Here is a 57671-nt window from a genome sequence, read left to right on the forward strand (position 1 = left end):
CAGCGTATAGAAATTTTAGGGGATCATGGTGCAATAGATGTAGGAAATGAACAATCTTCGACTTTAAATTATCATCGCATAGATGGTATTAGAAGGGATAATCCGCCTCATTTCTTTTTAGAGCGTTATAGTGACGCGTATAAAGTTGAAATGGACGATTTTATTGCTGCGTTGCAAAATGATACAGACGTCATTTGTTCAATTGAAGATGGATATAAAGCGCAACAAATTGCGTTGAAATGTAAAGAATCGCTAATATCTAATCAACCAATGAGAATATAAACAAGGGTGGGATGCTAATCAATGAATACACTTATACAACAAGCCAAACAAGAACATTACGCCATACCTCAAATCAATGTAAATGGATTATTATGGATAGAAAGTATTTTAGAAGCAGCAGAAGCAATGCGTTCACCCATTATAGTAGGTACAACTGATAAAGTAATTGAATTTCTTGGTGGATATCATTTTATATGTACGACAATAAAAAATAAGATTAAAGCAATGAACATAACGGTACCGGTTATTGTTCATTTAGATCATGGTTTGACCGTTGAAAATTGTAAAAAGGCAGTGGATGCTGGTTATGATTCAGTGATGTTTGATGGCTCAAAGTTATCCATCGAAGAGAACATTAAACAAACCAAAGCGGTCGTTGATTATGCACATAAAAATAATGTCATTGTCGAAGGCGAAGTAGGAGCTATTGGTGGTAACGAAGATGGTATGATTGGCAATGTAAAATATGCCGATTTAGATGATTGTATCAGGCTAGCCCAAGAGACCAAGTTAGATACATTGGCACCTGCTCTAGGATCTGTACATGGAAAATATCAAGGTGAACCCGATTTAGGATTTGCAGAAATGAAAGCCATACAAGAAGCCATTGATATTCCGCTAGTGCTACATGGTGCATCAGGCATTTCGGATGAAGATTTATTAACAGCCATACACTTAGGTCATGCTAAAATTAATTTTAATACAGAAATCAATATCGCTTGGAGTAACCAACTAAGACAAACACTTAATCAAGATAAGTCATTGTTTAATCCACAACAAATTCTAAAACCTAGTAAAGAAGCGATGGTAGATACGATTAAATCAATTATTTACAAATGTACGTCTCATAAGCGGGTATAACAGAACATATGTAGAGAGGAGGATGAGCGAAAATGCCACTCATGAAAGTTGATTTAATAAAAGGTAGAGAAAGAGAAGAAATAGAACAAATATTGAATATCTCTTATGAAGTTATGCTAGATACATTTAAAGCACCCAAAGGTGACAGGTATCAAATAGTTAATCAACATGAAGATTATGAAATGCAAATTTTGGATACTGGATTAGGCGTAGAACGAACAAAGGATGTCATTGTGTTCACAATTATTACTCGACCAAGGACCCAACAACAAAAACAAAGGTTCTATAGTGAGGTGACAAATAAACTTCATGACCACATGGGAATTCGTAAAGAAGACATCATGTTTAGTTTGATTGAGAATACAGATGAAGATTGGAGTTTCTTTAACGGAGAAGCTCAATTTCTAAATGGAACGCTTTGAAAAAGGCAAAGTTTAAAAGGGTTCTTATTATCTGTATGAATGAATTTTAAACAATATACAATTTAAAATAGTAAAGACGCTTCTTTGTTAATCGAAGCGTCTTTTATTATATTTTATATATCTAATAGTTCGAATTGCTTAATTTGTTTTTCAATATGTATTGAAGAAGTATTTTCTTTTTCTGCTTTGCGCATTTGTTTATGTTCTTCAATATGTGATGGACGGGACAGCCATGCTTGAAAATATTTTTTCTCTAACCATTTAGATACTATGGAATATGAAATGGTAGAGTGCTTTTCGTTTTTCCAAATTTCAACATCTATTAAACCGTCATATCCATGGAAGTCATCTTTGGCATGTAATGCCTTGTTGTCTAAAACAGCTCTATCCTCTATATTAGCTGTGAAATCAGCTTGTGCGATGAACATACTATCAATCCTCCTTAAGACTATTAAGTAATCATATCAAAAATCATATGATTAGACATATATATTATCCTGAATTAATCTATCTTATTTAATAAATAAGATTTTTGTGAAATATAAAACAAGTTTTATTACTAGACGGATATTTAAAAACCAATTACACTAATTAGACTTATTAGGGGGGCTAAAATGGATATAAAAAACAACACAATATTAATAACTGGGGGCGCCTCTGGAATAGGACTTCAGTTCACTAAAAAGTTTTACGCAAACAATAATAAAATTATTATTTGTGGACGTAATACTGAAAAGCTGAAAAGTATTGAAGCGGCATTTCCGGAAGTGATTACAAAGGTATGTGATATATCTAGTTCTGAAGAACGTCTGGATTTATATCATTGGGTAATTGAAAATTATCCAGATATAAACGTACTGGTTAATAATGCTGGGATACAAAATCGATTCAATATTTTGAATAGCGATGCAGCGGTAGATTGGGAAAACTTAAATGTAGAAATAAAATCTAATTTTGAAGCAACCGTACAACTTTCAATTCTATTTAGTCAGTATTTTGCTGATAAAAAAGCTCATTCAAATATAATTAACGTGTCTTCAGGTTTAGCTTTTGCACCCATGGCAATAGCACCAATTTATTCAGCAACAAAAGCCGCAGTACATTCATTTACCATTAGTTTGAGGCACCAGTTATCTGAGACAAATACAAATGTTTTTGAAGTCATACCACCTGCAGTAAATACTGATTTAGGTGGCAAAGGTATCCATACTTTTGGGGCGAATCCGGTTGATTTTATCAATGAAATTTTTGAAGGACTAGTTCAAGAACAAGTTGAAATTGGCTATGGTTCTGCTAAAGAACGCTTGGAAATGTCCAAAGAAGCATTAGACGAATATACAGCAGAAATGTATAACGCTTTGAAAAATACAATTTAACAAATTCAAACTTTAGCACATTATGAAAAAGCTTAGATTTTTCTAGTTTTTGCTTAATGATACACATATAACGTGGACTGTTGGTTATCAACAGTCCATTTTTATATTTAATAAATTAATTTGATATTGGTTTTATTAAGTATTACGAATTTAAGTCGACTGATTTTTCTAATATACGCTCGTTTTTTAGTTATATTTAAAAATTGTAACCAAACCATTCGATACACAAAATTTTATAACACCAAAAAACGCAGCTTAAGTCCAACGCCAATTAATCTTTGAGAGGTTGTAATAATGACATTACTCGTGAGTTATTATATTAAAAACAATCTTTTAAAAGACTTGCGGAATTTTGCCCATGCATCCTCATCAAGGTAATATTTGTCTGCTGTTTGGATGATGACCTCTTTTTTCAATAAGTTATTGAAGGTTCTTTTGTGCTTAATATTTAAATCATCGTAGGTTTTAGCATTTTTGGGCGAAGTAGCTTCTAATTTAATCATTTGCTTAGCAACTCTATTTTGTTTCCATACAATTGCTTCTGAACCATTAGACATAAGCCTCACTCCTTTTTATATAATTATAACATTATATAAATTAATTATCTTGACGTGTTAAAAGTATATACGGAGATATCAGTTTTTAATATTATTCTTTACAGATAATAGGGGGGTCTAAGTATTACTAAAAGAAATATTGCGACTCGTATTATGAGTCAATAAAACGATAGAAGCCCACTACTCATGTTGTAAACAAAGGTAGTAGGCTTTTTATGTCGAATAGAAGTTACTGTCGCCATGGCTAATAGATGGTTATAACACAATTGTTGATGCTTTAGTGAATATGTTTTGCCATGTTTGATCGAATTCTGTATCAGTGACAATGTAGTCAATATCAGATAAATGGGCGAATGTAATAAGACTGCTATTATCGAATTTTGATGCGTCGACCGCTAAAATAACTTTATTCGCTTTGCTAATCATTAACTCTTTAATGTGCGCTTCATACTCATTAGAATCAGTAATCATGCCATCTTTAGTTAAGGCTTTACAGCTTAAAATAGCATAGTCAGGATTAAATTTATTAATTGATTCAATTGTTTGCGGACCAACTAATGCTGATGAGTGTTTTAAGAGCTTACCTCCAGTCGAATTAATTTCGAGTGATGACTGGTTTAACTCATATAAGGCATTGACTGCGTTTGTAATAATATGGATTTTTTTATCAGTAATTGCGAATTGTTTTAACGTTTCGATAACTGTTGAGCTTGAATCTGAAAATAAGCTAGTATCGTCTTCAATAAAGCGATTGATTTTTTTAGCAATTTTAAGTTTGGCTTCTTTATTTCGTGTGTGACGAACAGAATAAGGTAGTTCTTCAGACTTTAATAATTTAGCTCCACCGTAATTACGTTCAGCAATGCCTTCTTTTTCTAATTTTTCTAAGTCTCTGCGGATAGTTTCTTCAGAGACTTTAAATGTTTCTGCTAATTTACTTACGTAAACAACGTTGTTTACGTATAACTCATTCAGTAAATTTTTTCTCCGTTCAAAAGGCTTCATCTGTCATTGCTCCTAATTTATTTTTCTCTAGTATAGCATAACCTAGCCTAAAACCTCACATATCATCATTATAAACAACAACAAACAACAAAATATGTGGTTTATTGTTGATTTATAATGACTATAGCTCTATAATGTAAAACAAAGAGGTGAAGATATGAAACATTACATCGCAGTTGATATTGGTGCGTCAAGTGGAAGAGCAGTCCTAGCGCATGTAGAAGATGGAGATATCAAAATACAAGAAATTAATCGTTTTGCTAATGGATTTACCACACAAAACCAACAAGAAGTGTGGGATGTTGATTATTTGTTTGATGAGATTATAATATCACTCGAACGGGCCAAAACGTTAGGCGTTGGTTCATGTTATTTAAGTATAGATACCTGGGGCGTAGACTATATTTTTTTAGACGATAAAAGTAAGCGCTTGCAAGAGTCGGTGTCATATAGAGACACGCGTACGAACCATACAATGGAGAAAGTATTTCAATTAATAACTAAGCACGATATCTATAACAAGACGGGTATTCAATTTTTACAATTTAATACGTTATTTCAGTTATATGAAGAATGTAAATCGGTAAAACAACAAGCAGAATATATTTTATTAGTTCCAGATTATTTAAACTTTCGCTTAACTGGACGATTAACTAACGAAGTTACTAATTTAAGTACTACGCAATTATTAGACCTATATGGCTATAACTTAGATAACGAATTGTTAGAAATAGTCGATATCAAGCCTCAACAGTTTGCAGAAGTGGTTGAACCTGGCACATATCTTGGAGATGTGAGACCCGATATTCATAAGTTGCATAATTTACCAGAAACGTGTGTTTATGCGACCGCGTCGCATGATACTGCTTCTGCAGTATTAGGATCAGTAGGTCATAGTGGGAAAGATTGGGCATTTTTATCCAGTGGGACGTGGTCATTAATTGGTCAAGAATTATCAGAGCCTATTGTCTCTGAAGATGCTTTTAATCAGAGCTATTCCAATGAAAGAGGGATTCAAGGAACTTATAGGTTTTTGAAAAATATTATAGGTATGTGGATTATCCAAAGAGTCCGTAAAGATTGGCCCAAGAATTATACATTTCCCGAAATGGTAAAACAGGCACAACAACATACTGATTTTAAAGTGTTCGTTGATTTTAATGATGCACGCTTTATAAATCCAAATAACATGGTTAAAGCTATTCAAACCTATTGCATTGAGACTGGACAATCCGTTCCACAAACTATAGGAGAATTAGCACAAACAGTGTATTTAAATTTAGCTATCATTTATGCAGTTTCTATAGAGGCATTGAATGAGATAACAGGGTCGACGATTGAAGTTATTAATATTGTAGGCGGTGGCTCTAATAATGAATATTTAAATGAACTTACAGCTTATTATACGAACTGCGATATTATTGTAGGCCCTGTAGAAGCAACAGTTTTTGGTAACTTAGCAGCCACAATGATCGCGACAGAACAATTTAAAGATATAGCAGAAGCGAGACAAGCGATTGCACAGTCAAACATGCTGCAACATATCATGAAACCTAAAGATACAACAGACAGAATCACTGATATTAATTTATTTAAGGAGGCAACACAATATGCACACAAATTATAAAGAAGCATTTGCGTTAGCAAAACAACAATATGAATCAATAGGAGTTAACGTAGAAGCCGCATTAAATAAACTAAAGGATATTAAAATTTCTATTCATTGTTGGCAAGGGGATGATATCGAAGGCTTTTTATTTAATGAGGAACTATCAGGTGGTATTTCGGTAACAGGTAATTATCCTGGTAAAGCACATAATGGTGCAGAACTACGCAGTGACTTAGAAGAAGCGCTTAAACATATTCCAGGAAATCATAAAATTAATTTACACAGTATTTATGCTGAAACAGAAGAAACGATTGATTTAGATGAGATTGAGCCTAAGCACTTTAGAAATTGGGTAGAATGGGCGAAACAACACAGTTTAGGGTTAGATTTTAATCCAACGTGCTTCAGTCACGAAAAAGCAGCAGACGGCTTAACATTAGCACACCCACAACAAGAAATTCGTGATTTTTGGATTGAACATTGTAAACGTGCACGCCAAATCGGTGCTTATTTTGGTCAAGAATTAGGCCAAGCGTCAATTACTAATATATGGGTACCTGATGGGTACAAAGATACACCTGTAGATCGTCTGACACCGCGGAAACGTTTAATGAATAGTTTGGATGAAATTTTCAGCGAAGACATTGATGAAGCCTATAACGTAGATACTTTGGAAAGTAAGTTATTTGGTATCGGCTCAGAAAGTTATGTAGTAGGATCTCATGAGTTTTATATGGGCTATGGCTTAACACGAAATAAACAAATTCTATTAGATGCTGGTCATTATCATCCAACTGAAGTGGTTTCTAACAAATTATCAGCTTTGTCATTATTTACTAAAGGTTTAAGTTTACATGTGTCACGACCGGTGCGATGGGATAGCGACCATGTCGTAACGTTAGATGATGAATTAAATGAAATAGCTAAAGAATTAATTTATAACGACTTAATAGATACGACAACTGTAGGCCTAGATTTCTTTGATGCTTCTATCAACCGTGTAGCCGCATGGGTTATTGGTACTAGAAATATGCAAAAAGCATTATTAAAAGCACTATTAGACCCGGTGACACAATTAAAAGAAGCTGAACTAACTGGAGATTTTACGCAACGTTTAGCATTACAAGAAGAAATGAAAACTTATTTATTTGGTGCTATTTGGGATGAATTTTGTCTTAGAAATGATGTAGAGCCAGGGTTAAATTGGTATGAAGCTATTAAAAGTTATGAACAAAACGTATTGGCAGAAAGAGGGATATAAATGGAAAAATTTATCGATTCGCCTATGGTTAAATCATTATGCAACATTACTAATGTGATGTACAACAAAGGCTGGGATGAACGCAATGGAGGTAATATTTCGTGGATTATTGATGATGATAAAGTAGCACCTTTCTTAGATGATTTCACGAGTAACACACGTAACGTTGCTTTGCCGTTTACTGTTGAGGCGTTAGCACATAGTTATTTATTAGTTACAGGAACAGGAAAATATTTTAAAAATATTAAAGACGACCCTCAAGACACACTTGGTCTAATTCAAATCGCTGCTGATGGTAAAAGCTATGATATTTTATGGGGGTTTGTGAATGCTGTATATGCGACAAGTGAATTACCCACACATTTAATGAATCATATCCAACGCTTAGCGGTCGATGAAAACCATAGAGTTATCATGCACTGCCATGCTACACATACCATTGCGATGACATTTGCACATGTATTAGACGAAAAAGCATTGACCAAAACGTTATGGAAGATGTGTACAGAGTGTTTAGTTGTATTTCCAGATGGTATAGGTATTATTCCTTGGGTAGTCCCTGGAACAGAAGAAATCGGACAATTAACGGCAGAGAAAATGACGTATTGTCGAAGTGTATTATGGCCATTTCACGGAGTTTTTGGAGCTGGACGAGACTTAGATGAAACATTTGGTTTAATTGAAACCATTGAGAAAGCAGCAGAAGTTTATACGTATGTCCAAGCACAAGGCGGCGCGAAGCAAGAAATTAGTGATGAACAGCTTAGTGCACTTGCACAAGGATTTAATGTAGAACCGAAAGCCGGCTATTTAGAAGTAGGTGTGAAGTAATGCAACAGATAGCCTCAGTAATGTATGTGAAAGAAGGGTGTCACGCAGAGTACAAACAGCGACATGACCAGATATGGCCTGAAATGAAAAAACTATTAAAAGGATATGGTGTGAGTGATTATCATATTTATTTAAATGAGCATACCAGTGAGTTATTTTCGATCTTAACAATAGAAGATGAAACACTACACGCTGAAATTGCGCAACAACCGATATGTCGTCAGTGGTGGGACCATATGGCAGATATTATGTATGTGAATGATGATAATAGTCCGAAGTCAATCGAGTTAACAGAAGTGTTTTTCCTAGAATAAAAAAAGGGGATGGAAAAATGAACTTAAAACCTAAAAAAACAACGGGATGGGTGGCAACGATTGCGATTGCAATGGCGAACTATATCGAAGCTGGTTCCATCATCGCCGCAGCGAGTAGTTTATCACTGTGGCAAGCGTATTTAAATATTGATAACATGCAAATTGGTTTGTTAAGTGCATTGAGTGCAAATGCTTTGGGAGCAGCAATTGGTGCATTGATAGGAGGTCCAATTACTGATAAATTGGGACGTAAATTTATTTTCAAATATGATTTAATTCTATATATGCTGGGCATATTAGCAATTATTTTATCATTTAATTTCCCAATGCTATTGATTGGTACTATCGTTGTCGGCATTGCAGTTGGTATCGGCGTTCCTGTTGCGTGGACGTATATTGCAGAAGAAGCACCTGAGGATGAACGTGCGAAACGTGTAGGTACAGCACAACTGGCCTGGTCCATTGGTCCTGCAATTACCTTTTTGTTAGCAGTTATTGTTGCACCGATGGGTTTGTTAGGTTCACGTTTGATTTTTTTACATCTATTCATTATTGCAGGTGTAACTTGGTGGATTCGTCAAGGTATGAATGAATCTGAAATTTGGGAAGCAGAAAAAGCAAAAGAGAAAGCAGAAGCGACTCGTGATATTAAAAAAACCTCAGTAATTAAAGAATTATTTACCAATCCTGTGAATTTAAAAGCGATGTTATTATTAATGGGTATTTACCTGTTTTGGAACTTAACTTCTGGCGCTATGGGTTATTTTATGCCATTTATTTATGAAAGCGTTGGCGGTTTGTCTAGCGCTCAAGCGAACATATTACAAGCCTTGTTGTGGTTCTTAACAGTAGTGACGACATACTTTGGTTTTATGAAGTTAGGAGATAAAGTTAATCAAAGGCTGTTGTTTGGTGTTGGCGCAACTATGGGTATCGTGGCATGGTTAATTTTGACATTTGCACCAATGAACTGGGTTTCACTTATATTGTTCGTTGTACTTTGGGGTTCATCTGCAGGTATTGGAGCGCAAGCCTTTTATGCATTATGGACAAGTGAACTCTTCCCAACAAGGTACCGCGCAGGGGCACAAGGGTTAATGTATTTTATTGTACGTACTGGTATTTCAATTTATTCCTTTGTCTTACCTACGATTTTGGCGACGTTAGGTTTTAAAGTTACCGGTATAATTATGATTATTTTCTTAACAATTCACGCTATGATCGGCTTAGTATTAACACCGAAAACGCAAGGTAAGACATTAACACAAATTGAAAAAGAGCGTTATGGCCACAGTGCAAGCATTCAACTAAAAGAAGCAACGCAAGCAAATAATTTAAAAGAAGTGAGAGGTTAAGTGATGTATCAAATTAAAGATTATGTAAATGGCCAATTTGTAGAACGACCAGAAGAACCCGTAATTGATGTTATAAATCCGGCGACAGAGGATATTATTGGACAAACATATGCAGGTACACAATTGCATACTAAAGAAGCGATTTATAGTGCACAAAAAGCAAAAATTAATTGGAGCGAAGTGCCCGCTATTGAAAGAGCACAATATTTAAAGAAAATAGCCACGGGAATACGTGAACGTAACGAAGAGTTAACAGAAATCATTATCAAAGAAGGTGGAAAAACGCGTGATTTAGCTAGTACAGAAGTGTTTTTTACTGCTGACTATTTAGATTATATGGCTGAGTGGGCGCGTCGTTTTGAAGGTGAGATTATTCAAAGTGATCGTAAAAACGAGCATATTTTATTGTATAAAAAACCGCTTGGCGTTACATCAGGTATTTTACCTTGGAATTTCCCATTCTTTTTAATCGCACGCAAAATGGCGCCAGCATTAGTAACTGGTAACACAATTGTCGTAAAACCATCAGAAGAGACGCCTATTAATGCTTTAATTTTTACTGAGATTTTAGATATAGTAGGCTTACCGCCAGGCGTTTTCAACTTAGTCAATGGTACCGGCGAAGTTGTTGGTGATGAACTAGCAAGCAATGAAGCGATTGAACTCGTATCGATTACAGGTAGTGAAAGTGCAGGGAAAAAAGTCATGGAAGCGGCGAGTCACAATGTTACAAAAGTAAATTTAGAGTTAGGTGGTAAAGCACCAGCCATTGTCTTAGAAGATGCTGACATTGACAAAGCAGTACAATATATTATTGATTCACGTATTATCAATAGCGGTCAGGTGTGTAACTGCGCAGAAAGAGTCTATGTACAATCATCCATACAAGATCAATTTGTAGATAAATTAGTAGCAAAAATGGCTGAAGTAACGTACGGTAACACTTTAGATAGTGATCATGATATGGGACCATTAATTAATAAAAAAGCCCAAAAAAATGTGCATCATCACGTAGAACAAGCTATTCAACAAGGAGGACACTTAGCATGTGGCGGCTTTCTACCTAAAGGTAAAGGTAACTTTTATCCAGCAACCGTAATTACGGATTGTCATAACGGCATGGAAATCATACAAGAAGAAGTTTTTGGACCTGTATTACCCGTCGTGAGTTTTGAAACTATTGATGAAGCAATAGCTCTCGCAAATGATAGCAGGTTTGGTTTGACTTCATCTATTTACTCTAACGATATGAAACGAGTCTTCAAAGCTGTAGATCGCTTAGAATTTGGTGAAACGTATATTAATAGAGAAAATTTTGAAGCTATGCAAGGTTTCCATGCAGGTGTTAAACATTCAGGCATTGGTGGTGCTGACGGCAAGCATGGCTTAGAAGAATACTTACGCACACATGTCGTATATATGAATATAGATTAGACTATGGTTATCATTTTTTAACTATAAATAGAGAGAAAACCGGGACATTATGAATGTCTCGGTTAAAAATAAGATAGAGAGCTACATTTGTCATTGTCTTATATAATAACTTTTTAATTCATAACTACAAGTTTATTTACATAGATTAATAGTAATATATAAAAGTTATTGATCAAGGGTTTTTTCAAACTCGATAAGCTGTTGCTTAATTATATCTAACGAATCAATAGTAGGTTTTTCTACTATTTTAGACCATGATATAAATATATTTCCGAAAAAAGCACCTTTTAACGTGTCGTGAGGATCATCATCAGTAAACTTAAGTGTTGGTATTACTTTTAAAAATTTATAAAGCGTTTGAGATTGGAAGTCAGGTTCAGATTTGAGTTTGTTCATTGTTTCCATATAGTTTACTTTATCTGAGTATGACGCATCATCTAATATTTGAATTAATTTTTTTATAAATAATTTTAACGTAAAAGATTCTCCCATTAATCCTTCAATTGTATCTTCTAATACATCTTCATTACTTAAATATAGAATTTCACTTTTAGAATTAAACAGCCTAAATAATGTGCGTCTTGATATTTCTGATTCTTTCGCAATTCTTTCCATACTAGTTTGATTATAACCGTGTTCTTTAAAGAGGTTATTTGCAATTTCTAGCACATGTTTCCTAATATCTGCTTCCATGAGTATACCTCCAAATTAATTTAACATTATTATAGCATAATTCTTTCTTTTTGACACCGAGTGCCAATAGGAGTATATTACTCGGTAAGGCACTGAGTGCCAAATGTTAAAAAGAGGATGATATAGTATGAACAATATGAAAATTTTAGTGTCAGGTGCTAGCGTTGCAGGGATTACGTTAGCATATTGGTTGAATGAAAATGGATTTGAAGTAACTATAGTTGAAAAATCCAGTGAAATTAGAGGTGGCGGTTATCCTATTGATGTAAGAGGTAGTGCAATTAATATAACTAAGAAGATGGGGATATATGAATTATTAAAATCAAAAAGCCTAGATAATATGCAAATTAAGTTTTTAGATAGTAAAAATAATATTGTTGGTCAGTTTACTGATAATGCAATGAAGGAACATGACGATATTGAAATACCTAGAGGAGAACTTACTAATGCTTTATTTGAAAAAATATCATCAAAAAATATAGAAATTTTATATAGTGATTCAATCAAAACGATTAATGAAGAAGATAATGGCATCAATATAGAATTAGAAAGTGGCAGAAAAGAAGTATTTGATTTAGTAATTGGTGCAGACGGTATACATTCAAATACAAGAAAATTAGTATTTGGTAGCGAGCACAATTTCACAAAATATTTAGGCTATAATTTTACTGGTTTTTCAATGGAAAATGAATTAAACATGTACAAAGAAGGTCGCATTTATTCAGAATCTGGGAAAACATCAGTGATGTATGCTACTAAAGATGAAAACTTTATTCATGCTTTTCTAGTGTTTTATGAGCCTGATGAAACACGAGTTGATCATAGAGATGTTGAAACACAAAGAGCTATCGTTAAAGAGAAATTTAGTACTTTAGAAGGTATAACCCCTAGAATGCTAGAAAGTTTAAATAAATCAAATAGTATATATTTTGATACAACAACACAAATTATCATGGATACTTGGTCCAATGGAAGAGTTGCATTAGTTGGGGATGCTGCGCATGCGCCTTCTTTTTTAACTGGACAAGGTTCAAGCCTAGCTATGATAGGAGCATATGTTTTAGCGAATGAATTAAAATTGAACAATAATATAAATGATGCCTTTGAATCTTATGAAAGAACTATGAAACCATTTGTCGAGTTAAACCAAAATGTAATTGGAAAAGATAGTTTTTCCATAGTAGCTCCTAAAAATAACGAAGAGTTAGAAAAAAGAAATGTAATCTTAGAGCAAATGAGCGATAAGGCTGAAGAAGAAGTTGGAGCTAATGATGTAGTCGATATAACTAGAGTTATAGATTATCCAGGTTTATAAAACGCATCTTGTATAGTTATTGCTAGCAAGTTATTTGTGTTAATGAGAATAATAGAGGGCATCAATATATGTGTCTATCTGCCCTCTATATAACTGTTAAAAGAAATTAGTATACTTTATAAAATTAAATAAAAACGATTCTTAATGCATAGTATTATGATGTTCGCTTATTAATATCATTTAGCGTAATAAATAAGAAAAAATGTCTGTTTGATACGTCAGCCACTATTATATTGATATTTTCAGTACTCATATGGCAAAATGTATTTACTACCATAAGGGGTGTTATATGAAAATAAATAAAATCATAAATAACAATGTGATTAGTGTCACGCAAAATAACCAAGAACGTGTCGTTATGGGGAAAGGCATTGGGTTTCAAAAACATGAAGGAGATATCGTAGAAGAATCGAAGATTGATAAAATTTTTGATTTAAGTAGTCAAGAGATATCAGAACGTTTCAAAACGTTATTAATTGAAGTGCCAATTGAGGTTGTTCAAGCAGTTGAGAAGATTATTGATGTTGCTAAGGTTGAATATCATAAAGACTTGAGTGATACGATTTATGTCGCACTCACAGATCATATAAACTTTGCCATTGAGCGTCAACAACAAGGTATGTCGATAAAGAATGGCTTATTATGGGAAATTAAAAAATTCTATCCTACTGAGTACGAGATTGGGATACGTGCTTTGGATTGGATCGATGAAAGTACAGCCGTCAAATTACCAGTTGATGAAGCGGCGTTCATCGCCATTCATTTGCTCAATGCAGAACATAATAATTTAGCGGATTACAACCAAGTGACCGAAATGGTACGAAATATTTTAAGTTTAGTAAAATATCATTTTAGATTAGAATTCGATGAAGAAAGTCTAACTTATTATAGGTTTGTAACGCATTTAAAATTTTTAGCACAACGTATTTATGCTAAGAACCCACTTAATACAAGTGAAATGGAACTCTATGAAATCGTAAAAGAAAAGTATAAAGATGCGTTTAGGTGTGTGAAGAAGATTGAATCATTTTTAATGAAAAAGTATCAATATGAAATGACACATGACGAAGCGTTATACTTAACGATTCATATCCAAAGATTAATTTCTAGAAATGAAAGCGTTGACAATTAGTAATTATGTGGTAGATTAATGTTAAGAAAACAAAATAAACAATTAATTGTTTAGGATTGTAACTGTTCGGCAGGCGAGACCTAAGCCATTAATAGACGATTTTATCTGGGGATAAGTGTGTCTATTTATGGTTTAGGTCTCTTTTTTATTGTTCTAAATAAGATGGGAGTGACTTAAATGGGAAATGAGCAAAGAATGGCTGGTAAAATTTTAAAAAATATCGGCGGTAGTGATAATGTAAAAAATTTAACGCATTGTATGACACGTTTAAGATTTGTATTAAAGGACGAAAGTAAGGCCGATGATGAAGCCATAAAAAATCTTGATGGGATAATGGGTTTGCGAAAACAAGGAGGACAATATCAAATTATTGTCGGCAATAATGTTTCACGAACGTATGCGGATCTAATGAAATTGGGTGTAAGCGGTGGCGCTAAAAGTAACGAACCCATTGAAAAGAAAAAATTAACACCTAAACAAATAGGTATTAATATTTTAGATGCCATTATTGGTACGATGTCACCTTTAATACCTGCTATTATCGGTGGTTCAATGATTAAATTGTTAGTAATGATTTTAAATATGACTGGGGTATTATCATCTGAAAGTTCAACATTTAATATTCTAAATACCATTGGTGACGCGCCATTCTTCTTCTTACCTATGCTGGTTGCAGTATCGGCAGCTAGGAAATTTAACAGTAATGTATTCTTGGCATTAGCAGTAGCTGGAGTCATGGTCCATCCAGTATTTATGGAGATTATGGAGAAAGCTGCTGAAGGTAAAGCAGCAACATTTGCATACGTACCCGTAATGTCCGTGAAATATACGTATACGATTATTCCTGCTATCGTTATGACTTGGCTGTTGAAATATATTGAAGATATCATTGATCACATTACGCCTATCGTTATGAAAAACTTTTTAAAACCTATGTTGATTTTGTTAGTTGCAGCACCAATTGCAATTATTATCGTTGGTCCTGCTGGCATTTTAATAGGTACAGGGTTATCACAATTTGTCTTCTTCGTACATGATCAATTAGGTTTCTTAGCAGTAGCCATTGTAGGTGCATTATGGCCTTTATTGGTTATGACAGGTATGCATCGTGTGTTCACACCAACAATTGTACAAACGATTGCAGAGACTGGTAAAGAAGGTATGGTTATGCCATCTGAAATTGGTGCAAATTTATCACTTGGTGGTGTTTCACTTGCAGTAGCATTTAAAACTAAAAATAGAGAGTTACGTCAAACATCATTGGCGGCAGCATCATCAGCAATTATTGCAGGCATTACTGAACCAGCATTGTATGGTGTAGCTATTCGATTAAAACGTCCTATGATTGCATCGATGATTACAGGATTTGTTGCAGGGGCGGTTGCAGGTCTAGCGGGACTTGCGAGTCGATCAATGGCTTCGCCTGGACTGTTCACAAGTGTACAATTTATAGATCAAGACAACCCTATGAGTATTTTATGGATTATTGTTGTAATGGTTTTATCTATTGTATTGTCATTTATTTTAACCTTAGTGCTTGGATTTGAAGATATACCAGAAGCAGAAGATGATTTATTAGATGCAGAGACGAAGGGCGACATGATTGTAGAAGCACCTGTTGAAGGTAAAGTGAAACCGATTGAAAGCGTGGAAGATGATGTGTTTAGTCGAGAAGTGATTGGTAAAAGTGTTGCAATTGAACCAACAGGCAATAAAATATATGCGCCAATAACTGGAACAGTGACCTCAGTCTTCCCTACCAAGCATGCTGTTGGAATTACAGGTGACGATGGTGTTGAAGTATTAATTCATGTAGGTATTGATACTGTTAAGCTAGAAGGCAAACCGTTTACATCTGCAGTTGAACAAGGCGACCATGTGAATAGTGGTGAGATTATTGGGTCCTTCGATTTAATTGAAATTATTGAAGCAGGTTATGATCCGACAACGATTGTAGTAATTACAAATACAGATGATTATGACTCGATTACGTCTTTCGATACTGTTGACGTTAGTGCTCATACATCAATATTAGGAGTGGTTAAAAAATGACGATAAAAACTTTTCCAGAGAATTTTCTTTGGGGTGGCGCTATTGCAGCAAATCAAACAGAGGGTGCATGGAATATTGGAGGGAGAGGTCTAAGTAATATAGATTTAATCCCACATGGACCAAACAGACAGGATATTAAATTAGGTTATAAAGCGTCGCAATTAAGTGAGACAGAATACTATCCAAGCCATACAGGTATTGATTTTTATCATCATTATAAAGAAGATATTGCTATGCTTGCTGAAATGGGATTGAAAGTCTTTAGAACCTCAATTTCATGGAGTAGAATTTATCCGAATGGAGATGAAGCAACTCCTAACCAAGCTGGTATTGATTATTACACAGACTTATTTAAAACATGTAAAGAACACAATATCTCTTTGCTCGTAACATTGGCGCATTTTGATATTCCTATGGGTATTGTTGAGCAATACGATGGTTGGAAGAATAGAGAAACAATTGATTTATATATTAAATTTGCAGAAACATGTTTTAAAAACTTTGGTTCATATGTTGATTATTGGATTCCATTTAATGAAATTAATGTTGTGTTACACAGCCCATTTTCGGGTGGTGGATTATATTTTAATGAAAATGAGGATAGGGAAACATTGTTATATCAAGCAGCGCATTATATGTTAGTTGCAAGTGCTAAAGCTGTGGAAAGTTGTCACCGTATCACGCCCGATGCTCAGATAGGTTGTATGATTGCAGGCGGTAGTTTTTATCCGTACAGCTGTAACCCGGAAGACGTCTGGCAGTCTATGATTGATGAAAGAACGAATACATTCTTTGTAGATGTTCAGGCTAAAGGGAAATATCCTTACTATATGGAATCACTATTTAAGTCTAAAGGAATTCAAATTGATATCTCTGACCATGATAAAGAGGTTTTGAAACAAACTGTAGATTTTGTAGCGTTCAGCTATTACGCCTCTAGAACATCTATTGCTGATATTACAAGAGTAGAGAAAAATGAAGGTAATGTAATAGTATCGGCTAAAAATCCATACTTAAAGATGAGTGATTGGGGATGGGTTGTCGATCCACTAGGTTTAAGGATTACGATGAATCAAATATATGAACGCTTTGAGAAACCACTCTTTGTTGTTGAAAATGGATTAGGAGCAAAAGATGCCATAGAAGCAGACGGCAGTATCCAAGATGACTATCGCATTGATTATATGCAACAGCATATTCAAGCAATGCATGATGGCATTCAAGACGGTGTACCATTACTTGGTTACATTAGTTGGGGTATTATAGATTTAGTATCAGCATCCACAGGTGAAATGAGTAAACGTTATGGTATGATATTTGTTGATAAAGACGATGCTGGTAAGGGCACTTTAAAACGTAAAAAGAAGAAATCATTTGATTGGTATAAAAAAGTCATACAGCAAAATGGTATAGAAATCTAAATAGCTAGAGAACCAAGTATTTATATTTGGTTCTCTTTTTGTTTTGTAAATGGATAACATAACCCAGCCATTTTCTTTGTTAAAAGATATATGCAATATAGATTCTCAGTCTATGAATTTTATAAAATGCTACTATAATCAAATAGCAATTGTATATTTATACTAATATATAGATTTAATGTTATGTTTACAAATCATATATGTAATTAATATAGGCTTAAAATAGTAATGTTAAAGTAGTGAGGAAAGAGTAATATGAATCGTCAGAGGAGGAGTTATATGAATCAGAAGAAACATCAATCGATTGCTTTCCGCGCTGCAACGAGTTTTGTCTTATTATTTAGTCTTATTGCTACACCACAAGCAGCACACGCAAGTGAATCAGAGAAGGCTGCCGATCATGCCAATCCAACAGCCCAACAAGATAGTAATAACAAAATAAAACTTTTAGATAAAAAGCCTAAAGTTGAAGATATCAAAAAGCAAAACAAACCGAACCGAGTTATTACAAATATAAATGGTAACCCACAGTCAGAAATGGGTTTTAGCTGGTATACCTCAGATAAGTTTGATGATTCCAAAGTATGGGTCTCAGAGTCTAAGAACTTTAAAAATGCTAAAACGTTTGATGCAGATGCTCAAAAAGTAGATTCAAAGTACCTTGAAAGAGATAAACATGGAAATATCATTTTTAAAGATATTGCTAAAAATGATGAAGGTGAACCAGTAAAAGGTAAAGACGGTAAAGAAAAAGTGAATGGTTATTATACAGATAAACATGCTGGCGGACCAGAATGGATGAGTGGCGACAAGCATGGTAAAACAAATTTAATAACTGAGGCAGAGTATACATACAAAGCTCAAGCAAAAGATTTAAAACCAAATACGAAGTACTACTATAAAGTAGGAAGTGATGATGGTAAAAAGAGCCAAATTGGACAGTTTAAAACAGCAGGCAAGAAAGGCGACCCATTTAATTTCGTACAATATACAGATACGCAAAATGCATTTTGGAATGAAAATGTAAGAAATGAAGCTGCATTTGGTGCAGATACATTGAAAAATGCTATTCAAACGGCTGGAGATCCTAGCTTTGCATTACACACAGGTGACTTTATTGAAACAGCAGAAGTTGAAGATGAATGGAAAGATTTATATAAACAATCGCGTCCATCATTCATGTCATTACCAGTTGTAGCTACAGCAGGAAATCATGATGAATATGCATTAAATGAAGAAGATGAAAAACTATTAACTAAATTTAATGAGCATGTGAATGTACCAAAAGAAAATGACGCTGTAAATGGTGGCTCTTACTACTCATTTGATTACAATGGTGCACACATGGTTGTTGCAAATACAAATGACAACAAAAAATCTAAAGACAATCCAGATGAAAAAGCAATTGGTAAAAAACAAATGGAATGGATTAAGAAAGACATCAAAAAAGCACGTGATAATGGTTCGAACTGGGTAGTATTAAACCTACACAAACCTATGTACTCTAAGTCTTATCATGCTTTATCAGACAAAGATGTTAAGAAAATTAGAGAAGAGTTAACAAAAGAAATCGATGAGTTAGATGTAGATTTAGTCTTACAAGGTCACGATCATGTATTATCACGTACACATCCACTAGAACATACATCGACAAAAAATAGTTTCGTGAATGCTAAAAAAGAAGACACTAAACAATTTGTTGGCCAAGACAACGTAACATATTATGATAATCCAAAAGGTTCTGTGTATGTGCTACCAAATACTGGTGGAACAAAAGAATATGACAGTATCTATGACCGTTCATTAGAACATATTAAAAAGGTAAGACCAGAATTAAGCTGGTTAACTGAAAAAGATTTAGCACACTATAACAGCCTATTTAAATTAGGTAAGCAACCTCAAGAAACAGATGCCTTTAATGATAGTCACGAAAATAACCGTGACTCTTCTTCACAAAACTTCTCAGTCTATGAAGTTGAAGGCAATACATTGAAAGTTAAAATTTATCAATTAAATGGTGACATTAGTAAAGGTGAACAGCGTAATGTTGAACTAGTTGATGAATTTGGTATTCAAAAAGATAATAAATAATTAAATCAACGCCTAAGTTAGAGGATAATAATCTAACTTAGGCCTCTTGATTTCCCAGGAAATTGAGGATTGATAAATAATGAAACAAGCAATAAGATACTTAGCAATATTAGTTTTGTCTTGTATGGTGTTAGCTGCTTGTAATAGTGAAGAAGCAACTCAACAGTCAGGTGAAAAGGCTAAAGCTACTAAACATGCTAACCAAGAAAAATCATCTAAAGCGTCTATATCAGATAAAGATAAAAAAGAAATAAAAAAAGAGGTCTTGTCTTGGCTTGCAAAGCATGAAAAAAACAATGATAAAGCAGTGTCAAATCGCTATTTCGGTAGTGGTAGTATGTCTGACGGGGATTGGTATGCAGGTACTGAAGGTGGGGAAATTCAAGTAAGTGATAAGGATAAACCAGGGCCGAAAGCTTTTGATCTACATACTGTGACAGGCGCAGTAACTTACACATCAAATGAAGGGATAACTGGTATAGATAAAGCTTCAAAAAACTTATCAAATATTGAAGGGTATAGTACAGTCGCTGATATTCATAAACCCGTAACTAAATATTTATTTGCAGATAATGGCAAAGTGTATGAATATACATTTAAAGCTTCAAAAGATGTTACACTGTCATCTGGTTTTGCACCTAAAGATCATAATGGAAAAGACCCAAACTTAAGTCCAAACCAGATGTTCAAAGTAAGTGATAACAAAGCACTTAACGATTTTTATAGTGAGTTGTTGAAGCAATACGAGTGAACTAATAAATAAAGGATAAGACAGTTTAATTATGAAAAGAAAAGAGATTCAGATATTATCTGAGTCTCTTTTCTTTATATACATGTTAATAATTTTGTGAAATGAGTAGTATTTTTTATTTAAGACAAAAATTGTGTGTTTGAATCTGATATTAAAAATGTTAATTAGATAGACTTTTAAAAATAATTAGACTGTTGTAATATGTAAAGTGATTATATAAGAGGAGGTGTCGAGATGTTTCTTATAGCTTATAGTTGCAGATTTTTACAAATCGTTCGCAACAAATTTTCAGTATTAAGTTCAAAATTGGTGGAGTCTGTCTTTTTTGAAGTTAATAAACAGTCTATAAGGAACTGATACCTATAAATTGCTTCCTTGTAGACAGTATGGAGGAAGTAAAATGAATATATTAAACGCGTCGAATATTTCAAAGAGTTATCTAGATGAAACGCTATTCGATGGTATTAAAATAACACTTAATTCTGGAGATATTATTGGTATAGTGGGAAGAAACGGTGAAGGTAAGACTACATTACTGAATATACTATCAGGCTTAGAAAAACCTACAACAGGTGTTATTAGTTGGAAGAAAGAGCTGAAATTAGGATATTTAAACCAAATACCTAATTATAAAAACAATACAAATATATATCAATGTTTAAAATCTGTATTTCAAGGATTAAATGCTATATCAAAGCAACTTGAATCTATAGAAGTAAAGATGAGCCAGGAAACAGAGAATATAGATTATTTAATGTCTCGTTACGGGGAATTACAAACATATTATGAGGAGCAAGGAGGCTATACAATAGATGCCAAGATACGTAGAGTGGCGCATGGTTTAAACATAGCGCATCTTCTTGAATCAGAGTGGGGAGAACTATCGGGTGGTGAACGAACAAAGGTAGGAATTGCTCAGATGTTAATAAAGCCTACCGATTTATTACTACTAGATGAACCAACTAACCACCTCGATTTTCGCTCAATAGCATGGCTAGCAAATTATATAAAAAATTACGAAGGGGCTATTGTTATTGTTTCACACGATCGTTACTTTTTAGATGAAACAGTAAATCAAATATTAGAAATAGACCAAAAACAACTCCATGTTTATAAAGGAAATTATTCATATTTTGCTGAAGAAAGAGAAAAAAGATTATTGGCTGAATTTGAAGCTTATAAAACACAAGAGAAGAAAATAAAAAAAATGAAAGAATCTATAAAGCAGTTAAGGTTATGGGCAAGTCAAGCTAAGCCACCAAATGCAGCAATGTATCGTAGAGCAAAAAGCATGGAGAAAGCATTGAATCGTATAAAACGTTTGGAAAAACCAGTTTTAGATTCACAAAAAATGAATATGCATCTTGAGGAAGGTAAACGAGTATCTAACAAAGTTATTGAAATGGAAAATGTTGCCAAGAGCTATAGTTATCCATTATTTGAAAATGTAGATATGTTAATTAGAAGAGGTGAACATATTGCTATTATAGGTGATAATGGCACTGGTAAATCAACATTGCTAAATATGATTATAGGAAATGTTGAAACAGATAAAGGCATAATAAAAACGGCATCTAATTTAAAAGTTGGATACCTTTCGCAACATGAATTTGAGCAAACAAAAGATGATACGGTATTAAATGTTTTCCAAGAAGGAGCCAATGTGACTGAGGGAGAAGCCAGGCATATGCTAGCCAATTTTATGTTTTATGGTAAAGATGTATTTAAACAGGTTAAAGACTTAAGTGGAGGCGAAAAAATAAGGTTGCGATGGGCGCAAATAGTAAATAGCCACTACAATTTACTGATTTTAGACGAACCAACAAATCATTTAGACATTGAAGCAAAAGAAACGATTGAAGAAGCTTTATTAGATTATGAAGGTACTATTATTGCAGTATCGCATGATAGATACTTTCTGAATAAGTTATTCAATGCTACTTATTTATTAAAAGATAAATCGTTGAAGAAATATCAAGGTAACTATGATTATGTTAAAGAAAAAGGGTTTCTTGACTAATCGATGAATAGCAGATATTAATATCTTAATATGAAGTGATTATTATACAAAAGTGCTACCTACAAAGTTTATGTAGGTAGCATTTCTCATGTTATAAAAAAAGAAAAAATGTATGATAAAAGTTTTAATAATATATGATTTAGTTTTTTAGTTGAAAGTAACTAAAAATAAAACACATTATACGAAGTACAAAAAGCAATGCTATAAAACTTTATAATATATGAATAGAAATAGGTATTCACTTTTTTTGAAATTTATTATATGCTTTGAAATATATTAACTAAATGAGGTGAGCACATGAATAAATTTTCAAAATCTGTCATATCCATTTCGCTTGCAACTGTATTTACAATTGCAACACCACTAACTACATATACTACTGTTGCACATGCAAATGAATCAACTGCACCGGTAATGGAACAACAAGATCAAACAAATCTAGGTTCAGAAAATATTATGGCAGTTTCATGGTATCAAAATTCAGCAGAAGCTAAGGCACTTTATTTACAAGGTTATAATAGTGCCAAAGTACAATTAGACAAAGAGCTTGAGAAAAATAAAGGTAAACACAAACTTGCGATCGCGCTAGATTTAGATGAAACAGTTCTAGATAACTCACCTTATCAAGGTTACGCGTCTATAAATAATACATCATATCCGGAAGGTTGGCATGAATGGATACAGGCAGCTAAAGCAAAACCTGTATATGGAGCTAAATCATTTTTGAAATATGCTGATAAAAAAGGCGTAGATATTTACTATATTTCTGATAGAGACAAAGAAAAAGATTTTAAAGCAACTCAAAAAAACTTGAAAGAGCAAGGGATTCCACAAGCAACAGATCATCACATCTTGCTTAAAGGCAAAAATGATAAGAGTAAGGAATCTAGAAGAGAAATAGTAGAAAAAGATCATAAGCTAGTAATGTTATTTGGTGATAACCTATTAGACTTCGGGGACCCTAAAAAGCCTAATGCTAAAGAGCGTGAAAAGTTTGTGCAACAGCATAAAGAAGACTTCGGTAAGAAATACATCATTTTCCCTAATCCAATGTATGGTAGTTGGGAAGCGACATTATATAACAATAACTATGATATGAGTGATGCACAAAAAGATGAACTAAGAAAACAATCAATTAAGCAGTTTAATCCTTCAACTGGAAAAGTTAAATAATAAGAAGAAACTGGTAGTGAAACAATAGTTGTTTCATCACCAGTTTTTAAACTTTACCGAAACCAACATTAGTTAAATTTGAAGAACCAGAAGTATAAATATATTAGAATTACATTTCGCAAATTTTATATAAAATCCTCATTAAATCCACCAACAAATTTTGTTGGTGGATTTTTCTTTTGAAATAATTATTTTTTAAAATTGTAAATTGACTCTATAAATATATAATGATAATATAATTCATATTAATCCAATCGGAATAATAAATGATGGAGGGATAAAGATGAAAAGAATGAAATTAGGATACTTTTTAACGGGCTTTGGTCACCACGTTGCTAGTAGTAGACATCCAGATGCATTAGCACACGGGGGAATGAATTTAACAAAAACAATTGAACAAGCAAAACTTTTAGAACAGGCAAAATTTGATTTTCTATTTATGTCAGATAGTTTATATCTTGACGAGAAAACACACCCAGATATGTTTACGTTTTTCGAGCCAATTTCCTTAATGTCGATTATTGCTAGAGAAACAGAGCATCTTGGTTTAATCGTGACAGGTTCTACTTCATTTTCAGAGCCATTCAACTTAGCTAGAATCTTTTCATCTTTAGACCATTACAGTGATGGTAGAGCGGGGTGGAATATTGTGACATCAGGTATTAATAATACAGCTAAAAATTTTAGTGGCGTAAATAATGCGGATCATGACTTAAGATACGATCAAGCGGAAGAATTTGTCGATATATCCAAGCAGTTATGGGATTCGTGGCGAGATGTTAACCCAGAACGACTTCACGCTGCAGGAGGATTTTTTGATGAAAAACAACCTGAACCAATAAACTATAAAGGAGATTTTTATAGTGTCAGAGGACCTTTAAATATAGAGCAATCACCTCAAGGGTATCCATTACTTGTTCAAGCTGGTTCTTCTAAAAAAGGTACTGCATTTGCCTCAAAACATGCAGAAGTTGTGTTTACAGCACAAAATGATATCGATAATGCAGTTGCTTTTGCTCATAATTTGAAAGAACAAGTTGCTGATAAACGAGGTCCAGAACAAGAAATTGTGATCATGCCAGGTATTTTCCCATTTATTGGAGAAACACGGGAAGAAGCTGAAGCCCACTATAAAGAATTGCAAGATTTGATAGTTCCAGAGATGGGATTAGAATTATTGTCTTCTTATTTAGGTGACACAGATTTAAGTGGTTATGAGTTAAGCACCCCATTTGAAAATGTTCATATAGATAAAGGTAATAATATTCAAAGTCGAGTAGACCTAATTAAGGATACAGCGAAGAAGAATAATTCAACGTTAGAAGATGTGATGAAACATGTTGCTGGTGCAAGAGGTCATCATATCATTGTAGGAACGGCTGAAGATGTGGCAGACAGAATGGAAGAATGGTTTACTCGTGGTGCGGCCGACGGATTTAACATAATGCCTCCGTTAAACCCTACACAATTTGAATTATTTGTAAATAAAGTTGTTCCAATATTAGAAGAAAGAGGTTTAGTTCAAACGGAATATAATACAGGCACATTAAGAGAAAAGTTAGGATTAAGCACTACTAAAGCACATATTTAATCTGTGGTCCTTTCAATTAAGATGGAGTGATACTCTAGAAAGTAGGGAGAAATATGTATATAGCATTTACATTAATATCATGTGCATTTTTTATTGTTATCGTAGCTTGGTACTCTTATTATAAAACTAAAAATACTGTTAGTAGTTCGGGAGGTTTCTTCTTAGGAGGCAGAGGGTTAACAGGAGGTTTTATTGCAGGTGCATTAATACTAACTAATTTATCTGCAGAGCAGTTAATAGGTTTAAACGGACAGGGTTATCAAAACAATTTATCTAGTATGGGCTGGGAAGTGACAGCAGGTTTCTCTGTTATTATCTTAGCTACAATTTTACTGCCAAAATATTTGGGAGGCGCATTTACTACACTTCCAGAATTTATAAATAATCGCTTTGATAAGCAGACGCGTCTATTAATTGTCTTATTGTTTATGGTAGGCTATGGCTTTATAACTATACCGTCTGTACTATATTCAGGTTCTTTAGCTGTATTACAAATATTTGATATACCTCATATGTTTCATATAACATACGAACAATCTATATGGGTTATTGTTTGGGTTATCGGTATTATCGGTATGTTATATGCGATTTTAGGTGGTTTGAAAGCTATTGCTATTTCAGATACTTTAAATGGTATAGGGCTTTTAATAGTAGGTGTCTTAGTACCGATACTTGGTTTTATTGCATTGGGTAACGGTAGTTTGTTAGAAGGTATGAAGACCATTGCGACAAATCATCCTGAAAAATTAAATGCCATTGGTTCAAACAAAGATGATGTACCATTTGGTTCGATTTTTACAGGAATGATATTTGCTAATCTATTCTATTGGGGGACAAATCAATATGTGATTCAAAGAACGTTAGGCGCAAAGAGTTTAGCTGAAGGTCAAAAGGGCGCATTATTTACAGGATTTCTAAAAATACTAGTCCCTTTTCTTATGATGATTCCAGGTGTCATTGCATTTCACTTATATGGATCAGGCTTAAAGAATATGGATTTAGCGTATCCTACGTTAGTAAAAGATGTATTTCCTACATTTTTAGATGGCTTCTTCTTAGCCGTATTATTAGGTGCTGTATTCTCTAGTTTTAATGCATTATTGAATAGTGCATCAACGTTATTTGTTTACGATATTTATAAAGTGCTAATTAATAACAAAGCTACAGATAGACAAATGATAAGGGTGAGCCAATGGTTTGGTGTGATTTTGGCATTAGTGACTTTCTTTATTTCACCAATGTTAATGAATGCCCCACAAGGATTATGGACAATCATTCGCCAATTTACAGGTTTCTTCAATATACCAATTATAGCGATTGTATTGGTTGGGATATTTGCTAAAAGAGTTCCTGCCATTGCACCTAAAATAGTTATTATTTCCCACGTAATTGTTTATTATTTATTGATATGGGGGTTACCGATGTTCTTTAAATATGAAATGGCAATTAATTTTATATACATACAAGGCATCTTATTTGTAATAGAAGTGCTAGTAATGTTGATTATAGGGATGATAAATCCATTAGCTATACCATTTAAATTTAGTCCTAACCCTAAAGTAGATATGACACCATGGAAATATACAATACCTGTTACAGTTCTCTTGTTAGGGGCTATTGTTTTTACATTTATATTGTTTTCACCCATTGGTTTAGCAGCACAACATCATATTGTATCGGCATGGTTTTGGCCATCTATAGTACTATTAGCAATAATTGTTGTCGCCTTTTATTATATAGGGTTAAGACAATGGAGTAAGAAATACGAAACAACGTTAAAGCAACAGTATAATAAAGAATTATTCACAGATTTGAACCAAAATGAGTTATCTGGAGAACCGTTAATTCGATAAATAATATGATTTATATAGCTATACTAATTTTAAGACTGTAAACATAGTTACTTTCAAAGTAATGTTTATAGTCTTATTTTTTGTTCTAATTAGCAGGTATGTAACTTATGTCAGATAGATAAAATAAAAACCATAATCAATGAAGTCTGACACCACATCGATTATGGTTAACTATGCACCCTCCAGGAACGTCTTTTGAAAATTCTAAGTTAGACTCCGCGCGAGTTAGTTTAACTTATTAAGCGTTGAAATCACTGAAACCATATCGTCGTTGATGACTAAATCTGCATTATGATCATAAGGTGTGGCATCTCTATTAATAATAATAAGATTTTGTCCTTTGAAGTTTGAAATTAGACCTGCCGCTGGTTGAACTACGAGTGATGAACCTAAAACAATTAATGTGTCAGCTGTTTCAATTTTATTAATAGCATTAAAAATAGTGTTTTGATTTAACATTTCTCCATAAAGTACGATATCAGGTCTAATGATACTGCCACATGATTCACAATGGCGCAGGTGATGTTGCATGACATAAGATTTAGAATATTTATTAAAGCAATTAACACAATAGAACTGATTTAAAGTGCCGTGAAGTTCATCTACATTCGAACTACCTGCATCAGAATGAAGGCCATCGATATTTTGGGTGATAACGCCTAAAGATTGTTGGTCTTTTTCAAGTTGTGCTATCCATTGATGAATAGTATTAGGTTGTTTATCAGCGAGGAGTAAACGTTTATGATAAAAATCAACAAATCCTTCTGGATCATCTTGTAGATAATTAGTACTTAACAAGTATTCAGGTGAGTAACCTTCTTTTGAAATTTCATCAAATAAACCACCCATAGACCGAAAGTCAGGCACACCACTTGCTACAGATACGCCAGCACCTGTAAAAAATGTGATTCTACTGGAATTATTAATGATATCTTGCAATTGTTCAATATTACGATTCACACGTATCACTCCATTAAAAATATACTCTGTTGTAACGAATATTTGATTATACTTACTTTAATTTTAAATACTAGCCATTATTTTAGCAAATATGGAAAAGTATAATTGAGAGCAAATAAGTTTATGGCTATTTTAAGGCATCTAATTCACTAAGACTATTAGAATCTAAAAAACAAAATCAATAAAGCCTCGTCATTTACAGTACTTTTTATGTACTAGTGACTGATTGGGGCTTTATTTTTTTATATAAAAATTTTAAAAATTCCCACATATATTTTTACAATAAAAGCACAATTCAAGTTTTTTTAATAATTATTAATTGAAAAATATTATCATTTGTATTGACAACTAAAAAAGACCAATATATGATATAAATCAAATCGTAATTATTACGATTTATTAAGACTGCGTAATGAGCCAAAGTTTTTTAATCAATGTTAGCAGGCTTATATAAAAATTTTAAATAGAAGGAGAGTCGTATGAATCGAAAGGTTATAGAATTTTCTAAGTATAATCCATCGGGAAATATGACGATACTAGTGCATTCGCAACATGATTCAAGAGATTACGCATCCATAGCTAACCAATTAATGACAACGAATCATGTTTGTTGTGAGCAAGTTGGATTTATAGAGTCTACCAATACGGATTTGAATAGAAATTGTCATTTAGTTATGAGCGGAAATGAATTTTGTGGTAATGCCACAATGTCATACATACATTATTTACAAGAAAGTAACATATTACAAAAAAGACAATGTGCAATAAAAGTTTCAGGATGTTCAAGGTTGATTCAGTGTGAAGTACATAGCAATCAACATTATGAAGTCAGTATGCCCCAAGCACAGCACGTGTCCGGAGTAAAGCTTAATATTGATCAGCAACAACGGCATGCAATAGAAATTGTATATGAGTCATATGTACATTTTGTTGTGCCAGTCACTGAAGTGACTACCAAATTGCAACATCAGGTTGAACAATTTGTCCGTCAGCAAATATGGAATGATAAGTATAAAACTATAGGTATCATGTTATTCGATGAACAACGTCAATTTCTAAAACCACTTATTTATATCCCAGAAATTCAAAGTTTAGTTTGGGAAAATAGTTGTGGTTCTGGTACTGCATCGATAGGGGTTTTTAAAAATTATAAAGCTGAAAGCGCATGCGAGAATTTTATAGTTCATCAACCAGGTGGCAGCATTTTAGTAACATCTAGGAAATGTCCAAAGTCTGGGTTCCAAACTTCCATTAAAGGGCAAGTCTCAACCGTCGCAACAGGAAAAGCATTTATAGAATAGGAGACTAAAATGAATCATTTAGATAAAGAGATTAGTGTGATATTACATAAATATTTATTGAATTTTGAAACACTATATGAAAATGTCTTAGAAAACAGTGACTACATCGATGCATTAGAAACATTAGTGGATGAGTATAGTCAGTTTATATTAAATCCAGTTTTTAGAAGGTTGTATGAAGATTGGGAAGATGAAGTGGTAAAAGAACATCTTACGACGAGACTTCAATTCATATCAGCCCAATGTGTTAAACAAGTAGAAGTTATTCGAGCACAACGTTTATTAGACGGTAAGGCTTCTACTTCAGGCTACTTTGATAACATCGAGCACTGTATTAATGAAGAATTTGGACAATGTCATATAACTGAAAATGACAAATTATTGTTAGTTGGATCTGGTGCATATCCTATGACGCTCATTCAAGTGGCAAAGGAGACTGGCGCTTCTGTTATTGGCATTGATATTGATCCCACGGCAGTTAATCTAGGGCAAAGAATTGTCAAAGTATTAGCACCAAATGAAGATATAGAGATTACAGAGCAAACAGTAGACCAATTACTAGATATCGAAACAGTGACGCATATTATATTTAGTTCAACAATTCCAGTTAAATATGACATATTAGAGCAACTTTATGATTTAACGAATGAAAATGTTGTTGTTGCAATGCGATTTGGTGATGGCATCAAATCACTGTTTAATTATCCTTCTAAGGAAACTAGCCTAAGTAAATGGCAATGTGTAGATAAACGTATACAACCTAATCAAATTTTTGATATTGCTTTATATCGTAAGGCAGCAATAAAGGTTGGTGTAGCAGATGTCTAAAATGTTAATTATAGGTACGGGGCCAGTTGCAATTCAATTGGCCAATCTGTGCCATATAACAACAGACAAACAAATAGATATGGTGGGCCGTGCCTCAACATCGTTGAAATCAAAAAAATTATTCCAAGTGTATCAAAACGATAAATATTTTGAAGTAAAGACACAAAATGATGCCCATAAACAAATTGCAGGTCGCTTTCAAATCAACCATTTATATGCGGACATACAAGATGTTAAAGGGGTTTATGACACCATTATTATGGCGTGTACTGCAGATGCATATCAGAGTACATTGGCACAACTATCGACAGCAACATTAGAAAAAGTAAAGCATATCTTGTTAGTATCCCCTACATTTGGTTCACAAATGATTGTAGAACAGCATATGGCTAACTTTAATAAAGATATTGAAGTTATATCATTTTCTACATATCTGGGTGACACGCGTTTGTATGATACTGAGCAACCTAATCATGTTGTAACAACTGGGTTGAAATCCAAGTTATACGTAGGTTCTAATCTTGATCATTCGGCAACTATTGTTTTCTTAAAAGGTGTGTTCGAGCAATTTCATATCGTTTTGACTGATATGCCAACGCCTCTACATGCTGAAACACGCAATAGTTCTTTGTATGTACACCCACCATTATTTATGAATGATTTTTCATTAAAAGTTATTTTTGAAGGGACAGAAGTACCTGTTTATGTGTATAAGTTATTTCCAGAAGGTCCAATTACGATGACACTCATTCATGAAATGCGTTTGATGTGGACAGAGATGATGACTATTTTAGCAGAATTTAGTATGCCGTCAGTCAACCTTTTGGAATTCATGGTGAAAGAAAACTATCCTGTGCGTCCTGAGACATTAGCAGATGATGATGTCTACAGTTTTGAAAAGTTACCGGCAATTCATCAAGAATATTTGCTGTATGTGAGATATACAGCAATATTGATAGATCCGTTTTCAGAGCCTGATCAACACGGCCGCTATTTTGATTTTTCGGCAGTACCGATTAAGCAACTTTATGAAAATGAACAAGGGGTTGTTCATATACCACGTATGCCAAGTGAGGATTATTACCGTACTTCAATTATTCAACATATTGGCAAACTATTAGATATTAAGACACCAATGATTGATACATTTATGAAGCGTTATGAACAATACTGTCAGGGCTATAAAAAGCATAACTATAATCAACAATTATCATCACAATTCAACGTGAACTTATATAAAGACGATAAATCTTTGGTAGCATCATTTTTAAATACTAAAGGTAAGATTTAATAGCAATAATTTGTAATATAAAAATATTAAATAGTTTTTGACCTTACATAAGTTATGTACGACACGATTATAACTAAATGATATTACAATTTTTAAATGAGAAAGAGGAAAAATGATGAACAAAATTACTAAGATGAGTGCAGTATTAATTGCATCAGGTGTTATTTTAGCGGGATGTGGAAACGGCAAAGGCATAGAAGAGAAGAAAGAGAATAAGCAGTTAACGTATACAACAGTGAAAGATATTGGAGATATGAATCCACATCTCTATGGTGGGTCTATGTCTGCAGAAAGTATGATTTATGAGCCACTTGTACGTAATACTAAAGACGGTATCAAGCCATTGTTAGCTAAAAGTTGGGATGTGTCTGATGATGGTAAAACGTATACTTTCCATTTGCGTGATGACGTTAAATTCCACGATGGTACAGGGTTTGACGCTGAGGCAGTTAAGAAAAATATTGATGCAGTTCAACAAAATAAAAAATTGCATTCATGGTTAAAGATTTCAACATTAATTGATAATGTCAGTGTTAAAGACAAATACACCGTCGAACTTCAGTTAACAGAACCATATCAGCCAGCTTTAGCAGAATTAGCAATGCCGCGACCATATGTATTTGTATCACCAAAGGATTTTAAAGATGATGGCACTAAGAACGGCGTGAAATCATTTGATGGCACAGGTCCATTTAAACTTGGTGAACATAAAAAAGACGAGTCAGCAGATTTTAATAAAAATAATGATTATTGGGGCGAAAAATCTAAGTTAAACAAAATACAAGCAAAAGTAATGCCAGCAGGTGAGACTGCCTTTTTATCAATGAAAAAGGGAGAGACAAACTTTGCTTTCACAGACGATAGAGGTACAGATAGCTTAGACAAAGACGCTTTAAAACAATTGAAAGATTCTGGTGATTACCAAGTTAAACGTAGCCAACCAATGAATACCAAAATGTTAGTGGCAAATTCTGGTAAAAAAGACAGTCCAGTGAGCGATAAAACTGTGAGGCAAGCCATTGGTCATATGGTAAATAGAGATAAAATAACTAAAGAAATCTTAAATGGCGAAGAAAAGCCTGCAACACAACTATTCGCGAAGAATGTTACAGATATTAATTTCGACATGCCTACACGTAAATATGATGTAGAAAAGGCGGAAGCGCTGTTAGAAGAAGCGGGTTGGAAACAAGAGAAAGATAGTAATGTCCGCAAAAAAAATGGTAAAGAATTAGCAATGACTATGTATTATGACAAAGGCTCTTCTAGTCAAAAAGAGCAAGCAGAATTTTTACAAGCAGAATTTAAGAAAATGGGTGTTCAATTACAAATTAGTGGTGATACATCAGACAAAGTTGCAGAACGTCGTACATCTGGTGACTATGACTTGATGTTTAATCAAACTTGGGGATTATTGTATGACCCACAAAGTACACTGAGCGCATTTAAAGCAAGTAATGGTTATGAAAGTGCCACATCAGGTATCGCTAATAAGAATGAGCTGTACGACAATATTGATGAATCATTTAAAATTCAAGATAGTAAACAACGTTCTGATGCTTACAAACAAATTTTACAACAAATAGATAATGAAGGTATTTTCATTCCTATATCACACGGCAGAATGACAGTGGTTGCACCTAATGATTTAGAGAAATTATCATTTACACAGTCGCAATATGAATTGCCTTTTAATGAAATGCAATTTAAATAAAGGAGTGCATTTATAATGTTCAAATTTATTTTAAAGCGTGTGATGATTATGGTTCCACTGATGATTGTAGTAAGTTTTATGACGTTTTTACTAACTTATATAACAGATGAAAACCCGGCGGTTACAATTTTACATGCACAAGGCACACCAGACGTATCACCACAATTAATTGAAGAAACAAATGAGAAGTACGGATTAAATGACCCGTTAGTGACTCAATATATGAATTGGCTATTACAAGCATTGCAGTTAGATTTTGGTACGAGTTATATTACAGGAGATCCTGTTGCAGAACGTATTGGTCCAGCATTTTTAAACACCTTAAAACTAACTGTTATTTCTAGCATTATGGTAATGATCACCTCAATTATTTTAGGGGTGGTCAGTGCCTTAACAAGAGGGAAATTTGCAGATCGTGCGATACGTTCTGTGGCTTTCTTTCTAACAGGCTTACCGTCTTATTGGATTGCTTCGATATTAATTATTTACGTTTCTGTAAATTTAAATTTATTGCCAACTTCTGGACTGACAGGTCCTGAAAGTTACATATTGCCAGTTGTTGTTATTACAATTGCATATGCTGGTATTTACTTTAGAAATATTAGGCGTTCAATTGTTGAGCAGTTAAATGAAGACTATGTACTGTATTTGAAAGCATGCGGTGTTAAATCGACAACTTTAATGTTGCACGTATTACGTAATGCATTACAAGTAGCCGTCTCAATATTCTGCATGTCTATACCAATGATTATGGGTGGGTTAGTAGTAATCGAGTATATATTTGCTTGGCCAGGATTAGGGCAATTAAGCTTGAAAGCCATATTAGAACATGATTTTCCTGTCATACAAGCGTATGTATTAATTGTGGCTATACTATTTGTTGTATTTAATACATTAGCAGATATAATCAATGCACTCTTGAATCCAAGATTAAGGGAGGCATCGTGATGATTATTTTAAAACGTTTATTACAAGATAGGGGCGCTGTTATTGCTCTAGCCATTATTGTCTTATATATTGTGTTAGGTTTTGCAGCTCCTGTTGTAACAGTGCATGACCCTAATCATATTGATACAGCGAATAAATATAGTGGAATAAGTTTACAACATTTTTTAGGTACTGATCATTTAGGACGAGATATTTTAACGAGGTTGATTTATGCGATTAGACCCAGCTTATTATATGTTTTTGTAGCGCTCTTTATTTCTGTTTTAGTTGGTGCCATATTAGGTTTTATTTCTGGTTATTTCCGGGGTTATATTGATGCACTTATCATGCGTATGTGTGATGTGATGTTAGCATTCCCTAGTTATGTTGTTACACTCGCACTGATTGCTTTATTTGGTATGGGTGCTGAAAATATTATTATGGCATTTATTTTAACGCGCTGGGCATGGTTTTGCCGTGTAATTCGCACAAGTGTTATGCAATATACTGCCTCAGACCATGTTAAATTTGCCAAGACAATTGGCATGAGTGATTTGAAAATTATTCGCAGACATATTATGCCGTTGACACTGGGGGATATTGCAATAATCTCAAGTAGTTCTATGTGTTCCATGATTTTACAAATATCTGGGTTTTCATTTTTAGGATTAGGTGTTAAAGCGCCGACTGCTGAGTGGGGCATGATGCTCAATGAAGCTAGAAAAGTAATGTTTACCCATCCAGAAATGATGTTTGCTCCGGGTATTGCAATCGTTATTATAGTTATGGCATTTAACTTTTTATCAGATGCATTACAAATTGCGATTGATCCAAGGATATCTTCAAAGGAAAAATTACGTGCTGTGAAGAAAGGATTGGTGCAATCATGACGTTATTAACAGTACAACATCTGTTTATCAAAGATAGCTGGACAAATCAGACCATTGTTAACGATGTGAACTTTACAGTGGATAAAGGTGAAGTGATAGGTATTATTGGTGAAAGCGGTAGTGGTAAGTCAGTTACATGTAAAGCTTTAGTAGGTTTAAATCCTAAGCGTTTAAATGTTGAAGGAACAGTGACATTTAATAATGTACAAATGCTTACTTTGTCAGAGATGCAGTTAAAGAAACATAGAGGCAAAGACATTGCGATGGTTATGCAACAAGGTAGCCGTGCATTCGATCCATCATCTACAGTGGGCAAGCAATTGGTTGAAACTATGAAGGTTCATACGCAATTATCTATTCAAGAAATTGAAGCAACATTGACAGAATATATGCATTATATGGGATTAAACAATCCCATACAGATATTAAAGTCATACCCCTATATGTTATCTGGGGGAATGTTACAGCGTATGATGATTGCTTTAGCTTTGGCATTAAAGCCCAAACTAATTATTGCAGATGAACCGACGACAGCTTTAGACACTATTACACAATATGATGTGTTGCAGGCGTTTAAAGATATTAAGCAACATTTCGATTGCGCCATGATCTTTATTTCACATGACTTAACAGTGATTAATCACATCGCAGACCGAGTAGTTGTGATGAGAAAAGGACAACTTATTGAAGAAGGCACTAGAGAAGCGGTACTATACCAACCACAACAAGCGTATACGCAGTATTTATTATCTACACGAAAAAAAGTTAATGATTATTTTAAATATGTATTAAGGGGTGACTCCAATGCTTAAGATTATGAATGTTGAAAAGTCGTATTCGCGTTCACACATATTTCGGCGTAGCATGACCCCTATTGTTAAAGATGTGTCCTTTGAATGCCCAGTTGGTAAAGCAATTGCAATTATCGGCGAGAGTGGTAGCGGAAAATCAACATTAAGTAGGATGGTATTAGGTATTGAGAAGCCTAACAAAGGTTTAGTAACGTTGAATGATCAAGCCATGTATAAGAAAAAGGTGAGAAATCATCAAATAAGTGCGATTTTTCAAGATTACACATCTTCATTACATCCTTTCCAATCTGTGAAAGAAATATTATTAGAAGTGATGTGCCAGTGTGACAATCAACCTAAGGCAGTCATGGAGGCACGAGCGATTGAATTATTAGAAGAAGTTGGATTATCGCAAGTATATATGGATAAATATCCAAATATGTTATCCGGCGGTGAAGCGCAACGTGTGGCGATTGCACGCGCCATATGTATGAACCCTAAATATATATTGTTCGATGAAGCAATCAGTTCTTTAGATATGTCGATTCAAACCCAAATTTTAGACTTGTTAGTAGATTTACGCTCGAAAAGGCAGTTAAGTTATATTTTTATTACACATGATATTCAAGCTGCTACTTATTTGTGTGAGCAGTTAATTATTTTTAAAAATGGCAAGATTGAAGAACAAATTGCAACCAAAGATTTACATCTAAGTGATAATGCTTATACAAAAGCATTGATTGAAAAACAATTATCATTCTAAGGAGTGAGACAATGAAAGGTGCTATGGCATGGCCTTTTTTGAGATTATATATACTAACATTAATGTTTTTTAGCGCGAACGCTATTTTGAATGTCTTTATACCATTACGAGGACATGATATTGGAGCTACAAATACGGTTATCGGTATTGTAATGGGTGCTTATATGCTAACTGCTATGGTATTTAGACCTTGGGCAGGACAAATTATTGCACGTGTTGGCCCAATTAAAGTATTACGTATCATTTTAATTATTAATGCCATTACTTTAATTCTATATGGTTTTACTGGATTAGAAGGCTATTTCTTGGCACGTGTGATGCAAGGTGTATGTACAGCATTCTTCTCGATGTCATTACAACTAGGCATTATTGATGCCTTACCAGAAGAGCATCGTTCAGAAGGGGTTTCGTTGTATTCACTATTTTCGACAATTCCTAATTTGATTGGTCCTATTATCGCCATTGGTATTTGGCACGCTGATAATATATCTATTTTTGCGATTGTTATTATTTTTATTGCGCTATCCACCATGTTCTTTGGTTATCGTGTCACAATTGCCGAACAAGAACCGGATACATCCCATAAAATTGAAGAAATGTCATTTAATGCAGTTACGGTATTTGCTCAGTTTTTCAAAAACAAAGAGTTGTTCAATAGTGGTTTAATCATGATTGTAGCATCGATTGTATTTGGTGCGGTAAGTACTTTTGTTCCGTTGTACACTGTGAATTATGGTTTTGCGAGTGCGGGTATATTCCTAACTATTCAAGCGATAGCAGTGGTTGTATCAAGATTTTATTTAAGAAAATATATCCCATCGGATGGATTATGGCATCCAAAGTTTATGGTAACAGTATTATCGCTACTAATGGTTGCATCTTTTGTTGTGGCGTTTGGCCCACAAGTAGGCGTCGTGATTTTCTATGCGAGCGCAATCTTAATCGGTATCACGCAAGCATTGGTTTACCCAACATTAACGTCGTACCTAAGCTTTGTCTTACCTAAAGTAGGGCGTAACATGTTATTGGGTTTGTTTATTGCATGTGCAGATTTAGGTATTTCTTTGGGAAGTGTCATAATGGGACCGATTTCTGATTCACTAGGATTTAAATGGATGTATATTATTTGTGGTCTGCTTGTGATTTGCGTAATGACGTTAAGTATGATGAAACGTCCTATATCTTATAAATAGAGCTAGTGTAGATTAGCAAAAGTTTTACTACGTGATGCTTGAAAAGGGTAGTAATTACAATCATGAAAATAGTATTGTCTGCATCGTTTTGCTTAGCGTGGATGCTAAAATGATGTATTGATCAAGTTTAAAATTATAGAGATATTACATATAAAACATATAATAAACGCTATAAATTGCTTAAGAAAGGCATTTTATAGCGTTTTAAATTTGGAAATTCAAATAAATAATAAGGAAAGCTTTGTTAACATACTTTATACTTAAAACAAAATGGCAGAATAGAGGTTATTGTAGTGAGGCAGTTATGGATTTGGGGTATATGTATCATAATTAAACCACAGACGCAGTTAAAGCAAGGCTAGTAGCACCATAAATAGATTCTATTTTCAAACTTATCAATGATATTATTTTTAAATATATATACAAGATTTTAAAACCTGATTGCTATGTAGAACTTTATTTTAGTACACTGTAATTATCAAACTTATAGGGGAGTTTAAATGGACAGTTCACAGAATCAGGTTATCGAGAGTTATAAGGCATTTTGGACACGTTTTATTGATGTTAATGGAAGGTCAACACGCCCTGAATTTTGGCATCCTTTCTGGATTAATTTTTTAATATCTTCTGTTTTAGGTGTTGTATCTAGTGGTTTACTTAGTGGCTTATTTGCAATAGCTATTATTGTTCCTACTTTTACGGTGATGGTAAGACGCTTACATGATACAAATCGTACTATGATTCTTGCTATCATTTCTTATATTAGTGGTTTTATTACATTGATTGCTGCAACGCTATTTATTATAGGTGTTATTATTATTGTTGCCAATACAGAAAGTCATGGTTTGCTTGGTGCTACAGTTATGGCGGGTATTTTCGGTACTGTAGTTGCAGGATTGGTCACACTTTATACTTGGTTTGTACTGATACTTGCAGGTAACAAAGAACCTAATAAGTACGGTACAGGAGGCAGTTGCGAAACTGATATTGAAGTATATACACAACAATAAATATGATGTTAAATATTGACGGCTGGAAGCATATTCAAAGTAATGATGCTCCAGCCTTTTTGTTTGTTTAATAGTGTCTACACTATAAAGTATTCGAAACTTCAGCGATTAATAAGCTTTTGAAAAGGGTACAATTAATTAAATATCTAAGTGTAAAGGCTATAATAGCATTAAAGTAATTGTAATGAGCAAGTTAGCTTGTTATGTAAAGGATGAGCTGAGGTAAAGCGTGATTTTGCCTGCTCATCTTTTTAATTGGAGGTTTAAGATATGAAAAGAATTCTTTTAACAGGTGCTTCAGGCTATATTGGTAGCCATTTAATGAATAAATTAAAAAAAGATTATGAAGTTATTGCTATTTCTAGACATATAGAAAATAAAAAAAATGAACAAAATGTAACGTGGAAATCTGCTGATTTATTCGATTTAAATGAAATAACAAAAGTGATGAATGAAGTCGATATTGCTATATACCTAGTTCATTCGATGATGCCTTCGGCCAAATTAACACAAGCCAGTTTTGAAGATATGGATGCATTATTAGCAGATAATTTCGCAAAGGCAGCGAGCGTTAATAACGTGCAGCATATTGTATTTATGAGTGGTTTGATTCCCAGCACTGATGAATTATCACCGCATTTAAGAAGTCGCTTAGAATGTGAACGAATTTTAGGATCATATGGCGTGCCAGTAAGTACGTTAAGAGCAGGTTTAATAATAGGTTCTAAAGGGAGTTCTTATCCAATATTAAAAAAATTAGTAGAACGTTTGCCAGGATTGTTATTACCGCAATGGGCAAATAATACGACATTGCCTGTCGCAATCGAAGATGTAATAAATGGACTTTATAAAATTGTAGAGCGTCACCCACATGTTAATGAATCGATTGATATTGGTGGCCCAACACATATGACCTATAAAGATTTATTTAAACAAACAGCAGATGTATTAGACAAATGCTTACCTATGATAGATTTACCTATTATTCCCATTTGGCTTAGCAAGTTTTGGGTTAAATTGATTTCTGGTGTTCCGAAAGAAATGGTTTATCCACTAATGGATAGTTTAATACATGATATGGTTAGAGATGATAAAAATACTGTGGAAGGTATATCTATTGGAGCTATTGATTATAAAGAAAGCGTACGTATCGCATTAGAGGAAGAAACTAAGTCGAAAAGCAAACATAAAAGTAAAAGCAAAGGTAAGCTAACGGTTAAAGACGTTAGAGCGATTTCAAGAGTTACCTTACCCAAAGATGAAAGTATGAGTCAATTAGCAGAGCGGTATGCAAACTTTTTAAATCATATTACATTAAATACAGTTAGCAGTAACTTTAACGAAGATGATTTTACCATAACGGTGCCGTTTTTGAATAAAGAATTACTATTATTAAGAAAAGATGTTGAGGCATCCAATGACGAAAGGATTTTATACCGTATTGTTGGTGGAGACCTTGCTTTAGATTCAAAGGGAGGGAACGCGAGATTAGAATTTAGAAGGTTACCTAACAGTAGTGAGTGTATCATAGCACTTCAAGAATATGAGCCTACACTTCCTTGGTGGGTTTATAAATATACACAAGCGAAGATTCATAAAAGTGTGATGAATCTCTTTAAATTAAAATTGAGATCCAAAAAATGTTCAAGAAGTAGAGATAAGGTAACAATAATTTTACCAGTGATTTTGATAGGTTCAATGATCTTTAAACTATATGCTTTTAAACAACATTCAGCTAGAAGTAAACATGCTACGAATGTAGAACGGTAAAAGCGGGTGTCATTACATTCTGATTTAAGAAGGAGATTTTATAATGAGTATTATCAATAAAATTAAACCAGTCATAAAAGTTATAACGCCTATTTTAGGTGGTAAGTTTATTGGGAAATTTGCCGTTAAGAATGCACGAAAAGACTATAAAAATAATGTGAAACCACCATTTTCACCACCAGGATATGCTTTTCCAATTGTGTGGCCAATACTCTATACAACTATGGGTGTAGCATACATGTTAGTATCCCATAAAGCTGATAATAAAAAGTTAAAAGGTGTTTATTATTCGCAATTAAGTCTGAACTACTTATGGTCTATATTGTATTTTAAATATAAATTACGATTTAGTGCATTGGTAGAAAGTTTTGTATTACTTGGAGCAGTAACAATGACAACTATGAAATTTTTCAATGTTAAGAAGATTACTGGCTTGCTATTGGTTCCATATTTACTTTGGAGTGCATTTGCAACGTATTTAACCGCCGGGAATTGGTGGTTAAATAAAGACAACAAAGATTATAATAGAAATTCATGATTTTTATAAAATATAGCTAATATGCACAATGAAAAGTATAAGTAAACATTTATCAATTGTTGAATCATTTATATTTCAACTATTGATAAAAATGTTTGTCAGTGAGAGTAGGAGGGCATAGAAATGCGTTTAGGAGTCATACTCAATCGTGTTTTTAGAGTTAAAGACAATCCACTATTTGAATATGTAGCAGAACATCAAGATGAGATAAATAAAGTGTATTTTATCTTACCTATAGAAGATTTAGATGACGCAGCAACAGTAAAGCGTGATTATTACCACAAAGTAATAAAAGGGTTTGTAAGTACACTAGAAAGGTATGATATACAACCTTATATTGTTACATACGAAAAGTTAGGTGAATTAGCTCATACATTGGAGTTGTCTCATGTATTATTAGCGAAAGATATTATGAGTTACCACAAAGAAATGTATGACTATCATCATGTCAAACGAGCATTTGCAAACCGGCAAATTACAGTAATTGGGCAGCGTGTGAATCATTATTTTCAACCTACAAAGACTTTTAATAAACAGCAACAGCCTTATAAAGTATTTACTAGTTTTTATAAAGCAAATCGTCAAGATTTAGTACATACCCCTAAGAAAAATTACCAATTTAAGCAGTTGACTAAAAATACGCAAAAAGGTTTTAATCAGAGCGACTTAAAATTCGGAAATAGTAAAGATATAGAAAAGTTAGCGCGTAAAGCATGGCATGATTTTTTAAATGATGACATCGTTCATTACGATAAATTGACTGACGATGTATCGCAAGATTTTGTAAGTGGATTAGGTAAATACTTAGCATATGGACTACTCGATATTCGTGAAATTATAAATGATTTGCTTGAAGGTTACGATAGCGATGAATCAAGTTATGAAGCTTTTATGAGAGAGGTTATATTCCGTGAATTTTATTACGTGTTAATGACACAATACCCAGAAACGGCAACTAAGTCTTTTTCTGAAAAGTATCGCAACATGCAATGGTCTTATAATAAATATCATTTTGCAGCGTGGAAAAAGGGGGAAACTGGCTATCCAATCGTTGATGCTGCAATGAAGAAGCTAAACCGTACAGGGTATATGCACAATCGATTAAGAATGGTGGTATCTCAATTTTTAACCAAAAATTTATTCATCGATTGGACATGGGGAGAAGCATATTTCAGAAAATATTTAATAGACTATGATAATGCATCTAATGTACATGGTTGGCAGTGGTCAGCGTCGACTGGAACAGATGCAGTGCCTTATTTTAGAATGTTTAATCCTATACGTCAAAGTGAACGTTTTGATGCAAATGGCTACTTTATTAAAACGCAATTGGAAATATTCGATGAAGTTTCGAGTAAAATTATTCACGACCCGACAAGCCATAAGACCCAATTTAAAGAAAAATATCACATTGACATTGGTAAAGATTATCCAGAAGCTATCGTAGATCATCAAAGTAGTAGAGATTATGTTATGCACAAATTCAAACATTTTTAATAAATATCTTTGTATATTTTAAGTGCAGTGTTTGAATAAAATCTATGGAAAAGCATTATGTTTCTCCTGTTCAGTGTGCCGTTTGTCTAACCTTACACTGACCGTACGCTTACTATCTTAAGAATTTATGTTAATTATTTAAACTTCAGCGTTAGAAGTAATTGTTATCTCATTTATAAACATTTGAAAGGATATAGGACATAAACCCCGTATTAAAAATAAAGTACTAATCCGCATGAATGTGCCCCCAAAAAGTTAGATTTTCAGGCTAACTTTTTGGGGGCATTTTTACGGATAAAGATTATAATATGACACAAATGATACTAACGATAGAAATTAACGCATACGCTTTAGTTAGAGATGAAAGACAAGAAAATAATAATTTAAATATTTAATTGCTTATATGAATTGGACCTCCTGGACCTACAGGTATACCTAGTAAATACCAGATGATCATAAAGATTGTCCATATGATTCCTCCAATAATACTATAGGGCAATAAATTAGCGATTAGGGTACCGAGTGCAATTTTCTTATTGTACTTACGTGCAACAGTTAATAAGAAAGGCAGGTAAGGAATCATAGGTGTAATAGGATTAGTGATAGAATCGCCTATTCTATAAACCATTTGAGTAAAGGCAGGATGGAAGCCTAATGTTGCAAACATCGGAATAAATATTGGCGCTAAGATGCCCCATTTAGCAGAAGCACTACCCATAAAGATATTAATTGTTGCTGTAAGTACAATTAAGCCAATAATTAAAGTGACACCGCTTTGATGTTCTAGTAATTGAGCGCCATTAATCGCAGTAATTTGGCCAATATGACTCCAATCAAAGAAAGCCAATAATTGTGCCGCAAAGAAAATAACGATAATGAAACTGCTCATATCAGCCATACTCTGTGTCAATATTTTACCCAGTGATTTACTATTTTGTATTTTACCGCTTTTAATGCCATAAATAATACCTGGAATAGCAAAAGTAATTAACAGTATCACACCAAAACCATTCATCAAAGGTGAGTCTACAAGCAATTTCCCAGTGTCATTATTTCTTAAAAAGCTATGTTTAGGTATGGCTATAACAATGATACATATTAACCATAAAGCTAATATCAAGTTTGACCATAACAGTGCTTTACGTTCTTGAACAGTAAATGTTTTTTTATCTGCACTTACATCGGTATCTTCATCTATACTTAAATGTTGAAAACGCGGGATGGTCACTTTTTTAGCTAAGAAATATATAATTGGCACTAATAAAAAAGTTGATATAGACATAAAGAACCAATTCATTGCAACATTAATTGATAGATCGACATCAAATAATTTGAGCGCAGATTGTGTAAATGAAAATGATAAGGCATCATCTAGACCTATGATGATATTTGCGCCATAACCGACTTCAACAGCAGCATAACTCATAATTAAGCCAGAAATTGGATGATAGCCCAATTTAATAAAAATCATTGCTGTAAGCATTGGCATAATCATAGGTGCAGCGCCACCCGCAGCATTACCTAATATAGATATAAAAATTAAAAATGGTAAAACGAGTTTATGTGGTGTCTTATCGACCACACTATGTAATAAATGTTCGAAATATCCAGTCTTTTCAGCAAGTCCCATACCAATCATAACCACTAAAACCATACCTAAGGCTGGAAAGGTTACGAAGTTGTTGATTGTTTCAGTTAATATTTTTGTTAAGCCTTCCCAATTTAACAAATTGACTACATGAATGGTTTTATTATTTGTTGGTTGTGTTGCTTGGACATTGAATAAAGATAGCACCCAAGACAAACCAAGTACAATGAGGCATAATAAGAAGAAAAGCATACTAGGGTCAGGTAATTTATTACCTGCGCGCTCAACCCTCGTTAAAACATGAATAGATATTCGTTTTATCATATAATTTTGCCCCCCAAAAAATAAATTAAGCTATTATTATAGCAGATAAAATTCCAAATTATTCGATTTTTCTAAAAATTTTCTGTTATTTAAATCTGCTTACGTGAAAAATTGTGAAAGCGGAACTAATGGTAACTTTTGTGTATTTATAAGGGGGAGTTTTGTACACAATTTGTTAAAAAAGGATTGGGAGCTAGGGGGCTCACCAATCCTTTATAGTCTTATAAATTATTTTAAATATGCTATCTGTATCATGGCTATTGTGCACATTCATAAGGGTTAAAATCAAGCGGCATAGGAGTAGCAAATCCTAGCATTACAAAGTCTTCCTCACCTGTGTTTGTCATACCATGGGCATCGCCTGGAAATGATACAAATATATCGCCTGCTTGGATTGTTTTTTGATGATTATCGTTGGTAAAAAATGTTCCTTTACCTTGGAGAACAATCCATACATCATCTGCCTCTTTGTGTGTATGACAAGGCAATTTTTGACCTGGTTTTAGGCACCAAACAGCACCAGCTGAATGTGGTGATTCATAGAATACAGTTTTTTTAGCTGCTTCATTAGAAAAATGTTGTAAATCAGAAATTTTAAAAAATCGATTAGATGTTTGTAACATCGTTCTCACTCCTGTCAGTTCACGATATAATTTGGTGTTTCGTCACTAAGTTGTTTCACTACGTTTGTTGCTACAATATCTGCCATCATATCTCTTGCTTCAAAAGTTGCATTACCAATATGTGGTGTAATGACTACATTCTTCATTGATTTAAGCTCTTCTGTTATTTGTGGTTCGAATTCAAATACATCTAGTGCAGCACCTTCAATTACACCTTCTTTAAGTGCTTTGACTAGTTCTGCCTCATAAACAATTGGACCTCTAGATGCATTGATTAAATATGAAGTTGGCTTCATTTTTTGAATGGCTTCGTAATCAATCATATGTTTTAATTGCTCATTATAGGCACAATTTAAAGTCACGAAATCTGAACGTTCTAACAGTGTATCGAGTGTGACATATTTAGCGTTTAACTCAGCTTCTTTATCTTCATAGCGTTTTGGACCTGTGTAAAGTATGTTCATATCAAAGCCTTTCGCACGCTTTGCAACTGCCGTACCGATTTCTCCTAAGCCTATAATACCAATTGTTTTGCCTGATACTTCACGACCTCTAAAGAATAGAGGAGACCAGCCATTGAACCCTTCATTACGGCAAAGTTGATCGCCTTCAGGAATACGACGAGCGACAGCCAATAAGATTCCCATTGTTAACTCAGCTGTTGCATTTGTAGAAGCTATAGGTGTATTCGTAACATTAATATGGTGTTCGCGAGCCGCTTGGATATCAATGTTATTAAAACCAGCACCATAATTTGCAATGATTTTTAATTTTGGCGCCGATTCAATGACTTGTCGGCTTACCTGGGTAGACAATAAAGTGATTAATGCATCTGCATCTTGAATTTTTTGTATTAACAGTTCTTGAGAAATCAATGTTTCGCCTGTGTACATATCAACATCAAAATGTTTTTTGAGTTGATTAAGTCCTGTTTCTGGAATTGCGCCTGCTATAAAAACTTTTTTCATAAAAATCGTCTCCTTTGATTATGTGAAAAGTTTCACAATATTTAATTTAAGTTTAGCATGTGCCTGGTGATTAGGTATGTCTAAAATGATGAAGTAGTAGGTGTTTTTTGTCTGAAACAAACAAATTTCAGAATATAAAAAGCCTCCTAAACGTTAGATATAGAAACATAACGTTTAAGAGAGCGTAGGGGGAAGGGTATTAAGTACAAGATTTTCGGTTATGTGTGTTTCAAAAATAATTTGGAATAAATTAAGATTAGTAAAATAGGAATTTATAAAGAAGAAATAAAGAATTGAATATGCTTATTTAAGTTTGATCGCTATATGAAAGAGTATGAGACATAAATAGATATTCTTAAAATAAAAGGCTGGGACAGAATCTTGATATATCACTCCCTTATAGTTTCGATTTGTACATCGTCTAGTTTGAAAGGGCTATATCATATCGTGTCTCAGCCTTAAATTTCATATTTAATTATATTTGATATCGGATAAATAAATAATTTTAAAATCATTATTTTTACACTAATATTACAATTTTAGTTTTGTAATTGTAATTCGATTTCTTCTAAACTTTTACCACGCGTTTCCGGTAAGAATTTAACTACAAAAATGAGTGCTAATGCCCCTATAACTGCAAAAATCAAGAATACATATTCTACTTCTAACATATTAACAAGGATAGGAAATACTTGAGAAATAATAAGTGTTCCTATTTGTAATACTACAATAGCGATACCAGTAGCTGCACCTCGAGCGCGTGTAGGGAACATTTCTGGCAACATTACCCACATAATTGGCCCCCATGTTGCGCCAAAGAATAGTATAAATAACGATAAACAAATGATAATAATCCAAGCAACTTGAGTAATACCCATAGTAGCAATTGTAATTGTCATTATCAAAAGTGAAATAATCATCCCAATATTCCCAATTACAAGTAATTTTTTTCTATCAATTTTATCGATGATAACTATAGAGAGAATTGTTACCAAAACATTGACTATTCCTAAACCAACTGTTCCAAGTATAGAGCTTGAACTTCCTAATCCAGCTTTAGTTAGTATAAGTGGTGTATAATATATAATTGCGTTAATGCCTATGATTTGTTGGAAAAATGCAAATAAACAGCCAATGATAAGTACTGGACGTACCCATTTTGCTCTGAGTAATTTCCATGCGGATTCTGAGTTATGAATTACATTTTTCATATCGTTTATTTCTTTTTCAATCTCATGTTGTTTAAATGTTAAGCTCATGACGTGACGTGCTGCTGTTTCAGATCTGTTTTCTAATAGCCATCTCGGACTTTCAGGCATAAATATAACGCCGATTAATAATATGATAGCCGGTACAACTGCTAAGCCAATCATCCATCTCCAAGCTTCTGCATCAGCCAATAAAAAGTTTGTACAATAAGCTACTAATATACCAATAGTTATCATTAAAGGGTTTAATGCGGCTAAGGAACCTCTGAATTTTGTAGGGGCCATTTCAGAAAGATATACAGGTATAATAGCTGTTGAACTACCAACACCCAAACCTATAACAAGTCGTCCTATCACTAATAAATCGACACTATTTGCAACTGCCATTAATAAAGAACCAATAATGTAAATGATAGCAATAATAAATACAACTTTACGGCGCCCTAATTTGTCAGAAATCGGACCACTCAAGCCAGCGCCTATAATAGCACCGATTAGCATAGAAGATACAACTAATCCTTGGGTAAAGCTAGTAAGTGGAATATCATTATTAATAAATAGTAAAGCTCCTGAAATTACGCCATTATCATATCCATAGAGTAAACCGCCAAGTGCACCTAGTACAAAAATGAGTTTTTTATTAACTTTGAATTCCATTGTTATCCACACTTTCACTTGTTATATTGTCTATTAAATACACTTTCGTTTCATATGGACGTAATGTATTTTTAAGGATAGGTTCACCATAATTTCCAATTAACAATTTTTTATTTTCATTTTGTTCAATTCTATAATTAGTATTTATTTTTTCGTCTGTAAAATTACTTACAACATATAATTTGCTTTCATTTAAAGTTCTCTCGAAAGCGAATATCTTGCTGTTGCTTCTATCTATTGCTTTAAAGCTGCCATAAACGATAATTTCATATTGCTTTCTTAATTGGATGAGTGCTTGATAATAATAAAATATAGAGTCGCTATCATTTAATGATGCTTCTACATTAATATTTTTATAATTTTCATTAACTACGAACCAAGGTGTACTGTCAGTAAATCCAGCATTTTTTGTTGAATCCCACTGCATAGGAGTGCGTGCATTGTCTCTAGAGGCAAAATGAATATATTTCATCATTTGCGAATTAGTTATAGAATTTTTATTTTCGACTAATTCTTTATATGCGTTTAATGTTTCAATATCTTCATATTGCTCAATATGATTTAAGTGAATGTTTGTCATACCGATTTCTTCACCTTGGTAAATATATGGTGTGCCTTGCAATAAATGTAATGTGGTAGCTAGCATTTTAGCCGAAAGTGTACGATATTCTGGTCGATCATCACCAAAGCGGGAAACACATCTTGGGTTATCGTGATTATTCCAATATAATGAATTCCATCCAATACCTTGAAGGTTTTCTTGCCACTTAAATAAACTTTCTTTTAAATCTCTTAAATTTACTTTTTGATTATTCCATTTACCTCTAATAGGATCATAATCTAGTGACATATGTTCCCATTGGAAAATCATTTGTAATTCATTACGCTCAGAACCAGTGTATTTTAATGCTTCTTCAATCGGTACATTCACCATTTCTCCAACTGTCATTACGTCATATTTTGATAAAACCTCTTTATTCATTTCATTTATATAACGATGCGCATTAGGACCGTTTGCAATAAATGAAGCTGAATTTGGTTCAAGGTTTTGAGATATGTTAGGGTCATCAGGGATATTTGGATCTTTTGAAATCATATTTATAACATCCATTCTAAAGCCATCAACGCCTTTGTCTAACCAATAGCGCATCATATCATAAACTTCGGATCTTAGTTGTTCATTGTCCCAATTAAGATCAGGTTGTTTTTCTGAAAATAGGTGCAAATAGTACTGATTAGTTGTTTCATCGTATGTCCACGCAGGACCATTAAAATAACTTTGCCAATTATTCGGATGATTACCATCTTCACCATCTTTCCAAATATAGTAATCTCTATAAGCATTATTCTTATCTTTTCTACTCTCAATAAACCATGCATGCTCGTCTGATGTATGATTAACTACTAAATCCATAATAATCTTTATATTTTTTTTGTGTGCTTCTTCTAATAACTGATTAAAATCATTCATATCTCCAAAATCATTCATGATTTTCTTGTAATTAGAAATATCATATCCATTATCATCGTTTGGAGATTCATAAATTGGGTTTAACCAAATAACATCAATACCAAGTTTGTCAAGATAATCTAATTTTTGTATGATACCTTGTAAATCTCCTATGCCATCATTGTTACTATCTTTAAAACTACGTGGATATATTTGATAAACAACTGCTTCTTTCCACCAATTTTTTTCCATAAAAAACATCCTTTCTATAAAGAGAAATTTTTACTCAAACGTTTGAGTAAAAATAATAATTAAAAATCTAAGTTAAAAACTTAGATTTTTAAATGTGCTTAATTGTTTCACCTTCTATTAAACTAAAAGGGATATAAGTTGATTTAAGAGGTTTATAATTAGAAATGGTATTAATTAATGCTTTTGCACCCTCAAAACCAATGTTAAAGAAATCTTGTCTAACGCAATGTAAACGTGGGCGATACATTTGAGAGATGCTTGTACCATCTATAGACATCACCGAAAAATCTTTAGGAATAGAAATATCAACAAGAGATAACCCATTTATTACACCTAGTGCTATTTCATCACTTGCAGCTAGTGTAGCGCTTACATTCATCTTTGTCAATTTATTTTTTGCACTGACGTAACCACTTTCGTAGCTATAATCACCTTCAATGATCCATTTTTTATATCCTTTAATATTATAGTCTTGTAGGGCTTGTTGATATCCTTTAATTCGTTCTGATCCAATGTTTTTCTCGTCAAAATCAATACCAGTAAAAGCGATTTTTTGATGTCCTTTATTAATTAAATACTGTGTTCCTTTATAAGCCATTTGAAAATCGTTCGAAGCGATAAATGGAGCGTTATTTTTAGGGTTAACTGATAAATAAATATATGGAATATTCATGTTTTTTAAATATGTGAAATTACTATCTTCTAAAGTCAATGAAATAATAATTATGCCAGACACTCTACGTTCAAAAAGTAGCGCTAAAGCTTTTTTTTGCCTTTCTGCATCTTGATAGCCAGCGTGTACCCATATAGCGCTAAAACCTTCTTCGGTAACTTGCTTTTCAATACCATTAATAATGTCACCAGAAAAATTAGTCGTTGCATCCATCATCATTACACCAATTACTTTTCCGTGTTGCTTAACAAGTTCTTCTGCAGCTAGATTCTTGTTATAACCTAGGTCTTCTGCTATACGCTTAATTTCTTTTTCAGTTTTAGAGCTATAACCACCAGCATTGGATAAAACTCTTGAAACTGTAGAAGGTGTTTTATTAGCTATTTTTGCAATATCTTTAATAGTTACCGACATTTTTGCCCCTTCGTTTCTTTAATAAATTTACAAAGCTCTATTAAAGTCATTATATAATATATAGAAATATATTGAAACGGTACATATAAACCTAAGCTTTTTCTAGAAATAAAGAACGATTAACAAGAGGATTAACGAAATTGTGTAATATATTAATTAAAAAGTTGATTTCCTTTGGCTCATTGATTGGCAAATTGGCGCCGATATTCAGAAGCGCTGATTTCAAAATGTTTTGTGAAATTTTTAGAGAATAATAGTGGATCTTTGTAACCAACGCGTCTTGATATCTCACTTATATGTGTGTTCGTATGTATCAATAATTGTGAAGCATGATACATCCTTATATAGGTTAAGTATTCTTTAGGCGAACAACTCAAATTCTTTTTGAATAATTTATATAAATGACTTCGTGTAATATTGACAGTTTTAGCTACTTCTTCAACAGTGATGTGTTTTTGATAATTTGTATTTATAAAATCAACAGCATGTTGAATATCTTCATTTACAATATCAACTTGCACTGAAAAATTTTTAGGGAACTTTTCTTGTAAGGTATAAACTAATTGATATAAATATTGCATAATTAGAATATCATTGGAGTTGTTTGACTCAATACTTTGAGAGAGTTCGCAAATAAGCTGAATGATTTTCTTAATATCTGTCGTATCTTGTCCTAATATGACGTGACTATCAACAATACTACAGCGAGATAAATAATTTAATATTTGCTTCCCATTCATGCCTACCCAATAATAAGTCCAAGGATTTGAAAATGAAGGCTTATATTCTACTTCCATGCCACGTTCAAGCAAGAAAATATCTCCAGCAGTTAAACGATAAGTTTTACCTGCATAACTAAAAGTACCTTCTCCTTGAGTTACGATATGTAATACGGACTTTTGAAAAACAGTATACTTATAACCTACATTAGGTACACCGATTTCAATACCGCATTCGGCTAAATTGGCATCGATGAGCTTCTTTTGAAATTTCTTCCACAATACTTGCATGTTATCCCTCTTAATTAAAAAACATATTTGAACTTATATTTATATTAATTGAAAATGAAACATTTTGCCATGTTTTATCATCATAATGCTATTCATAACGACAACTTACTACTGATAGAATAAAAACAACAGATTTGTAAGCGTTTTAATTCGAACTAACGTAGAGGTGAATATAATGAATAGACATTTAACAGGCATGCAAAAATTTTCTTTTGGATTCGGTGCTATGGGTAAAGACGCCATCTTTAATATTGTTGGTGTATTTTTAATGTTTTATATCACAGACATCGTAGGACTATCTCCTGCTTTTGTTGGGGTCATGCTTTTTGTTGCACGTATATGGGATGCGATTAATGATCCAATTATGGGTGTAATTGTCGATAATACAAGTAATCGTTTTGGTAAATTTAAAACTTGGCTAGTGATTGGAACGATAGTGAATGCTATTGTTACAATTTTATTATTCACAAACTTTGATTTACCGCAAACTGCGATGTATGTGTATGTATCCATCATATATATTGCGTGGGGCATGACTTATACGATGATGGACATCCCCTATTGGTCTTGGTTACCCAATTTAACACATAACCCTAGAGAACGTGAAGAAGTATCTGTAATACCAAGATTTTTTGCAAGTTTAGCAGCATTTGTCGTGGGAACATTTGGTTTGTTCTTTATACATAAACTTGGTGATACTTTTGGTAAAGGCAGTGACTCAATAGGTATCTTTATATTTGCGATAATTTGTAGTGCAGTTTTTATATTTACAATCGGAGTTACTGTTTGGAAGGTACCTGAAGATAAAGAAATGGAACAACAAACAGGGATTAAAGTAAACTTTAAAGATATTGGTAGAATTTTATTTAAAAATAAAGAATTATTAGCAATCATGGGCGTTTTACTTACATTTAACCTTTGTTTACAAACACTGAATGGTTCTATTATCTATTACTTTAAATATGTAGTAAATGCAGAGCATCTATTTGCAATTTTCAATGCAATGATACTTTGCGAAATGTTTGGTTTATTAATGTTACCACGTTATATCAAATGGGTAGGCAGAACCAAAGCTTTTAATACTGCTATTATCCTTATTATTGTAGGTTTATTATTTATTTTGATTTCAGGATTTGTCGCACCACAGAGCGTCGTCACTGTAATTGTAGGTGCAGGATTATTACGAATTGGATCAGGGTTTATGATTGGTATCACTACGGTGTCATTAGCAGATGTTATCGATTATGGTGAGGTTAAGTTTGGGCAGCGTAATGAAAGTGTCATTACGTCAACGAATACATTTCTAACAAAAACTTCACAAGCTGTAGCGGCGCTGATCGTAGGTCTTGGATTATCCATTTTAGGTTATACGCCAAATGAAGCACAAACAGCGCTGACCATTAACGGGTTACGTATTTTAATTATTGTATTGCCTATCATTTTCGTAATCTTAGCAGCGTTTTTATATCATAAAGCGTTTCATTTAAAAGGGGATTTCTTAACGGATATAGAAAAGACATTGCAATACAAGCGTCAGAGAGAACACAAAGAACGTATGAATAAATAAGGGGAGGAAATTAGCCATGTTAGAGCAACAATTTCATGAAAATATAGATATTCAACATGTAAATATTTTGCCACGTCGTGCATTTTATATTCCATATCAACCGGGAGAGGGGGCTTACCATTTAGAAACCCGTTATCAAACTAATAATGTAACGCTATTAAATGGAGAGTGGTGTTTTGAATATTTTAATACACTAGCAGACTGTTTGAATGAAACAAAGAAAGTGGATAAACATCATATCCCGGTCCCATCAGTTTGGAATTTATATGGCTATGATCAAATACAATATTTAAATACTCAGTATCCAATACCTTTTGATCCGCCATATGTACCTAAGGATAATCCGTGTGGGCGTTATACACGCTCATTTGAGGTGACAACATATGACGAGTTCAGTGACTATCATTTGAATTTTGAAGGCGTAGATAGTGCGTTTTATGTTTGGATCAATAATCAATTTGTTGGTTATAGCCAAATAGCTCATTCGATTTCTGAATTCGATATTACCGATTTTATCCAACAAGGTGCGAATCATATCGACGTACTTGTACTTAAATATTCAGATGGTACTTATTTTGAAGATCAAGACATGTTTCGACACTCGGGCATTTTTAGAGATGTTTATATCTTGAAACGCGCAACTGAACGTGTTGATGATTTTAAAGTGGAAACAAAGCTAAGTGACGATTTAAATTCTGCACAGATAGATGTAAAAATAGAACGGGCGCATAATCTAAAATCAGTAGAATTCCAATTATATAATCCTGAGGGTGAAGAGGTAGCAAGCATATCTGGAGTACATGAATATCAATTTAATGTCTACAAACCGCATTTGTGGTCTACAGAAAATCCAACTTTATATACATTATACATTTTGACAGATCAAGAAGTGATTACACAAAAAGTTGGAATTCGTGAAGTGGCTATCCAAAATAATCAATTTTATATTAATGGTCAATCCATCAAACTGCGTGGGACAAATTACCATGATAGTCATCCAGAAACTGGTTACGTAATGACAGAACCCCATTTTAAAAAAGACTTAGAATTGATGAAACAAGGGAACTTTAACGCCATTCGTACAGCGCATTACCCAAAATCCCCATTATTTTACGAAATGACGGACCAATATGGTTTCTACGTAATGAGTGAGGCTGATATTGAGACCCATGGTGTCGTTAGGTTATATGGTGAAGACAATAATGAAGATTTTAATATTATAGCTGACGATAGTAAATTTGAAACAGCTATCATAGAGCGTATTGAAGCTTCTATTATGCCACTGAAAAATTACAGCTCTATCGTATCTTGGTCATTAGGAAATGAATCGGGATTTGGTAAGAATATGGTCAAAGGTGCAGCACGTGCCAAAACACTAGACAACACAAGGCCAATACATTACGAAGGTACATTATATCGAGATGAGCAACAACACTATGATCTATCTAATATAGATATGATTAGTAGAATGTATCCCTCTCCTGAAGAGATTGAGGAGACTTATTTGAAGAAACCGGATTTGGATAAACCGTTTATTTTATGTGAATATGCACATGCAATGGGCAATTCTCCAGGAGATTTACACGCTTACCAAACACTAGTTGAGCAATATGATAACTTTATCGGGGGATTTGTTTGGGAATGGTGCGATCACGCTATTCAAATTGGAATGAAAGACGGTGAGCCTATGTTTAGGTATGGTGGAGACTTTGGAGAAAAACTACATGACGGTAATTTTTGTGTCGATGGCATTGTTTTTCCAAACAGGGTGCCCCATGAAGGTTATTATGAATTCAAACAAGAACATAGGCCACTAAAACTTGTGTCACAAGATGATTTTAAAATCGTGCTACGTAACCAATTGGATTTTACGTCTGCAGAGCAATATATGTTTGTAGAGGCTACATTGACAAATTTGAATGGGGAAAAAACGATCAGTGAAATACCTCTTTCAAATTTCTTGCCACATACTACGCAAACAATTGATTTGAGCGATTATCTCAATATAGAACATATCAGTGATGTCATATTACGGTATAAATTAAAAGCTGATGATCAATTTCGTCACGAAAATTTTGAATTAGGACATGATCAAATCGTATATCAACGTCGAACAATTAAGGAACAGGATGAGCAATCGGGCGAAAGGAATATTCTAGTAAATGAAACTGATAAATTAATCGAAATTTCAGTAGATCAAAGTGAAACATACGTTTTTAATAAAGATAATGCAAGCCTTGAGTCAGTTCTCAAGCATAAACATATAGTAATTAATCAAAGCACAACAAATAATATTTGGAGAGCGCCCACTGATAATGATACGAATATAAAATGTGATTGGGCATACTCTGGTTATAAAGATATCACTACTCGCGTGCGCGATTATCAAATTGTAGAAAGCGAGACAGAGGTCAGTCTTATTTTTAATATAGCAATGGTCAATGACGCGGTGCCACCGATACTATTTGGAACAGTGACTTGGCGTGTTCAACATGATGGAATACTTAATGTAACTTATGATTTAGAAAGAGATATGAAAGCACCTTATTTACCACGGTTTGGTTTAGGCTTGACCTTACCTAGAGTGTTTGAACAAGTAAAATATTATGGCAAAGGTCCTTTCAGTAGTTACCAAGATAAAGGTGTAGCCAATTATTTAGATGCGTTTGAGACGACTGTTACAGGCAATGGTGAAGTCCATATCAGACCCCAAGAAACAGGAAGTCATAATGAAACGACATTCGTTGAAATTAGTGATGGCTGTAAAAGGGTTATCGTGACAAGTGACAATACATTTAGTTTTAATACAACGCATTATTCATTAAAACAGCTGACCGAAACAACTCATAAAGATGCACTAGAACTTGAAGATCAAACCTATGTATATATAGATTATGCACAAAGTGGTATAGGTTCAAATAGTTGTGGACCAGAATTAAATGAAGCATATCGATTAAATGATCGACACATCGAGTTTAGCTTTAATTTGAAATTTGTCTAAGTAATTTTTTTGAATAATATATAAATAAAAACAGCCCTAGTTAACTCATGTTAGTCAATTAGGGCTGTTTTTTATATTGCTGAAATTCAACTTAATTATTAGTGATTTCTATATTAAAATTCACTCATTATAATTCTTGATTCTTAAATATTTTTAATGAAGTAATATAAGATAGAACAAAAGCAATAATGCCAACTAATGCATATACGCCGACAACCAATATGCTGTTTCCTAGATTTGTAGCGTCTGAACCTGATACTGCAACTTCTGATAAATTCATGCCAAAGAAGACAATGAAAAATAAGATAAGTACAATAAACGTAGAATAAGTATAAATGTTTTTAAGCAAAGGGGGATTGCTTTATGCAAGAGGAAGATTATAAAATTTTAGCGATGCTTAATAAAGAACAAAGCTTTACTAAAGCTGCCAAACGATTATTTATGTCACAACCATTACTTTCTTATAGATTGAAAAAAATTGAAAAAGATTTTGGAATTAATATAGTTGAAAAAATAGGAAATCAATTTAAATTCACACCCGAAGGTGAGTATCTAGTCAAATTTTCAAATAAAGTTTTATTTGAAATTCAAAATCTAAAGTCAAATATTAATGAACTTCGTGAAAATTTGAAAGGTAATATGAAATTAGGAGCTAATACAAATTTTGCTATATATACGATGCCAGAATTAATCAAACAATATTATCAAGCCTATACAGATATTTATATATCTATGACAAGTGGTTGGAGTATTGAAATTTTAGAACAAATGGAAAATAATGACCTTGATATAGGGATTTTAACAGGGGATTATGATTGGTATGGCAATAAAATATTGTTGAAACGCGATCCATTAACCATTATTAGTAAAAAAGCGATAAGTTTGAAGCATTTAGATCAAGAATATCGAATTGTTTATAAATCTCATCAAAATTTTAACACTTATATTGAGCTAGAAAATTCAATTACTAAATCAATCAATGATTGGTGGGGTGAACGCTATGATACGTACGCTAGAAATATAATTCAAGCTGATAAAATTGAAATTTGTAAAAAATTTGTAGA

49 protein-coding genes (2 of these 49 cut by a window edge) are annotated in these 57671 nt (G+C 33.4%); 36 read left to right on the forward strand and 13 right to left on the reverse strand.

Annotated features, from left to right (window positions below):
- The 3 genes in view from iolG to LG295_RS00570 are tightly spaced (at most 32 nt apart) and all read left to right on the forward strand, a layout consistent with a single transcriptional unit that may run on beyond the window.
- Positions 1–282: the 3' end of an inositol 2-dehydrogenase gene (gene iolG / locus LG295_RS00560; protein ID WP_404476100.1), read on the forward strand. The gene continues 714 nt to the left of window position 1, outside the view; only the last 282 of its 996 coding nucleotides appear in the window; the start codon falls outside the window, past its left edge; the stop codon is at positions 280–282.
- A 21-nt stretch (positions 283–303) separates the two neighbouring features.
- Positions 304–1143: a ketose-bisphosphate aldolase gene (locus LG295_RS00565; RefSeq protein ID WP_404476101.1), complete on the forward strand. Its 840-nt coding sequence runs from the start codon at positions 304–306 to the stop codon at positions 1141–1143.
- 32 nt (positions 1144–1175) lie between these two features.
- The gene (locus tag LG295_RS00570) at positions 1176–1565 is read left to right on the forward strand and encodes a tautomerase family protein (protein ID WP_107530065.1); all 390 of its coding nucleotides are present in this window, start codon (positions 1176–1178) and stop codon (positions 1563–1565) included.
- A 113-nt stretch (positions 1566–1678) separates the two neighbouring features.
- Here the strand turns inward: LG295_RS00570 and LG295_RS00575 are convergent, their stop codons facing one another.
- Entirely contained in the window at positions 1679–1993 is a 315-nt protein-coding gene (locus LG295_RS00575; RefSeq protein ID WP_404476103.1) for a hypothetical protein, read from the reverse strand.
- 186 nt (positions 1994–2179) lie between these two features.
- Between LG295_RS00575 and LG295_RS00580 the strand changes: the two genes are divergently transcribed.
- Complete coding sequence (locus LG295_RS00580) at positions 2180–2941, forward strand: SDR family oxidoreductase (RefSeq protein ID WP_404476104.1); 762 nt, start codon at positions 2180–2182, stop codon at positions 2939–2941.
- Positions 2942–3255: 314 nt separating this feature from the next.
- On the opposite strand, the gene LG295_RS00585 is transcribed toward LG295_RS00580, so the two are convergent.
- Positions 3256–3498, reverse strand: a complete 243-nt coding sequence (locus tag LG295_RS00585) for a hypothetical protein (RefSeq protein WP_404476106.1) — start codon at positions 3496–3498, stop codon at positions 3256–3258.
- Between the two features lie 255 nt (positions 3499–3753).
- Positions 3754–4503: a DeoR/GlpR family DNA-binding transcription regulator gene (locus LG295_RS00590; RefSeq protein ID WP_404476108.1), complete on the reverse strand. Its 750-nt coding sequence runs from the start codon at positions 4501–4503 to the stop codon at positions 3754–3756.
- A gap of 157 nt (positions 4504–4660) precedes the next feature.
- On the opposite strand from LG295_RS00590, the gene LG295_RS00595 reads away from it, so the two are divergent.
- From LG295_RS00595 to aldA, 6 genes are read left to right on the forward strand one after another with little or no spacing between them, the layout of a single operon-like run.
- Entirely contained in the window at positions 4661–6130 is a 1470-nt protein-coding gene (locus tag LG295_RS00595; protein ID WP_404476109.1) for a rhamnulokinase family protein, read from the forward strand.
- On the forward strand, positions 6114–7373 hold the full coding sequence (gene rhaA, locus LG295_RS00600) for an L-rhamnose isomerase (protein ID WP_404476111.1): 1260 nt from the start codon (positions 6114–6116) through the stop codon (positions 7371–7373). The genes LG295_RS00595 and rhaA overlap by 17 nt, the downstream gene beginning before the upstream one ends.
- Positions 7374–8204 carry a rhamnulose-1-phosphate aldolase gene (gene rhaD / locus LG295_RS00605; RefSeq protein ID WP_404476113.1) on the forward strand — a complete coding sequence of 277 codons (831 nt, stop codon included), beginning with the start codon at positions 7374–7376 and terminating at the stop codon, positions 8202–8204. It abuts the gene before it with no gap.
- Positions 8204–8518: an L-rhamnose mutarotase gene (gene rhaM, locus LG295_RS00610; RefSeq protein ID WP_404476115.1), complete on the forward strand. Its 315-nt coding sequence runs from the start codon at positions 8204–8206 to the stop codon at positions 8516–8518. Before rhaD ends, rhaM begins: the two co-directional genes overlap by 1 nt.
- 17 nt (positions 8519–8535) lie before the next feature.
- Positions 8536–9873: an MFS transporter gene (locus tag LG295_RS00615; protein ID WP_404476117.1), complete on the forward strand. Its 1338-nt coding sequence runs from the start codon at positions 8536–8538 to the stop codon at positions 9871–9873.
- 3 nt (positions 9874–9876) lie between these two features.
- Positions 9877–11307 (forward strand): aldehyde dehydrogenase, encoded by a 1431-nt coding sequence (gene aldA, locus LG295_RS00620; protein ID WP_404476118.1) that lies wholly within the window; start codon positions 9877–9879, stop codon positions 11305–11307.
- Between the two features lie 165 nt (positions 11308–11472).
- Here the strand turns inward: aldA and LG295_RS00625 are convergent, their stop codons facing one another.
- The gene (locus LG295_RS00625) at positions 11473–12000 is read right to left on the reverse strand and encodes a TetR/AcrR family transcriptional regulator (RefSeq protein WP_404476119.1); all 528 of its coding nucleotides are present in this window, start codon (positions 11998–12000) and stop codon (positions 11473–11475) included.
- Between the two features lie 127 nt (positions 12001–12127).
- Between LG295_RS00625 and LG295_RS00630 the strand changes: the two genes are divergently transcribed.
- The 10 genes from LG295_RS00630 (at position 12128) to LG295_RS00675 (ending at position 27399) form a co-directional block, all read left to right on the forward strand.
- Complete coding sequence (locus LG295_RS00630; RefSeq protein WP_404476121.1) at positions 12128–13315, forward strand: FAD-dependent monooxygenase; 1188 nt, start codon at positions 12128–12130, stop codon at positions 13313–13315.
- 289 nt (positions 13316–13604) lie between these two features.
- Positions 13605–14447, forward strand: a complete 843-nt coding sequence (gene licT, locus LG295_RS00635) for a BglG family transcription antiterminator LicT (protein ID WP_404476123.1) — start codon at positions 13605–13607, stop codon at positions 14445–14447.
- A 177-nt stretch (positions 14448–14624) separates the two neighbouring features.
- A complete protein-coding gene (gene ascF / locus LG295_RS00640) occupies positions 14625–16499 on the forward strand; it encodes a PTS cellobiose/arbutin/salicin transporter subunit IIBC (RefSeq protein ID WP_214268890.1) in 1875 nt (624 codons plus the stop codon).
- Positions 16496–17920, forward strand: coding sequence for a 6-phospho-beta-glucosidase (ascB, locus tag LG295_RS00645; RefSeq protein WP_280528766.1), 1425 nt, complete (start codon positions 16496–16498; stop codon positions 17918–17920). The genes ascF and ascB overlap by 4 nt, the downstream gene beginning before the upstream one ends.
- Before the next feature lie 279 nt (positions 17921–18199).
- Complete coding sequence (locus LG295_RS00650) at positions 18200–20011, forward strand: metallophosphoesterase family protein (protein ID WP_214268889.1); 1812 nt, start codon at positions 18200–18202, stop codon at positions 20009–20011.
- A gap of 79 nt (positions 20012–20090) precedes the next feature.
- Complete coding sequence (locus LG295_RS00655; protein WP_404476125.1) at positions 20091–20762, forward strand: hypothetical protein; 672 nt, start codon at positions 20091–20093, stop codon at positions 20760–20762.
- Positions 20763–21162: 400 nt separating this feature from the next.
- Positions 21163–22782 carry a ribosomal protection-like ABC-F family protein gene (gene abc-f / locus LG295_RS00660; protein ID WP_404476126.1) on the forward strand — a complete coding sequence of 540 codons (1620 nt, stop codon included), beginning with the start codon at positions 21163–21165 and terminating at the stop codon, positions 22780–22782.
- Positions 22783–23079: 297 nt separating this feature from the next.
- Positions 23080–23955 carry a 5'-nucleotidase, lipoprotein e(P4) family gene (locus LG295_RS00665; RefSeq protein WP_214268887.1) on the forward strand — a complete coding sequence of 292 codons (876 nt, stop codon included), beginning with the start codon at positions 23080–23082 and terminating at the stop codon, positions 23953–23955.
- Between the two features lie 283 nt (positions 23956–24238).
- Positions 24239–25546 carry an LLM class flavin-dependent oxidoreductase gene (locus tag LG295_RS00670; protein ID WP_122063772.1) on the forward strand — a complete coding sequence of 436 codons (1308 nt, stop codon included), beginning with the start codon at positions 24239–24241 and terminating at the stop codon, positions 25544–25546.
- A gap of 53 nt (positions 25547–25599) precedes the next feature.
- Entirely contained in the window at positions 25600–27399 is a 1800-nt protein-coding gene (locus LG295_RS00675) for a solute:sodium symporter family transporter (protein WP_404476128.1), read from the forward strand.
- Positions 27400–27624: 225 nt separating this feature from the next.
- Here the strand turns inward: LG295_RS00675 and LG295_RS00680 are convergent, their stop codons facing one another.
- A complete protein-coding gene (locus LG295_RS00680; RefSeq protein WP_107557511.1) occupies positions 27625–28359 on the reverse strand; it encodes an NAD-dependent protein deacylase in 735 nt (244 codons plus the stop codon).
- A 479-nt stretch (positions 28360–28838) separates the two neighbouring features.
- Between LG295_RS00680 and cntK the strand changes: the two genes are divergently transcribed.
- The 13 genes from cntK (at position 28839) to LG295_RS00745 (ending at position 42872) form a co-directional block, all read left to right on the forward strand.
- A complete protein-coding gene (cntK, locus tag LG295_RS00685) occupies positions 28839–29660 on the forward strand; it encodes a histidine racemase CntK (protein WP_404476130.1) in 822 nt (273 codons plus the stop codon).
- Positions 29661–29669: 9 nt separating this feature from the next.
- Positions 29670–30488 (forward strand): staphylopine biosynthesis enzyme CntL, encoded by an 819-nt coding sequence (gene cntL / locus LG295_RS00690; protein ID WP_107530081.1) that lies wholly within the window; start codon positions 29670–29672, stop codon positions 30486–30488.
- Positions 30481–31779 (forward strand): staphylopine biosynthesis dehydrogenase, encoded by a 1299-nt coding sequence (cntM, locus tag LG295_RS00695; protein ID WP_404476132.1) that lies wholly within the window; start codon positions 30481–30483, stop codon positions 31777–31779. Before cntL ends, cntM begins: the two co-directional genes overlap by 8 nt.
- Positions 31780–31894: 115 nt before the next feature.
- On the forward strand, positions 31895–33493 hold the full coding sequence (cntA, locus tag LG295_RS00700) for a staphylopine-dependent metal ABC transporter substrate-binding lipoprotein CntA (RefSeq protein ID WP_107557515.1): 1599 nt from the start codon (positions 31895–31897) through the stop codon (positions 33491–33493).
- A 15-nt stretch (positions 33494–33508) separates the two neighbouring features.
- Positions 33509–34441 (forward strand): nickel/cobalt ABC transporter permease, encoded by a 933-nt coding sequence (gene opp1B, locus LG295_RS00705; protein WP_107557516.1) that lies wholly within the window; start codon positions 33509–33511, stop codon positions 34439–34441.
- Complete coding sequence (cntC, locus tag LG295_RS00710) at positions 34441–35310, forward strand: staphylopine uptake ABC transporter permease subunit CntC (protein WP_404476135.1); 870 nt, start codon at positions 34441–34443, stop codon at positions 35308–35310. Before opp1B ends, cntC begins: the two co-directional genes overlap by 1 nt.
- Positions 35307–36122, forward strand: coding sequence for a staphylopine uptake ABC transporter ATP-binding protein CntD (gene cntD, locus LG295_RS00715; protein ID WP_404476137.1), 816 nt, complete (start codon positions 35307–35309; stop codon positions 36120–36122). The genes cntC and cntD overlap by 4 nt, the downstream gene beginning before the upstream one ends.
- Entirely contained in the window at positions 36115–36864 is a 750-nt protein-coding gene (locus LG295_RS00720; RefSeq protein WP_107557519.1) for an ABC transporter ATP-binding protein, read from the forward strand. Before cntD ends, LG295_RS00720 begins: the two co-directional genes overlap by 8 nt.
- 11 nt (positions 36865–36875) lie before the next feature.
- Positions 36876–38057: a staphylopine family metallophore export MFS transporter CntE gene (gene cntE, locus LG295_RS00725; RefSeq protein ID WP_404476139.1), complete on the forward strand. Its 1182-nt coding sequence runs from the start codon at positions 36876–36878 to the stop codon at positions 38055–38057.
- Between the two features lie 500 nt (positions 38058–38557).
- Positions 38558–39067, forward strand: coding sequence for a DUF805 domain-containing protein (locus LG295_RS00730; RefSeq protein ID WP_107530089.1), 510 nt, complete (start codon positions 38558–38560; stop codon positions 39065–39067).
- 270 nt (positions 39068–39337) lie between these two features.
- Complete coding sequence (locus LG295_RS00735; protein ID WP_318832508.1) at positions 39338–40837, forward strand: NAD-dependent epimerase/dehydratase family protein; 1500 nt, start codon at positions 39338–39340, stop codon at positions 40835–40837.
- 43 nt (positions 40838–40880) lie between these two features.
- A complete protein-coding gene (locus LG295_RS00740; RefSeq protein ID WP_107557522.1) occupies positions 40881–41375 on the forward strand; it encodes a TspO/MBR family protein in 495 nt (164 codons plus the stop codon).
- A gap of 123 nt (positions 41376–41498) precedes the next feature.
- Complete coding sequence (locus LG295_RS00745) at positions 41499–42872, forward strand: cryptochrome/photolyase family protein (protein WP_404476140.1); 1374 nt, start codon at positions 41499–41501, stop codon at positions 42870–42872.
- Between the two features lie 391 nt (positions 42873–43263).
- On the opposite strand, the gene LG295_RS00750 is transcribed toward LG295_RS00745, so the two are convergent.
- From LG295_RS00750 to LG295_RS00780, 7 genes are all read right to left on the reverse strand, one after another.
- Positions 43264–44784 (reverse strand): AbgT family transporter, encoded by a 1521-nt coding sequence (locus LG295_RS00750; RefSeq protein WP_345965610.1) that lies wholly within the window; start codon positions 44782–44784, stop codon positions 43264–43266.
- A 257-nt stretch (positions 44785–45041) separates the two neighbouring features.
- A complete protein-coding gene (locus tag LG295_RS00755; protein ID WP_107530094.1) occupies positions 45042–45407 on the reverse strand; it encodes a cupin domain-containing protein in 366 nt (121 codons plus the stop codon).
- Positions 45408–45421: 14 nt separating this feature from the next.
- On the reverse strand, positions 45422–46375 hold the full coding sequence (locus tag LG295_RS00760; protein WP_107557523.1) for an NAD(P)-dependent oxidoreductase: 954 nt from the start codon (positions 46373–46375) through the stop codon (positions 45422–45424).
- A 539-nt stretch (positions 46376–46914) separates the two neighbouring features.
- Positions 46915–48240: a sugar porter family MFS transporter gene (locus LG295_RS00765; protein WP_325999273.1), complete on the reverse strand. Its 1326-nt coding sequence runs from the start codon at positions 48238–48240 to the stop codon at positions 46915–46917.
- Complete coding sequence (locus LG295_RS00770) at positions 48224–49942, reverse strand: alpha-glucosidase (protein WP_325999274.1); 1719 nt, start codon at positions 49940–49942, stop codon at positions 48224–48226. Before LG295_RS00770 ends, LG295_RS00765 begins: the two co-directional genes overlap by 17 nt.
- 88 nt (positions 49943–50030) lie before the next feature.
- Positions 50031–51029, reverse strand: coding sequence for a substrate-binding domain-containing protein (locus LG295_RS00775; protein WP_325999275.1), 999 nt, complete (start codon positions 51027–51029; stop codon positions 50031–50033).
- Between the two features lie 179 nt (positions 51030–51208).
- Positions 51209–52039 (reverse strand): AraC family transcriptional regulator, encoded by an 831-nt coding sequence (locus LG295_RS00780; protein ID WP_404476142.1) that lies wholly within the window; start codon positions 52037–52039, stop codon positions 51209–51211.
- A gap of 175 nt (positions 52040–52214) precedes the next feature.
- Here LG295_RS00780 and melB point away from each other — a divergent pair, with 175 nt between their 5' ends.
- Both melB and LG295_RS00790 read left to right on the forward strand, forming a co-directional pair.
- The gene (melB, locus tag LG295_RS00785; RefSeq protein ID WP_107530100.1) at positions 52215–53606 is read left to right on the forward strand and encodes a melibiose:sodium transporter MelB; all 1392 of its coding nucleotides are present in this window, start codon (positions 52215–52217) and stop codon (positions 53604–53606) included.
- A gap of 16 nt (positions 53607–53622) precedes the next feature.
- Positions 53623–56607, forward strand: a complete 2985-nt coding sequence (locus LG295_RS00790) for a glycoside hydrolase family 2 TIM barrel-domain containing protein (RefSeq protein WP_404476144.1) — start codon at positions 53623–53625, stop codon at positions 56605–56607.
- Between the two features lie 127 nt (positions 56608–56734).
- Here the strand turns inward: LG295_RS00790 and LG295_RS00795 are convergent, their stop codons facing one another.
- Positions 56735–56956 carry a hypothetical protein gene (locus LG295_RS00795; RefSeq protein WP_107557526.1) on the reverse strand — a complete coding sequence of 74 codons (222 nt, stop codon included), beginning with the start codon at positions 56954–56956 and terminating at the stop codon, positions 56735–56737.
- 14 nt (positions 56957–56970) lie between these two features.
- On the opposite strand from LG295_RS00795, the gene LG295_RS00800 reads away from it, so the two are divergent.
- On the forward strand, positions 56971–57671 hold the 5' portion of the coding sequence (locus LG295_RS00800) for a LysR family transcriptional regulator (RefSeq protein ID WP_107557527.1). It continues 193 nt past the right edge of the window; 701 of the gene's 894 nt are visible here — the first part of the coding sequence; it begins with the start codon at positions 56971–56973; its stop codon lies beyond the right edge, outside the window.

The organism is Staphylococcus pseudoxylosus, from assembly GCF_044794325.1.
GTDB classification, from domain to species: Bacteria; Bacillota; Bacilli; order Staphylococcales; family Staphylococcaceae; genus Staphylococcus; species Staphylococcus pseudoxylosus.

Coding starts and splice junctions, on each gene's coding strand:
- LG295_RS00565 (WP_404476101.1), top strand. CDS start 304: ATGAATACACTTATACAACAAGCCAAACAAGAACATTACGCCATACCT.
- LG295_RS00570 (WP_107530065.1), top strand. CDS start 1,176: ATGCCACTCATGAAAGTTGATTTAATAAAAGGTAGAGAAAGAGAAGAA.
- LG295_RS00575 (WP_404476103.1), bottom strand. CDS start 1,993: ATGTTCATCGCACAAGCTGATTTCACAGCTAATATAGAGGATAGAGCT.
- LG295_RS00580 (WP_404476104.1), top strand. CDS start 2,180: ATGGATATAAAAAACAACACAATATTAATAACTGGGGGCGCCTCTGGA.
- LG295_RS00585 (WP_404476106.1), bottom strand. CDS start 3,498: ATGTCTAATGGTTCAGAAGCAATTGTATGGAAACAAAATAGAGTTGCT.
- LG295_RS00590 (WP_404476108.1), bottom strand. CDS start 4,503: ATGAAGCCTTTTGAACGGAGAAAAAATTTACTGAATGAGTTATACGTA.
- LG295_RS00595 (WP_404476109.1), top strand. CDS start 4,661: ATGAAACATTACATCGCAGTTGATATTGGTGCGTCAAGTGGAAGAGCA.
- rhaA (WP_404476111.1), top strand. CDS start 6,114: ATGCACACAAATTATAAAGAAGCATTTGCGTTAGCAAAACAACAATAT.
- rhaD (WP_404476113.1), top strand. CDS start 7,374: ATGGAAAAATTTATCGATTCGCCTATGGTTAAATCATTATGCAACATT.
- rhaM (WP_404476115.1), top strand. CDS start 8,204: ATGCAACAGATAGCCTCAGTAATGTATGTGAAAGAAGGGTGTCACGCA.
- LG295_RS00615 (WP_404476117.1), top strand. CDS start 8,536: ATGAACTTAAAACCTAAAAAAACAACGGGATGGGTGGCAACGATTGCG.
- aldA (WP_404476118.1), top strand. CDS start 9,877: ATGTATCAAATTAAAGATTATGTAAATGGCCAATTTGTAGAACGACCA.
- LG295_RS00625 (WP_404476119.1), bottom strand. CDS start 12,000: ATGGAAGCAGATATTAGGAAACATGTGCTAGAAATTGCAAATAACCTC.
- LG295_RS00630 (WP_404476121.1), top strand. CDS start 12,128: ATGAACAATATGAAAATTTTAGTGTCAGGTGCTAGCGTTGCAGGGATT.
- licT (WP_404476123.1), top strand. CDS start 13,605: ATGAAAATAAATAAAATCATAAATAACAATGTGATTAGTGTCACGCAA.
- ascF (WP_214268890.1), top strand. CDS start 14,625: ATGGGAAATGAGCAAAGAATGGCTGGTAAAATTTTAAAAAATATCGGC.
- ascB (WP_280528766.1), top strand. CDS start 16,496: ATGACGATAAAAACTTTTCCAGAGAATTTTCTTTGGGGTGGCGCTATT.
- LG295_RS00650 (WP_214268889.1), top strand. CDS start 18,200: ATGAATCAGAAGAAACATCAATCGATTGCTTTCCGCGCTGCAACGAGT.
- LG295_RS00655 (WP_404476125.1), top strand. CDS start 20,091: ATGAAACAAGCAATAAGATACTTAGCAATATTAGTTTTGTCTTGTATG.
- abc-f (WP_404476126.1), top strand. CDS start 21,163: ATGAATATATTAAACGCGTCGAATATTTCAAAGAGTTATCTAGATGAA.
- LG295_RS00665 (WP_214268887.1), top strand. CDS start 23,080: ATGAATAAATTTTCAAAATCTGTCATATCCATTTCGCTTGCAACTGTA.
- LG295_RS00670 (WP_122063772.1), top strand. CDS start 24,239: ATGAAAAGAATGAAATTAGGATACTTTTTAACGGGCTTTGGTCACCAC.
- LG295_RS00675 (WP_404476128.1), top strand. CDS start 25,600: ATGTATATAGCATTTACATTAATATCATGTGCATTTTTTATTGTTATC.
- cntK (WP_404476130.1), top strand. CDS start 28,839: ATGAATCGAAAGGTTATAGAATTTTCTAAGTATAATCCATCGGGAAAT.
- cntL (WP_107530081.1), top strand. CDS start 29,670: ATGAATCATTTAGATAAAGAGATTAGTGTGATATTACATAAATATTTA.
- cntM (WP_404476132.1), top strand. CDS start 30,481: ATGTCTAAAATGTTAATTATAGGTACGGGGCCAGTTGCAATTCAATTG.
- cntA (WP_107557515.1), top strand. CDS start 31,895: ATGAACAAAATTACTAAGATGAGTGCAGTATTAATTGCATCAGGTGTT.
- opp1B (WP_107557516.1), top strand. CDS start 33,509: ATGTTCAAATTTATTTTAAAGCGTGTGATGATTATGGTTCCACTGATG.
- cntC (WP_404476135.1), top strand. CDS start 34,441: ATGATTATTTTAAAACGTTTATTACAAGATAGGGGCGCTGTTATTGCT.
- cntD (WP_404476137.1), top strand. CDS start 35,307: ATGACGTTATTAACAGTACAACATCTGTTTATCAAAGATAGCTGGACA.
- LG295_RS00720 (WP_107557519.1), top strand. CDS start 36,115: ATGCTTAAGATTATGAATGTTGAAAAGTCGTATTCGCGTTCACACATA.
- cntE (WP_404476139.1), top strand. CDS start 36,876: ATGAAAGGTGCTATGGCATGGCCTTTTTTGAGATTATATATACTAACA.
- LG295_RS00730 (WP_107530089.1), top strand. CDS start 38,558: ATGGACAGTTCACAGAATCAGGTTATCGAGAGTTATAAGGCATTTTGG.
- LG295_RS00735 (WP_318832508.1), top strand. CDS start 39,338: ATGAAAAGAATTCTTTTAACAGGTGCTTCAGGCTATATTGGTAGCCAT.
- LG295_RS00740 (WP_107557522.1), top strand. CDS start 40,881: ATGAGTATTATCAATAAAATTAAACCAGTCATAAAAGTTATAACGCCT.
- LG295_RS00745 (WP_404476140.1), top strand. CDS start 41,499: ATGCGTTTAGGAGTCATACTCAATCGTGTTTTTAGAGTTAAAGACAAT.
- LG295_RS00750 (WP_345965610.1), bottom strand. CDS start 44,784: ATGATAAAACGAATATCTATTCATGTTTTAACGAGGGTTGAGCGCGCA.
- LG295_RS00755 (WP_107530094.1), bottom strand. CDS start 45,407: ATGTTACAAACATCTAATCGATTTTTTAAAATTTCTGATTTACAACAT.
- LG295_RS00760 (WP_107557523.1), bottom strand. CDS start 46,375: ATGAAAAAAGTTTTTATAGCAGGCGCAATTCCAGAAACAGGACTTAAT.
- LG295_RS00765 (WP_325999273.1), bottom strand. CDS start 48,240: ATGGAATTCAAAGTTAATAAAAAACTCATTTTTGTACTAGGTGCACTT.
- LG295_RS00770 (WP_325999274.1), bottom strand. CDS start 49,942: ATGGAAAAAAATTGGTGGAAAGAAGCAGTTGTTTATCAAATATATCCA.
- LG295_RS00775 (WP_325999275.1), bottom strand. CDS start 51,029: ATGTCGGTAACTATTAAAGATATTGCAAAAATAGCTAATAAAACACCT.
- LG295_RS00780 (WP_404476142.1), bottom strand. CDS start 52,039: ATGCAAGTATTGTGGAAGAAATTTCAAAAGAAGCTCATCGATGCCAAT.
- melB (WP_107530100.1), top strand. CDS start 52,215: ATGAATAGACATTTAACAGGCATGCAAAAATTTTCTTTTGGATTCGGT.
- LG295_RS00790 (WP_404476144.1), top strand. CDS start 53,623: ATGTTAGAGCAACAATTTCATGAAAATATAGATATTCAACATGTAAAT.